This window comes from Agrobacterium bohemicum, from assembly GCF_001562555.1.
Taxonomy (GTDB): Bacteria; Pseudomonadota; Alphaproteobacteria; order Rhizobiales; family Rhizobiaceae; genus Agrobacterium; species Agrobacterium bohemicum.
In genome coordinates, this window is sequence record NZ_KQ961035.1 from 114,870 (window position 1) to 168,255 (window position 53,386).

The window sequence follows — 53,386 nt, forward strand, 5'->3', positions numbered from 1 at the left end:
GCGCTCGTCTTGCCACTGATTTTTGCCGCGACGAGCGAATATCTCGCTTGGCGTGACCCGGTCTATATAGCGGCTGGCTTTGCGGGCGTCGTTGCTCTTACCCTCCTGCTGGCGCAACCCTTCCTTGCATGCGGCTGGCTGCCCGGAGTACATCTGCCGTTGAGCCGTCGTGTCCACCGCGCAGTGGGCGTTTTCCTGGTCGCGGCCGTTGTTGTTCACGTCGCTGGCCTGTGGATCACCAGTCCTCCAGACATAATCGACGCGCTACTGTTGCGCTCGCCGACACCGTTTTCTGTCTGGGGGGTCGTTGCCATGTGGGCCCTTTTTGCAGCCGCGCTCCTCTCTCTGATGCGGCGTCGTTTCTCACCGCGTTCCTGGCGCTTCAGTCACACGAGCATCGTCAGCATTGTCGTGCTTGGCAGCGCGGTCCACGCATTTTTGATCGAGGGCACGATGAACACGACGTCGAAGGCCGTGCTTTGCAGTCTCGCCATGATAGCAACCGTGGCCGCGGTAGCAAGCCCGTGGCTGCGTGCAAGAAGGCGCGTTCCAGGCAAGGAATGACCTTCTGGAGCTGATGCGAGTGACAGGCATTCAGTTCCGACCAGGACTGAGAATAGCGACGACATCGCTTCCCGCCAAAATCATAGTCCGAATAGCCCGGCTGCGTCTTACGCGAGAGTTGGCCGAAACTGCGCAGATAGCCGGGCGAAACGGTGTTTTTTGTCGGTTTTGTCAGTGGTCCTGCTTTTTGGGGGCGTGAGGCGACGGAGACTTAGTCCTGCTTCAGCGTCAGCCCACTTGTTGTATCGAAGAGGTGGATGTGTTGCAGCGGCACCGACATACGGATGACTTCGCCGGCAGAGGTCGCGGTCTGCCCCGAAAGATGCAGTGTCACATGGTTGCCGTCACCAAGGCTTCCGTAGAGATAGGATTCCCCGCCAAGTTGTTCTGCTGTGCGCACGGACATGGTCAATGCGCCGTCTGGCGTGGGTTGCACATGGTTGGGGCGGATGCCGAGCGTGACCTGCTGACCGGGCGCGTATGAAAAACCGCTCTGCGGCAGCGGGATCAATTCGCCGGTCGCGATCTTAAGGGACGGCTGACCGTCCGCTACGACTTCGCCGGCAAAGAAGTTCATCTTCGGAGACCCAATGAAGCCTGCCACGAAGAGATTTGCCGGGCCATTATAAAGATCGAGCGGAACGCCGAATTGCTCGAGCTTGCCCGCACGCAGCACGGCGATCTTGTCGGCCATGGTCATCGCTTCGACCTGATCGTGGGTCACGTAGATCATGGTGTTGCCGAGGCGGCGATGCAGACTGGAAATTTCACCGCGCATATCCACGCGCAGTTCCGCATCGAGGTTCGACAGCGGCTCGTCAAACAGGAAGACCCGTGGTTCGCGCACCACGGCGCGTCCGATCGCCACCCGCTGACGCTGGCCGCCCGACAGATCCTTCGGCCGCCTTTCGAGCAGTTGGTCTATCTGCAGCATCTTGGCGACCTGTGAAACCTTTTCGACGATGTCTTTTTTAGGCGTTCCGATGTTTTCGAGGCCGAAAGAGAGATTTTCCCGAACCGTCATATGCGGATAAAGCGCATAGGACTGGAACACCATCGCAAGCCCGCGATCTGCCGCTGGAACCGCGTTTACCACGTCTCCGCCGATGACGATATCGCCACCAGTCAGTTCCTCAAGGCCGGAGATCATGCGCAACAGCGTCGATTTTCCGCAACCGGAAGGACCGACAAAAACGCAAAACTCACCGTGCTTGATATCGAGATCGATCCCCTTGATCACATCGAGAGCACCAAATGTCTTTTTGACCTGACGAAGCTCAATACTTGCCATTGTCCTATTCCCTCCCTTGAGGATTATTTACCGCCGGTCGATGCGATGCCGGTGGCGATGTATTTTTGCAGGAACATGAAGACCAGCGCGATGGGCAAAAGCGTCAGCACCGTCATGGCCAGTAGATTGCTCCATTCCGTCGTCATTTCTCCCTGGAAAGAATTGAGCGCCAGTTGCAGCGTGAAATTGTCGTTACGCGTCAGCACGATAAGTGGCCACAGGAAGTCATTCCAGCGCCACATCACGGCGAGAATGGCCAGCACCGCCAGTGCCGGCGCAGAAAGCGGCAGGATAATGCGCCAGTAGATTTTCCATTCGCTGGCCTTGTCCATGCGTGCGGCATCGAGGATTTCATCCGGAATGGTCAGCATGTACTGGCGCAGCAGGAATACCCCTGTCGGTGTGGCAGCGCCTGGAATGATGACACCCCACAGGCTGTTGATCATGCCGAGCTGGCTGGTGATGAGGAAAAGCGGAACGAGCACCACGGTCTGCGGTATCATCAACGTTCCAACGACGAGTGCCAGAACCACGCCTCTGCCCTTGAAACTGTATTTCGAAAGCGCGAAGGCCGCCATGGAGTTGACGATCAGCATGATGACGGTCGACGTCACGGTGATGAAGGTCGAGTTCCAGAAATATAGCGGAAAGTTGAAACGCTGGAAAAGCTCGGTGTAGTTCTCCGTCGCCAGTGCCACACTCTCGGCCGGACGCAGCTCATTGAACGGCATCTTCATGACTTCGCTTGGTTTTGCCGGGTCCACCACCTGGGCGACCAGCCCGATGCGCCTGATCATGCCGAGCTTGCGGCCTTCCTTGTCGATGAAGGCCGGCAATGGTGCGGCTTGCCCGTCAATGACCACCGTTTCCTGCGCGTAGGGAAGCAGGCGCGGTGGAAACCGCTGGAGATCGGCTTCCGTCTTGAAGGAAGAGAGAACGAGCCAGACCACGGGTCCGAACATCATCAGGACGGCAACACCGAGATAGGCGTAGGACAGCCAGTCGGTCCAGTGCAGTTTGCCGTTTCTGCCGCGTGTGCGGGTTAGAAATGCGCCAATCCTAGCCATCGACTTTGCTCCTGTTGGCCCGGAATTGCAGGGCGGTCAGCACCACGAGAACCACGGCAAGCAGCAGCGAAGCGGCCGCCGCCAGTCCGAAATTGCGCGGCGTTCCGGCAAAACCAGTCTGATAGATGAATTGAATGATGAAGGTCGTCGCGGAACCCGGACCGCCACCGGTGAATGCAAAGACCTCGTCGAAGGTCTGCACGCCCTTGATGAGCGACAGGACGAGAACCACGAGCATCGTCGGGGCGAGAAGCGGCATCGTGATCCGGCGGAAAATCCGCCACGGGCTTGCCCTGTCCAGTTGCGCCGCCTCATAGACATCGCGCGGAATGGCCTGAAGGCCGGCGAGAAGAATGAGCGTGTAAAAGCCCATATGCGCCCACACGGATAGGAATACCGACCATCCAAAGGCAAGATTGGCCTCCAGCAGCCAGTCCACCGAATCGAGGCCGAGTGAATCGAGCGCAGCATTCAGGACGCCGAAACGTTGTAGTATCCACTTCCATATCAACGCCACGACCACCGGTGAAAGCAGCACAGGAAAGAAGAAGACGGCGCGGAAGAAACCGCGCGCCCTGATGTCACGGTTGAGCACGACCGCCGTAATCAGCGAGAAGCCCACCATGAACCCGACCTGCAACACGACGAAGAAAATCGTATTCCAGACGGCGCGCCAGAAAAGATCGCGCTGACAGGAATTGGGATCGAAATAATTCTGGCAGGACAGAAGGACCGAGAAGTTTTCGCCGCCCACAGAGGGGCGTTCCGACAGCAGGATATGTTCGCTGCCGGTCACCGAATAAGCCATATTGAGGATAATCGGCAAGAAAGCGAAGACCGCAAACAACAGGAGATTGGGTGTCAGGAACACCCAGGCGATGCGCCGATGCCCGAGCATTTTCTGCAAGAGGGCGAAAGGCACTTCGATGATACCCATGATGGGCGCGAAAAGTCTGTACATTGATGGGTCCTCCTTCGATCCGGCGCAGCGCGGTAAGGCCGCGCCGGAAGGCGATGGATCACTTCGCCTGTTTCAACGCTTCCTCAAGATCGGTCTTCGCACGCGCCATGGCGTCGTCTACAGAGCTTTCGCCAACAATCGCCTGCGTGACGCGCTGGACTGAGATGTTGAACATCGCACGGTTGTTCTTGTAGCCCTGATAGGCGTAGGCGATCGGGCTGATACCCGGGACCTGATCCAGCCAGGCGTTCATGGCCTTCTGAGTCGCCGGTGTTGCGCCGGTGTAGTCGATAGGCTTTGCGCCGACAGCCTTGTGAGCCGGGACGTTGCGGGTACGGACGGTGAAGTCGAGGTAATTCTCGTCCTGCGCGAGGAAGTTCAGAATATCCGCGACGATCTTCGGGTTCTTGGTCTGTTTGAAGCCCACGATACCCGTTCCGCCCGGCATGCCTGTGCAAGCGGCTGGTCCGCATGGCTGCGACACGACTTCCCAGTCGAAAGCATCCCCGACCTGGCTGTCGAAGCGCGCTGTCTGCCAGCTGCCCGAATAATAATAGACGAGCTGACCGTTGATAAACTCCTGTGCCGCATCGCGGTACGTGTTGCCACCCTGCCCGGCCCAGACGTCACGCGCCATGGTGCCGTCCTTGTTCCAGTCGACGAATTTCTTCACGAAGGTCGTGAAGCCCTCATCGACGAGTATCGGCTTGCCGTCGGCATCGAAAAGTTTCGCGCCGTAGGAAATTGCTGGACCTGCGATACGGTGGCCGGAGCGATCGATCGCCATGGGATACGGTGAGCCGGTGGCCTTCGCCACTTCGTTTGCAACCTTGGCCCAGTCGTCAAGGGTCGCATCCTTGCCGGGAACGGCGACTTTCGCTTGATCGAACAGGGTACGGTTAATGAAGGCACCGGTGATGGTAAGCTGCGTCTGCATACCATAGATGCCCTTGTCGTCGGGGCCACTACGGTACCATTTCAGCACATCGCCGAAATTGTCTTGCCAGTATTTCGCATCCACATAGGGCGTCAGATCGAGATAATAGCGGTTGAGGCCACCAAGGTCGGTGACGGTTGCGAAATCCGGTCCGCTGCCGCCGGCCAGTTGCACCGGCAGGCCTTCGAGAAGCGCCTTGTAAGGTACCACATCCGTGACGATCTTGACGTCGGGATGCTGTTTTTCGTAACGCGACAGGATGTCCTTTAGAACTTCGCAGCCGTTGCCATCATAGGCGCAGGTGAAACGAACTTCCTGTGCTTGGGCAGCGGCGGCAAAAGATGCCGTCCCCAAGGCCAAAGCAAACGCCAGGCTGTATTTTCTGCTCATCTGGTTTCCTCCCTTTAGATGATTATGCCGTAGCGGACGCGCGCGGAGCCCAACCCTTGAATCGCTCATTTTCAGCGGTCAGCGGCAGGCGAACGACCGTGCCTTCCTGGACCGATGTGTAGATGGCGGTCACGAGTTCGATGGACTGTAAGCCGTCCGTAATCGTCACTTCCTTGCCCTCGCGACCCTCCATCGCATTGGCAATCGCCTCGACGAAACCGGTAAAGCCGTTTTCGCCATCTTCCACCGTTGCGAGAACGGCGTCGATCTGATCCTGCGTGGTCGGTGCCCGCGCTGTGAAGTGCCATTTATCTTCCGCCGGACGATAAGGCAGCGTTCCGCTTTCGGCGGTGAAGCCTTCGAAGCAGAACCGGAGACGGGACGTGTCGTCGGCTGCGCCAAGCGTGACAGAGGAAGTGGCGAGTGCACCACTTTTCATGCGGAAGCTGATGGCCGCGCAGTCTTCGGTTTCGATCTTGTTAACTCGTGTATCGGCCATGGCGAAGACCTGCTCCACAGGACCCAGGACATGGCAGAGAAGGTCGTGCGCATGAATGGCGTGACCGAGGATCGCGCCGCCGCACTCACCCTTCCATGTGCCGCGCCATGGAATATCGTAGTAGCTCGCGCCACGGTTCCAGTGCACTTCCGAACTGGCGACGAAGGCCTGTCCGGCCAGCCCGGCATCAATAAGTGCCCGCAGCTGCCGCAAAGCGTGGCCAAAACGATACTGGAAAACGGGGAAAACCTGTCTTCCAGTTTTCTTGACGGATTCCAGCAGTGCACTTGCCTCCTCAAGCGAGCGCACCAGCGGTTTTTCGCAGACAACGTCCTTGCCAGCCGCGTGCGCCTTCAGCGCCACAGGGAAATGCAGATGCGGCGGCAGGCAGATATCGATCAGTGAAATGCTGTCGTCGGCCAAAACTTCGTCGAGGTCGGCCGTTAGGTGAATGGACGACGCTTCTCCTGCAACCGAACGGGCACGTTCCAGATCCAGATCGCAGATGGCCTTGACGGTGAACCGTTCCGGCAGCGCCAGATAACCGCTCAGATGCTGTGCGCCGATGCCGGCGCCGATAATCGCGACGCCTATCATGCTGCCGATCCTTCGGCCTTGGCCTGCGCCTGAAGAGAGAGGTCGCACACCTTGAAGACGTGTTCCTGCGTCATGGCCGTTTCCGTCCGGTTGCGGATATCATCGCACACAAGGGCGAAGTAAGGCAGGCCAGCGTCGGATGCATCGATATATTCGCAGCGGTCGCCGTTCACGAGAATCAGGCGGTCGGTGCCTTCAGTATTGCCGACATCGACATATTTGCGCAGCTCGATGTACCCTTCTGTTCCGAGGATCGTCAAACGGCCATCGCCCCAGGTTGGAAGCGCATCCGGTGTATACCAGTCAACACGGATGTAGCCATGGCCGCGATCGCCACGCAACAGCACTTCGCCGAAATCCTGAAGACCCGGATCGCCCGGATTGGCATAGTTGGCAACCGTGGCTGATACGATTTCAACCTCGGCCGAACCCGTGAAGAACATGAACTGGTCGATCTGGTGGCTGGCAATATCGGTTAGAATGCCGCCGTAAGCCTCACGTTCGAAAAACCATGTCGGGCGAATCTGCCGGTTCAGGCGGTGCGGCCCGACGCCGACCGTCTGAATGACGCGGCCGATGGCGCCCTGTGCGACCAGCTCTGCGGCTTTCGTGACGCTCGGGACTTCGAAGCGCTCTGAAAAATCGACAGTCCAGATTCTCTGGGTCTTGGCAACAGTCTGGCGCAGGCGCTCAAGCTGGTCGAACGTGGTGCAGCCCGGCTTGTCGGACATGACGTCCTTGCCCGCTTCCATGGCGGCGATGGCAAGATCGGCACGCTTGGACGGAATGTCGGCAATGATCACGAGATCTATGCTCTGGTCAGCCAGCAAATCGTCTTTGGAAGCGGCGCGTGGCACATCTGGGAAGCGCTTTACGAAGCCTTCCACGACGTCCGGCTCGCCTTCCGTCCACCAGCCCGCAAATTGTGCGCCGGCATCGAGCATGTTCTGCGCCATGCCGAAAATGTGCCGATGCTCTATGCCGAGAGCCACAAACTTGATTGGTTTACTCATCCTGCAGTTCCACTTCTTTGCCGGTTTTGGCCGAGTTTATGATCGCATCGATCAGTCTGTGAGACAAAAGGGCTGCCTCACCGGTGACGACCGGCGTGCGACCTGAGGAGATGGCGTCCACGAAATCCTCAAAGACGCCCTGATGCCATTCATGCGTAAACGCCATGGGATCCGCACCGCCGCCGGTACCGGATGCGGCACCCCCGAACGTGTCCTGACTGCCATCGCGCCAGTCGACATGCAACAGGCCGGATGCGAGCCGCAGGCTGGCATTATCGAAATGCAGGATAATAGATTCGGGCGCACCGGGAAAACTCGCCGTACTGGCGACCAGCGAACCGACCGCGCCATTTTTAAAACGCAGCCCGGCGGAAACGTAGTCTTCGGTTTCCATTGTGTGGAACCGCGTGGTCGCTGCCATTGCCTGGACGCGATCAACGCCGCCCGTAAGGCTGAGTGCAAGGTCTATTGTATGGATGGCTTGCGATATCAGGACACCGCCGCCATCACGTGCCAGCGTTCCGCGCCCAGGCTCGTCATAATAGGCCTGGGTGCGCCACCACGGCACGGAAATCTCGCAGACGCTGAGCGCACCGAGCGCGCCACTATCGACAAGTTCACGCGCTTTCAGCGATGCAGCCCGCATACGATGCTGGAAGATGATGCCCAGTACAATGCCGGCATCACGACACATCTCGACCAGGTCAACCGCTTCGCGCGTATTGCGCGCGACGGGCTTTTCCAGAAGAATATGTTTACCCGCTCTTGCAAGCGGACCCACAATCTCCGCACGGACGTTCGGCGGCGTGGCGATGATAGCGAAATCGATATCGCTGTCAGCCGCTGCTTCATCTACGCTTGAATATACGAGCACATCTTGGCCGGTATGCCTGGAAGCTTCGGCGGCCAACGCGTTTACGCGGCTGGAACGACCGCCGACGATACCTTTCAAACGTATTTTTTCCGGGCTTGCCGCGCAGGCGAGCACATGTGTCTTGGCGACCATTCCGGCACCCACAATAACGCAGGTTTTGATTTTTTGCATTGGGGATCCTCCTTCCCAGACATGCTGCATTGCATACCGGTATGCCGGTTGTCAACAATCCAGTGTTCCGGTATACCGGTTTTAACCAAAGGCCTTGGAGAGCATATGCCAAAGATCCCGACTAGAGGCGGCACGGTACCGACGATGGAAAGACTGGACTTCAACCGCCCGGTTGTGGACCAGATTTATTCTGCGCTGAAATCTGCCATCCTTTCGCGAGAGTTTTTCCCGGGCCAGGCGGTTTCGGAAAACGAAATCGGGCAATCCTTCAACTCCAGCCGCACTCCTGTGCGCGAAGCGCTCAGCCGCCTGCGCGACGACGGCCTTATCGTTACCCTGCCGAGCCGCGGCACCTATGTCTCGAAATTGTCGGAAAAACACATCCGCAGCGCCCAGTTCATTCGAGAGGCGCTGGAAATTGCGGCGGTTCGCAAACTTTGCCAGACGGGCATTTCAGTCGATTCCAAACAGGAAATCGAACACGCGTTAAGCGGCCAGCGGGTTGCGATGCAGCGCGGTGACAGGAAGTTGTTTCGCGTGCATGACGACCAGTTCCACAGTGCGCTTGCTGCTGCAACCGGCCTCGAAAGGCTGGAAACACTGCTCATCCGTGAAAAGGCCGGCCTGGACCGGCTTCGCGCGCTTGCCATCACCGACGAAGCACATATGAGCGGCTTGCTGACGGAGCACGAGGCCGTTTACGGCGGCCTCACGGCGGGAGACGAAGAGGGCGCAGTGGAAGAACTGCGCAAGCACCTGAGGCGCGTGCTGGGCGTTCTCTCGCAAGTCTTCGACGCCCATCAGGAATATTTCGAATAAGGCCAACCGGCGTGCAATCCAGTTTTCCAAGTAGAGAACAACGACGGCCAACAAATGCGCACTGCTGGCCTCCAGCCCTGCCATCGCCAGCAGTAGTGCTTTACACACAGTTTAGAGCTTCGGGCCGTGCTGGAAAGTGATCTTATTCTTGCCTGCGGCATAGAATACCCATCCTCAAGCCAGACAGCGACGAAGCCCGCACGCTCATCGTCCGACCGATGACAACGGGGTGGGAGTTAATTTGACAGATCGTGAAGGTCAGTAGTGATCGCCTCGTCAACTGCGAACTCCGAAAACCGAACCGCCAGCCCGCCGCGCTCCGGTGTGCACGCAGTCAAGCCGACCAGATAACGAGAAGCCTCTGGAAACGGAGCAAGACGCAGCAGCGGCCACATCCTGCCATCGGACGATGCCTGAATACGCATCGCGCCTTCCTTCAATGTAACCCGAATATAGAAATCCTCGAGGTCTTTGAAAGGCTGGGACACTGACCAGTCCGATTTCCCATCGGTGATGACCGTACTGAGGAAGCGTTCTCCATCGGTAAACTCTACACCCGTCTTAACCCATCGATTTTCGTCAATGCGCACCATAAGACCGGCTTGATCATAGAGAGACCCGAACTCCCCCTGAACGCGGACACGCGCTGTGAATCCATCGTCAACGGGAGTACCGAGGAAATGCCCACTATCGCGTGTAAATCCGTAATGCGTCTTACGCCAGAAATCGGTGTTCGCATCCGTCGTCAGAGTTAGGCCAGTTTTGGTGGCCTCCCACACTGCCGGTTCGTTTAGCCAACTGGCCTCTTTGAGATTAACGTCCACGAGCTATCCTCCGAAATCGCCATCGCCCCACGAACGAGGTCGCTGTTACTGAGACCGATACCCGGCATTATTATCTGCGTAAAGAAAATCGTCTCCGTGTTCGGTAACGTTTGACCAGACACACCGCTCTCAGGCGGGCAGTTTCATCTACTTGCGCAGGCACCTGTCAAACGCACTTGCGGGCACGAAACGGCGCAAAAAATGCAGTCGGCGGCGAGCGGTTTCGTGTTCATCTCAGTAGCTTCCATTTGCATGACGAGGCGGTTAAAGGTGTGAGTTCAGTGTGAGAGTTTATTGCGAACGAAAGCGGGTGAGATCGTATGGCCATTCTGAACAGACCACGAAGCTCAGAGCCCTATCCTGACAGGGATATCGGTTGCCAGGAGGCTTTGGAGCAAGCATTTCTTCTTATTGCTCAAGGTTTAAAACCAGAAGACATCACGGCTGCGGCTGGTGGTACTTTGGTGCCTCAGTTGATGGCGCTAGCTAGGCAGGCAGAAAGCGTGGGCTGGACCCTGGAGGAGGCGGAAGTCGCAATCAGTGATTTGTCACAGAACCTCTTGGACGATATGGCGCAGATGTAGTGCCAGTGCCTCCAGCAATGTCGAAAGGGTTTGCACCTCTGGCTCGACACAGACTGTCCTTGATTTAAACTTTTTTGCCGAAATTATGTGCTATGGAAATTTCATCATCGTCCAGTTGTCGGTGGCGCTGGAGGCATGAGATGGCATCGACACCGACTAATTTAAAAAAAACGCAGAAAAGTGCCTCCTACGAGCCCACGGCTTTTGCAAAAAGGCATGGCATCCGTCTCGAAGATGCCCAGAGAATCCTGGCACTGCACAAAGGTGATCATGACTCCTCGAACAGAGCAGCTCATAATCTAAACGGTCTAAACTGAGTCAGTGTTCACGGTGTTCAACCGAACCATCGGGCCAAATGACGTGTAAAAATCCTTCAACTTAGGCGGCGGCCGCGGGAACGAACTCAGGTCCGTCGGGCGTGACGCATGTCTGCTTTGCCAGATGCTCTTCCAGTATCGACAGAATATCGCCGTCGACGTCCTGCTCGAATTTCCGCGCAAACAGGTTGTGGCTTGCCTTCAGAGCAGCCGCGTCCTCGCGCAGATACGTCCTTGGCCGCAATTTGATGTCGCCATCCGGCACCCAGTCAATCATGCGTAGATCGTCATTGACGATTTCGCCATGCACAGAAGTGTTCATCATAACGGTCTGGAAGAACCCCTCATCCGCAATGAAGGTGTTGCGGTAGAATGCCTTGTAACGGTCGGCCCTGATATCATGGCAGACGAAATTGCAAAATGCCCGGCTGACGATCATCCATTGGTTGCCGATATAAGGTGTGGCCCCATCGAGAAATGGCCGCATCGTCAGGGTCTGCTCGATCTGGCCACCTCGTTCGATGACGAACTCACCAATGCGACGCATTGTGTCCGGCCGAACTTTTTCCTGATCCAGGACTTTGATGTATTCTCGCTTCGGATACGCGAGCAGATGGTCCATGATCTGCGCTTGCGTTTTCAACGGAAAATCCTGGCCGCTCAGATTGATGAAGTGGCTCCAGTTGCCATCCATCGCCAGCAGGTGTTCCATGCCGCGAAGTTCGGCATCCACGAGACTGTAGCCGCCCCACAATGCCGCGTGACCCTCCATCACTTCCGCATTCGAATAGGAGTTCAGAAAGTCGCGAATATCCGCATCCAGCGTTTCACCAGAATTTTTGTCGACATGCACCACATAGCTGTTGCGCGGATCATAGATTGCCTTGAAAAGGCGTTTGAATTGTTTGGGAAAGCGGTGAACAAGGATCAGATATCCGATCATTGGTTGACACCTGATGTCAACGTGCGCAGCAACTGTGAAAGGCCCTGCGATGCGCTGGACGTCGTATGATGTGAGACGTTAGGAATAGGTATCATAATTGGATCCTTTCAGGATCGGGTGCCCGCGATTCACCGAACGATGCATCGCGCCTACCGTCTGGCGACGAAACTATGCGTAGTAATTGGTTGCATGGACGAGCGTCGCGGATGACGCCGACCGGCAAAAGCCATGTCGCGTTGCATCAGCCAGTGAAGTAGATGGAACACCCGATATAGCACCCAACCAGTTTTCAACCGCATGAATTTATGCCATCTGAGCATCCGTACAGGAATATATCCGAACAGAAGTGGGAGCACTTTCAATACGAGAGGTTTGGTCTTTAGCGGAACTTGTCTACACCGGTCGGTATTTGATATGTGCACCCATCGGTCCCGTGAGGCAAAGTTTCCGCAAAAAGTGCAACAGCAGATCGACGTGCAAGGCCAAGCACTCTATGAAGACGGCTCAGACAAATGGTGGGACGTGTTTTCTCGCAGCGAGCGCCGACCAGCATCGCGATTACGATTAACGAAATAAGGAGTATAAATTGAAGGTAGATGTCCGCGATAACAATGTTGAGCAGGCTCTGCGCGTGCTCAAAAAGAGGATGCAGCGCGAGGGGGTTTTCCGCGAAATGCGGCTGCGCGAGCATTTTGAAAAGCCGTCAGTCAAACGAGCCAGAGAAAAAGCAGAAGGCGTACGGCGCGTAAGGAAAATGGCTCGCAAGAAATTGGAGCGCGAAAGCGGGATTGCCGCCCCTAAGAAAACAATCAGACCTGCGCGTTAAGTCTCCTGTGAGATCGCGGTGCCTTTCCTGCCAGCCGTCGTGAAAAACGGTCTGGCAGCATCCAACGTATTGCGGTCAGTGCTGGCCGATCGAGCAAAAAGGCCGGCAACCAAGGTCGCTGATAGCGCAGCCGCAATTGATCGTAGGGTGGACGCGGACGTCACCGCCGTCAACGGCCAGAAAGAAACCCCGATAGGACGAGATGGAACGCCGCACAAACTTTGTGCGGTGGCCGCCTTCTTGGCACGAAGTTAGCTCAGGCTCCTCGATGAAGGGCTCAGCCGTGCGAAGCTTTGATCCGATTATCCTGATCCAACCCGCAATTACTGTTGATAATTGAATGGAAAGACTACGAAATTGACGCCGACGCTTCATCTGCCCAATCGTCCGTTTTCGCTGGCACGCGACGTGATTTCGATCCCTCGCGCTTATTTCTGGTCTCCTCCCATTATCCTCGCACTCGCTGCCTTTCTCCTTTTCTGGGAAGGACCGGGCGTCTACCGCGACTTCCGCATCAGCCAAAACCCGCTGGTCTTGGAAGACGGTAACATCCAGGATGGTCGATGCACGACGCGAAAGGCGATTCTCACCGACTGCAAGGCCCGGCTTGTCTATAACGTCAACGGCCAGACCTACGATACAAAGGTCGAAGTCATGTTCGTCGATTTTCATGTGGGAGACTATGAGACGGCACTGGTCATCTCGGCAGACCATCCCGAACTGGCGACGATAAGCCTTGGCCTCGACAAGCTCTGGAACCGGATCATAACGCTCACACTCTTCTCTCTTGCATTGGGCGGTCTGGGCATCGGCACGATTTTTCTGGCCTTGCGCATTTTAAGGGTTAAGAGCCAGCTGCGCCGACCCGCTTTGCTCAAGGTCGTGCCGGTGGAAATCAGTGCCTTCGACCGCAAACATAATATCCTTTCCGTTACCTATAACGACAAGGTCTCCACAGATAAAACAGGCCGGTCAGCTTACACGCGTATGAAACAGGGTGCCGAGCCCCTGATAGTCGGTGAAGCCAATGGCAAACTTCTTGCCTTGGCTGTCCGGCACGGCAACACGGGGTTGCCCGTGCTTCTTGACGATCGCCTCCAGCGTGTTGCATTGACCGACGACGAGCGGAACGCAGCACTCGCGCCCTTCGCAAATCACGCCAGCATTGACGATACGCCAGTTATCGGTGTGCCGAAAAAGACGATGTCGGCTTGGAAAGGCCTGCAAATTTTCTTCGGAACATTGCTTTTGCTTATAGTTGGCATGTTCGGCTTTTGGCTTTGGTATGTGACGACCTCACCAACCCAGTTTCAATCTCCTGGAATGGACATCAACGATATGATGCCTGCTCCACTGAACCGCTGGGGCTGCGATCAGTTGAAAAAACGCTTTGGCGAAGACCGTGCGCCATTTGGATGCGCCGCAGCAGACCACATGAGCTGGAAATAGTGCCTCAGATTCCGCTGATCGCAACGCAAGAACCGCTAAACGTTTGAGTTTCGGCGGAATTTACGCCGTCACGCCATTTCGTCCCTTGCCGTTCGGGGAGATGACTTAGAAACGAGAAAGCGGGTCAACATGTGCGGTAATCAACACTATTTCACCCTAAGAGGGATGGAGTTCGTGGCTGGACAGCGAGGCTGCTGTTTCATAGCAAAACGTTAGTGGACAACGGACATTTGCCGGGCCAACGCCATGGAAACTTCTCCCGCTTGAACGGGCATCACTTACCAGGTGCGCTCCGAAGTATTGACACGAGTATCAAACCAAACGTCAAGTGGCGCGACGTTCAGCCAGTACCGGGCATCGTGCAATCTGCAACTGCTTCGAAAATTTGCGGCCTTGATCGGACAAATGTTTTCCGCCCCGCTTTCCAGCCTGCCAGAGTCGGCGCCCCGGATCTTACGGCGCTGCGATGGTCCGGGGCGTCGAGGATGACGATGTCAGCCGCCGCGCCCACAGCCAGTCCGTAATCTGCCCTCATAATTCTCGCGGCATGCCCGCCGACCATATGAAAAACCGAGTCTATATCTTCATCGCGGGAAAGCTGCATGACGTTGGCATACAGATTGGCCATGCGTCCGAGCGACGCATCTCCGAACGGGGTGAAGGGATTCATGACGTTGTTGGTCGCGATTGCAGCCTGCACTCCCTCTTTCAGCAAGAGATGTGCGGGCGTAACTCCGCGCGGAATGTTGAACTGCTGATCCCGTCCCATCAGAAACATGTCCGTCGCGGGCAGAACCGTCAGAGCGATTCCGGCAGCGGCGATTTTACGCGCGATAATCGAACGTGCTGCGGGATCAATCGCCGAGAGGTTGGTTACGTGGCCAACCGTCACTCGTCCGCCATAGCCATTCGCATGGGTTGCGTCGATAACGGCCGGTAAATCGGTTCTTGCAGGATCAAGGCTGAAATCCAGATGAAAATCCACGTCGACATTGTGCCTCCTGGCCAGCACAAATATCCGGCTGATATGCTCTACCGGTCGCGGATCGGTGTAGGGACAGCCACCGATCAAATCGGCACCACTTCGCAGAGCCTCGTCCAGCATCTCTTCCGTTTCGGATTCCTGCGTCAGCCCTTCCTGCGCAAAGGCACAAATCTGAATATCTATTGCAAATTTGAACCGTGCACGAACACGCTTGATCGCTTCGAACGACCGCATGCCTGCCCTTGGATCGATCTCGACAAAGGTGCGCATGCGCGTTGTGCCGTGAACGATGGCTTGCCGAACAACGGCAGACGCACGCTCAAAAACATCATCCTCGGAAAATCCAGCCTTGGCTTTTGCCGTTTCGCGCACGGCTTCTTCCAACGTACCGGCACAGATCGTGCAACGCTCCAGAATGCAGGCTTTGTCGAGATGGACATGGCTATCGACAAAGCCGGAAAAAGCACAGTTGCCGTCAATATCCTCTTCAGTCACGGCATCACAGCGGATGTTTGCGGCAATCGCAATGATGCGCCCATCCCTGACTGCAATATCCACCGGCCTTGGCTGATCTGCCAATTGCGCGTTTCTGAGAATGAGATCAGCGGTCATATCAGGCCTCAAATACCTACGGCGCAGCCATCGCTGCGGGGATCATGCGCGCCATCGATCCAGCCGTCAGTGTTGAGCCGGATCACTCCCGCCTGACCGGCCAGCGCGCTCAGTGCGGGAATAGCAATGGTTTCGTGGCCCATGACATGCAAGGCCTCCATAACCCCGTCGCCAACTGAATTCTCTATCTTGAGATTGTCGCGGGTGTCGGAAAAGGTTCGTCCGAGGAGAAACCGTGGTGCGGAAAGCGCGGACAACGGATCGAAGCCGTGGTCTATGAGGCGGCTCAACAGCAGGGTGAGTGTCTGCGGCTGCCCATCTGCGCCTTGGGTACCGTAGAGAAGATGCGGTTTGCCGTCTCGCAAGCCGATACCAGGGTTGAGCGTGTAAAATGGCCTTTTTCCTGGTGCCAGAACATTCGGGCTTGCTGGATCTGTACTGAAGGCAGCTCCGCGATTTTGCCAGAGAATGCCCGTATCGCCCAGCAAGACACCGCTTCCCCAGTCATAATAGGTACTCTGTAAAACGCTGGCGCACCTGCCTTCGTTATCGACTGCGGCGAGGTACACCGTGTCGCCGGTTCGGTGAGTGTCAGGCCAAGGAAGAGCCATATGTCGGTCGATTGCGGCTGCCTTGCGCGATAGAACGGTCTCGTTCAGCCAATAATAGCAAGCCTGCGCTACAAAATCCGGATCGGCAATTGTGCCTCGATCAAGAAAGGCCTGCTTCACCGCCTCTACGCAGAGATGATAGAACTGTGCGGATGACGGGTCCACGTTCGCCATGTCGAAATTCGACAGGACGCCCATAATCCCAAGCGTCGTCACGCCTTGGGAGGGCGGCGGTGGCGCTAGAAGTTCGACGCCGCGATAGACCATGGAGATAGGATCGACCATTCGCGCAGCGGTCTTTTGCATGTCGCCAATGCGGATCGGACTGCGCGCAGCTTCGAGGCCATTTGCAATGCGCTGGGCAAGCTCACCCTCATAAAATTCGCGGTGACCATATTGAGCGATCCGCTCCAGAACGGCGGCCAGTTGCGGTTGGCGCTGAATACCTTGGGTGACAAAGTGTGCCTCGAAACCCGGCCAGCCTGGAATTTCGCTTGCGCGAAATGCATGCCAGTGCTTTTGCGACTGGCTGACCGGAAAACCCTGTGCGGCCAGCTCAATCGCGTCTGCAAGCAGCGTGGCCAGGCTCTCCTTTCCCTGCCAGTTCTCGGACGAGTATCGCAACGCCTCGCCCCAACTATCGACAAGTGCCGCTGTTGTCAGCGCCGATAGCGGGCCGCGTTGCGGGATGGCATCAAGCGGGGGTAAATGTTCGGCCGCCTGACCGATCCCCATGATCGTCTGGCGACGACCGGAGCCATCTGCCAAGACCCAGATTGCATCTCCACCCAGGCCGCAAAAATGCGGATAGAGGACGGTAAGTGCTGCGCCGGCGGCAATCACGGCCTCGATCGCCGTGCCTCCACGCCGCAAGACCTTCGCACCGGCTTCACTCGCCGTGTGATGCGGCGTCGTGACCATGCCCTTAGTCGAGCGGGCCGCTGCGTTTTCCGACTGACGCATAAGTGCTCCTAATCGGATATCGAAATATAGCGACTGAGAATCTCGGTGATATCAGGCCCATCATCCTTCTCGTCCACCTTGGCCCGATCTTCGACGGCATGCAGGTGATGATCCATGATGCGCATAGCGGTTTCAGCATCGAGGTTTTTCAATGCCTCGATCAGCTGGACATGCTCATCGATACCGCATTCGGCAGAATGCGGACGTCCGAAACGGGCGAGAATGAGCGATGAGCGCGAGACGATCTGGCTGATGAAATCAATGAGCAGTTTGGAGCCGGTCAGTTCGGCAAGAAGAATGTGGAATTCGCCTGCAAGCCGGATCGACCTTGGGGACGATGCCTGTAGAGCGCGCTCTTCCTCGCGCACATGACTGATCAAAGCGTCGATACCGTCTCTCGGCATCCGTTTGCACAGGCGGCCTATGACCTCCCGCTCAAGGCAGCGCCTGAGTGCAAAAACTTCCTCCGCCTCTTCCAGAGTCGGCATGGCAACGGCCGCACCGCGATTGGGCTTGATCTCCACCAAGCCATCGGATGCAAGACGCAACAAGGCGTTCCGCGCGCTCGTTCGACTGACACCAAACGTGTCGCCGATGGAGTCCTCCGGCAACTTCGTTCCAGGCTTCAACGCCTGCTCAAGGATGGCGCGGCGAAGAGAAGCATAAATCGCGTCACTTCTGCTGAGATTTGTCGACATAACCTGCCCGTTATCTGATGCAATTTTGATCATATTTCGCACAATTATTGTACAAAATCTATCCCTTTAAATTGCATGCAATTTATTATTGCGTTTGTATCCATACTGAATTAGCCTGAGCTACAGTTTGCAAAAAAGAGCCGAAAAGCCAGTTGCGACAGCGGGTTTCAACAGCACTCACTCCAATTAGCGACCAGGTGTCGAAAAATTGAATGCAATCCGAGGGGATCTATAAATGCAAATTTCCAAAGTTTTAATGGCAGGTGCAGCACTGCTGACACTCGCTATGCCAGCATCTGCGACAACGTTAAAATGGGGCGCTTCCCGCGACATCAGTTCGCTTGACCCATACTCCTATGGCGACAGTTTTGCGCTCGGTGTGCTCAATCACGCCTATGAAGGCTTGATGCGGTATGACCGAAACTTGAAGCTAGAGCCCGCACTTGCGGTTTCGTATGAAATCATCTCGCCCACCACCTGGCGTTTCAAACTGCGCGAAGGTGTGACATTCCACAATGGAGCCGAGTTCACAGCAGACGATGTACAGGCATCGCTTCTGCGTGCGACCAACCCGAAGTCACCGCTGCGTGGCAACATTCCTGCCTATAAGGGCTCACGCGTCATCGATGCCCACACCATTGAAATTGATGTCTCTGCCAATTATCCGCTGCTGCTGAACGACCTGACGACGATTTATATTTTCGATGCGGGTTGGCTGAAGGACAACAATGCCGAGGCGCCGACCGATGTTGGCTCCGGCACCGAGGGCTACGCCACCTACAATGAAAACGGCACCGGCCCCTTCAAGGTGGAAAGCCGCCAGCCGGATGCGAAAACCGTTTTCGTGAAATATGACGGGTGGTGGGACAAGCCCCAGCACAATATAGACCGCATCGAGCTTACGCCGATCGCCTCCAGTGCAACCCGCGTGGCCGCACTTTTGTCCGGCGATATCGATTTTACCGATCAGGCACCGGTGCAGGATTTGCCGCGACTTGAAGCGGCCGCCGGGCAGGTCAAGCTTCTTGAAGGGACCGATCTTCGCACAGTGATGATTGGCTTTAGCCAGCGTGACCAGTTGCTGTCGGGAGCGCCCAACCCGATGAAGGATTTGCGCGTCCGTCAGGCGATGCAACTCGCCATTGATCTCGATCTGATCCAGAAACGCGTCATGCGTGGCAAGTCCCGCAATGCTGGCGCCCTCGTCGCACCGCAGATACCCGGATATGATGCGGCACTCGACCAGCCGGTCAAAGCCGATCCCGAGAAGGCAAAGGCACTTCTCAAGGAAGCTGGCGCTGAAGGTTTCGAATTCGAGTTCAACTGCGCAGACACTTTGGTGAACGAAGAGCAGATGTGCCAGGCCGTCGCGTCCATGTGGTCCCGCGTTGGCCTCAAGCCGAAGCTGGATCAAGGCCCCCGCGCAGTACAGACACCAAAACGTTCCGCGGGCAAGGTCGATGTCTACACCCTCGGCTGGGCCACTCTGCCCATGCTGGATGCCTATAGCCTGACATCGCAGGTTCTCCACACCAAGGAAGGTTCTTTTGGAATTTTCAACTGGGGCGGCTGGTCGGACAAGGAATTCGACAAGGTAACGGAAGCATCGGCGGTTGAACTGGACACCACCAAGCGCCTCGCCTTGGAAGCACAGTCGCTGAAGATCGCCAAGGAGCATGCGCTCATGATCCCGCTCCACCAGCAACCGCTGGCTTGGGCGACAAGTGCAAAGATTGCCGACTTCCCCCTGTTTTCCGACAACCTTCCCCGTTTGTGGCTGGTGAAGATGTAATCCGGCCCCCCGCCAACATCCTTGGCGGGGGACCGTTCCTTCATGTCGGCCATATCAAGGACACTTCACCATGCTCGCTTTCCTCATCAAGCGGATCGGCAATGCCGTTCTTGTGATGCTGACGGTCGCTTTCTTTGCCTTCCTTATCTTCCGTTTTCTGGGAGATCCCGTCGAGATGATGGTCAACGAAAGCGCGACCCAGGTTGATCGCGACGAATTGCGCGGACGCCTCGGTCTGAACGATGGCTTCCTCGTCCAATATGTTCGCTTTGTCGCCAATGCGGCGCAGGGCGAGTTTGGGTTGTCCTGGCGCAATCAGCAGTCCGTGCTGGGCCTTATTGCCGAGCGATTTCCGGCCACCTTCGAACTGGTCATCATCGCCACCATCCTGTCGCTCGCCATCGGTATACCGCTGGGTGTTTTCACGGCCATCGGTCGGGGGAAGTGGTGGGCGGAAAGCCTTCAGTTCAGCTCGATCATCGGCGTGTCTTTGCCGAGTTTCCTCGTGGGTATCCTGCTGATCCTGATATTTTCCGTTACGCTCGGCTGGTTACCCGGTTATGGGCGAGGCGACGTGGTGCGCATCGGCTGGTGGTCTACCGGGCTGCTGACGCCTTCTGGCCGTGCCGCCGTCATCCTGCCATCGCTCTCGCTGTCGCTTTTCCAGATAACCCTTGTCATGCGGCTGGTGCGAGCAGAAATGCTGGAGACGCTGCGCGCGGATTTCATCAAATTTGCCCGTGCACGCGGCGTAAGAAGGCGCGCCTTGTGGTTTCGCCACGCACTCAAGAACTGTCTGATGCCGGTCGTTACCTTGACAGCCATGCAGGTGGGCAACCTGATTGCCTTTGCACTTGTCACCGAAACGGTTTTCCAGTGGCCGGGCATGGGAATGCTGTTCATGCAGGCTGTTACCTTCGTGGATATCCCCGTCATGGCGGCTTACCTGTGCATCGTATCCTTCATCTTTGTAACGCTGAACACCTTCGTCGATATCGCCTATGCGGTCATCGACCCGCGTCTGCGCGCCGCGTGACAGGAGCATCACCATGACCGCCATCGAACCGACGCACAAAACTCCCAAACCAACCCCATCGCGATTGGCACGGTTGCTGCAATCCGATCTGGGATGGAGCTTTACCCATCATCCATCCGCGATCATTGCTGCAATCATGCTTTTGATGCTGATCGCGTCGGCCTTTCTCGCTCCGCTGTTTACGGTGCAGAACCCCTATGATCTTGCCTCTCTCGATCTGCTGAACGCCGAAATACCACCGATCTGGATGGCCGAGGGACAGTGGCCCTACATCCTCGGCACCGACGTTCAGGGGCGCGACCTGCTGTCGGCCATCCTCTATGGATCGCGCGCCTCCATCATCATCGGTGCTGCCTCCGTGGCCGTATCGCTCGTCATTGGCTCTACGCTTGGATTGATTGCCGGCTACCACGGAAAATGGGCCGATAGCCTGCTGATGCGCGCTGGCGATGTGCTTCTGTCCATGCCGACGATGCTGATCGCCATTCTCGTCTCCGCACTCGCCCGGCAGCTCCTGCCGCCTTACTTACGCGAAGCAGGCGCATCAGGCGTCATCGTTTTTGCGATTTCGCTGTCAGCATGGGTGCAATATGCGCGGACCGTGCGGGCGCAGACCATGGTCGAGCGCAACAAGGAGTATGTGCAGGCGGCCCGGCTGATACGCGTGCCGACATGGCGCATCATGCTGAAACACATCCTTCCCAACACCACCACACCTCTTCTGGTGACAGCCACGCTGAACTTCGGCCTTGGAATCCTGATCGAAGCGACGCTGTCTTTCCTGGGCGTTGGTATGCCGCCGGAGCAGCCATCACTGGGAACGCTGATCCGTATCGGCAATCAATATCTGTTTTCAGGTCTGTGGTGGATCGTCCTTTTCCCCGGCCTCCAGCTCTGTCTGCTCGTTGTCTCCATCAACGTGCTCGGTGACTGGCTGCGCGACGCCCTTAACCCCAAATTACGCTGAGGCATCTGATGACTGATCTTTTGATTACCAATGCAAGACCCATGGGTGGCGCAAAAACCGACATCCTGATCAAGAATGGACGAATTGCCGAGATGGGTGAAAATCTCACCGCAGACGGCATGGCAGTCGAGGATGCGGGTGGCCGTATTGCCATTCCCGGTCTGGTCGATGCCCACACCCATCTCGACAAGTCACTGTTGGGCTATCCATGGTACGTCAACACGGTTGGCCCCCGCCTGATCGACAAGATCGACAATGAGCGGGCAGTGAAGCGTGAATACGGTCTCGACGCCCATGTTCAATCCATGCGGCAGTCGTTGCAGTCTGTAGGTTACGGCACGACGTTGATCCGCACCCATGTCGACATCGACACCGACCAGGGCTTGATCGCACTGGAAGGGGTCATGGAAACGCGGCGTCAGCTTGCGGGCGTCGTCGAAATTGAAATTGTCGCGTTCCCACAATCAGGACTGATGCGTAGGCCCGGCACCGCCGAACTGCTGGACAAGGCCATGCAAATGGGCGCCGATCTGGTTGGCGGGCTCGATCCTTGCGGCATGGATCGCGATCCGAAAGGACATCTCGATACGATCTTCGCCATTGCCGAAAAACACGGAAAGGGCATCGATATCCATCTCCACGAAGGCGGAGAGCTTGGGGCCTTCTCGATGGAGATGATCTTCGAGCGCATCCGTGCCATGGGCATGCAGGGCAAGGTCGCGGTCAGTCACGCATTCTGCCTGGGCCTTCCTGACTGGAATGTCTCGCAAGCACTGATCGACACCTGTGCTGAGCTGGATATTCCCATTTTCACCACAGCGCCGCCATCCCGCGAAGTCCCGTCGCTGAAACGGCTGCATGCTGCGGGTGTTCGCTTCGGGGCCGGTGTCGATGGCTTCCGCGACACATGGGGACCCTATGGCAATGGCGACATGTTGGAACGGGCGATGCTGTTGGGCATGAAAAACAATCTGCGCCGCGATGATGAGCTTGCAATGGCTCTCGACGTCTGCACCACCGGTGGCGCGTTGGCGATGGACCGTTCCGCCCATGCGCTTGAGGTGGGCGGTCGTGGTGACGTCGTGCTTGTCGAAGGTGAAAGCGTCGGCGAAGCCATCGTCACGCATCAACCGCGCAAACTCGTCGTCACGGCGGGCAACATTGTTGCACGCGACGGTGCCAGCCTGAGAGCAAGACCATGACGACTGCTGACTGGCCCATGCTACCTCTCGGCAAACGCCCGCCCGGTCGCTGGGCGCTGGCCGCCCGTTACGTGATTGCCGATCTGCCGGAAGGTAGACGCCTGATCAGCGGCGGCGAAGTGGTCATCGAGAATGACCGCATCATCTGGGTCGGGTCCCGCTTCGAAGGCGAGTTGGCCGCACGTTACGACATGGGTGAAGCCCTCATCGGTCCGGGCTTTGTCGATCTCGATGCCCTGTCCGATCTCGACACGACCGTGCTTGCCATGGACAACCAACCGGGGTGGAAAAAGGGTAGGGTCTGGCCTTCGGATTATGCCGCACGGGCTTATGAGATGTACTCACCAGAGGAGCTGGCTTTCCAGAAGCGTTACGCCTTTGCGCAATTGCTGCTCAACGGCATTACGTCGGCGTTGCCCATCGCGTCGCTTTTCTACCGCGCATGGGGCGAAACGGTCGCCGAATTTGATGCAGCCGCCGCTGCCGCAGAAGAACTCGGCATTCGTGTCTGGCTTGGTCCTGCCTATCGCACAGGCGGTGTCATCCTTGACGAAGCGGGCGTTATGCAGCCGGTCTTTGACGAGGCGCGCGGACTTCAAGAGCTTTCCGACGCAGCGGCTTTTGCTAAAAGGGTTCACGGCACCGGAAATGGTCTGATATCAGGCATGTTCGCCCCGGACCGTGTCGAGACCTGCACGAAGGAACTGCTGCGCCAGACATTTGCCCATGCCAATGATCTGGATATGCCCGTGCGTCTGCATATGGCGCAGGGCGAAATGGAGTTGCAAACTGTCCAACGCCTGCATGGTGCCACAGCGCCGCAATGGCTGGACGGTCTCGGCGTCCTCTCTCCCCGACTGATCGCACCGCATGCGACAGTGGCGACGGACGACGATCTGCAACGTTATGCGGCAAATGGCGTCACCGTCGCCCACTGTCCGCTCGTGTCTGCGCGGCACGGCTCCTCGCTCAAATCCTTTTCCCGACTGAAAGCAAAGGGCATTCGCATCGGCATGGGGACAGATACGGCACCGCCCGACATGGTGTTGAACATGGCCGTTGGCATGATGGCAAACAGGATTGCGGAGGGGCGTGCTGACGCCGGATCGGCCGCCGAGTTCTATGACGCCGCTACCCTTGTCGGTGCCGATGCCGTGAAGCGCTCTGATCTCGGACGCCTTGCTCCCGGCGCAAAGGCCGATATCGCAGTATTCGACATGGCGGACCGGATGATCGCGCCGCGCATCGATCCCATCCAGACACTTGTCTACGGCGCAACCGGTCGCGTCACCCGCGCAACTATCGTCGATGGGCGGGTTTCCATGCGTGACGGACGTGTGGCCGGGATCGATCTCGTCGCCGCACGAAACCAGGCGCAGCAACAATTTGACGGTCTCATCGCGCGCTATCCTGAGCGCACCTACGGCCATCCACCGGTGGAGGAGATTTTCCTGTCAAGTTATCCCTCCCATCAGAGCGAGGTGTCGTCATGAACAGTACTGGTCCCTCCCCGGCTCTCGAGGTCAAAGGTCTTTCTGTCGAATTTCCAACCCGCAGTGGCGTTCTGACTGCGTTGTCCGATGTGTCCCTGACGATTGCCCGGGGCGAGATCCTCGGTGTGGTGGGGGAGTCAGGTGCGGGAAAATCGATGACCGGCATGGCCGTTCTCGGTCTTCTCGAACCGCCCGGTCGCGTCGCGTCCGGCGAAATCCACATTGGTGGAAAACGGACGGATAATCTAAGCGATGACGAGATGGAAAACGTGCGGGGCCGCATGGTGGGCGCCATATTTCAGGACCCGCTGACCTCGCTCAACCCCCTGTTTTCCGTCGGTCAGCAACTCATCGAAACCGTCCGGCTGCATTCGGACAGAAACAGGGCGCAGGCGCGTCTTCACGGCATTCACCTGCTGCAACAGGTGGGCATTCCCGGCGCAGATGAGCGTATTGACCATTATCCGCACCAGTTTTCCGGCGGCATGCGGCAACGCGTGGTGATCGCCCTGGCCCCTGCGGGAAATCCGCAATTGATCATCGCAGATGAACCAACGACGGCGCTCGATGTTTCCATACAGGCGCAGATTACCAGCCTGCTGCGCAAGCTGTGCCGGGAGCAAGGTGCTGGTGTCATGCTGGTCACACACGACATGGGTGTGATTGCCGAGACAGCAGACCGCGTCGCCGTGATGTATGCAGGCCGTATCATCGAGATCGGCACCGTGGAAGATGTCATCGCCCGTCCGAAACATCCTTATACGCAGGGCCTGATGGGTTCGATTCCATCGCTTGGCGCGCGCGTCGAACGCTTGACGCAAATCGATGGTGCCATGCCACGGCTCAATGCCATTCCTACCGGCTGCGCCTTCAATCCGCGCTGTCGCTCGGTCGGACCACGCTGTCTCAAAATCCGCCCGGCACTGATACCCGAAGCACGGGGTGCCGTTGCCTGCCTGCTTCATGACGGAGGTGTTGCATGAGAAGTTCCCAGAACGCCCTTGAGGTCGATCAGTTAACGCGGGTCTTCGATGTTTCGACACCTTGGCTGAACAGGATGATCGAGCGCAAGCCGAAACGTTATCTGCATGCCGTGCAGGATGTCACCTTCATTGTCCAGAAAGGCAAGTGCCTGGCACTGGTCGGCGAGTCCGGATGCGGAAAATCGACGGTAGCGCGGTTGGTAACGGGGCTATACGAGCCAACCGAAGGTGCCATTGTCTTCGCACCGGCAAGCGACGGGAAGCCCATGGAAGCGCAGATGATCTTCCAGGACCCGCATGCAAGCCTCAACCCGCGTTGGCGTGTGGGTGACATCATCGCAGAACCCATCCGTGAGTTCGGCCTTCGCGACAGTCCCGCAGCCGAGAGCGAACGTGTGGCTGACCTTCTAAAGATCGTCGGTCTCTCGCCGGATGACAGCCGACGTTATCCGCATGAGTTTTCCGGTGGTCAGAGGCAGCGCATTTCCATTGCCCGGGCACTGGCCAGCGAGCCGGAATTCCTTGTCTGCGATGAACCCACATCGGCCCTCGATGTCTCCGTTCAAGCACAAATCCTTAATCTAATGCGCAAGCTTCAGGACGAGCTTGGGCTCACCTACTTGTTTATCAGCCATAACCTGGCCGTCGTGCGTCACATGGCAGACCGGATTGCGGTGATGTATCTCGGGCGGATTGTGGAAGAGGCTGATACGGAAGCCCTTTTCGCCAATCCGCAGCATCCCTACACAAAGCTGCTACTTCAGACGATACCGGATGTGGCTTCTCCCAACCGCGACCGCGCACTGATGGGAGGCGAACCGCCCAGCCCGCTCGACCCACCAAAAGGCTGCGCCTTCCACCCGCGCTGTCCTCTTGCGGCGGATATTTGTAGCCGGGATGCCCCGAAATCACGCGAGCGCCAAGGCGGTGGTGTTGTCGCCTGCCACATGGCCCCGCTTTAGGCACCATCATTTCGACGTCGAACACGTTATAAATTGCATGAGGAGTTTTAATAAGTATGACAAAGACTGTCTTCACCAATGCCAAACTGGCGGACGGCCTGCTGAGTGATATCAGTGTCGAGAGCGGACAGATCACATCGATCGAAGCTGCCGGGTCAGATACGGCCTCCGCTTCAGTTATCGACATTGGCGGAGATATGTTTGTGCCGGGATTTGTCGAAGGACATATCCATCTGGATACGAGCTTCTACGGCGATACATGGATGCCGCACCGCCCCTGCACCAACGGCTTTGACGTGCATGAGCGGGTCGCATTTCAGGCGGAAAATATGGCCATCTCTGCACCGATGGACAAACGCGCGCGCGACCAGCTCGATCTCTGCATCGGCAACGGAACGCTGCATATGCGCAGCCACGTCATGGTGGACGGCTCCGTCGGCCTGAAATCGTTGGAGACCATTCTGGCGGTCCGCGAGGATTACAGGGATATCATCGATATCCAGCTCGTCGCTTTTCCCCAGAGCGGCATTTTGAAAAGTCCAGGGACGCCGGAACTCCTCGACGAAGCGATCAAACTTGGCGCAGACCTCGTCGGCGGCCTTGACCCCGCCAGCTTCGACCGTGATGTGAACGGCCATCTCGATGTCGTTTTCGGCGTTGCGGAGAAACATGGCGTGGACATCGATATCCATCTTCATGATGCCGGAAGCATGGGTGCTTTCACCATCGAGGAAATTTGCGCACGAACAGTCGCGCTCGGCATGCAGGGCCATGTCGCGATCAGCCACGCCTATGGGCTTGGCGACCTGCCCCCGGACGCAGCCCGCAAGATTGCCGCGACCATCGCCAAAAGCGGTGTATCGATCATGACAAACGCTCCCGGCAACCACACTTTCCCACCCGTCGCTCTACTGCGCCGAGAAGGCGTCACCGTCTTCAGCGGTAGCGACAACATCCGCGATTCCTGGTGGCCCTATGGCGATGGCGACATGCTTCACCGCGCCGAAATCATCGGCTACCGTTCCGGCTTCTACACCGACGAGGAGCTGCAAGCTGCATTCGACATCGTCACGAGCGAAAGCGCGAAGGCTCTTCGGCTAAACAATTACGGTATTCAGGTTGGCTCAAAAGCTGACTTCGTTACATTTGCCGCCGCCTGTATCCCCGAAGCAGTCGTCGCGTTTCCGAAAAATCGCAAGGTATTCAAAGACGGGAAAATGGTGGCGAATGAGAGTAGAATTATTCGCTGAGTGACAAGATTCCGAAGCGATTGCAACCCAACACTGCTATTGATAGGCCTGATGACGTTTAGTTGCGGGCATGAGATGGTTCGCTGCTGCTAATTACAGCAAAGACGGCAAAATGAATTCTTCTCGAGCGTCTTGACGGAGATGTTTCGATTTCTGATTTTACCGAAGCCTGCAACCTGTCGCGCCGCCACGGGTGGGATTGAAGATGGGGACGGTGATGATCTGGATGCAGCTTAGTTCTGTAATTGCGAGGGTTGTTTTGCAAACAATGCGGAACGTTACAAGGTCCGACCCGTTCACCATTGCATATCTATATCAAAGGGAGAGAACATTGTGAGCATCTTCGGCAAAATTAGAGACGCTATATTTGGAAGTTCAGCCCACGCTGAACAGGCATCGCCATCTGCATCAGCACCAGCGCCTTCCTCTACCCCTGAGACAGCGGTATCGACCGCCCCTCCTGTAGGTGGAACTGGCCAGGCAGTCCCGACAACGTCGGGAGCTTCTGCACCAGTACCATCTTCGTCTGCATCGCAGAAAGTTGACGTCGCGTCCCAGCTTGACGCTGCCGTGAAGAGCAGCGGCCAAAAGCTTGATTGGAAGCATTCCATCGTCGACCTGATGAAAGCTCTCGGAATGGACGCAACGCTTGCAGAACGCAAAGAGCTTGCACACGAGTTGGGATACACAGGTCAAGCCGATGGTTCGGCAGCGATGAACACATGGTTGCACAAGGCGTTGCTCAAGAAGTTGTCTGAGAATGGCGGCAAGGTTCCTGCTGAACTGCTGGACTAATTACTTAGTGGCTCAATCAACAGGAGGCTGGGGCGCAGTTTCGCCCCAGCCTCCTTGCAGCGTGGATTATCGTTATCGCTCATGAGCAGGGCCATCTCCTCGCGGTACCATCTCACAGCCATCGGGCTTCCCGACACGTACGAGCGGTGCTGGTTGAGTGGATTTTGGTTAGGGGGATGACCCGTTGATACGTCTATCTGTTGACTGGCGCATGAACTTCGACACTTTTTCATTTCGGAGTGATCCACTTACACTCCTATAACGTGCTTTCGGCCACCATCTTAAATGTAACTAGGTGGTGTGGCGCGAGATGAAATGGTGGCTCAAATCCAGCCGAAACTGTACATGTTCGGATTTTTCTCGATATACCTCTGGTATTTTCTCCGTTTGTTCGATCGCGATAATGCCACGGGGACTTCTGGATAAAAAAGAAACCACAAGACCAGTGTGTGAGACCTTTTCCGTCCACGCAACACCTCTCAAAGCGATTACAACCAGATATTGACAGAAAATTCTCCGTGCGAAGCATCAGGCAAAAGAATTAGTATGATCATTGCGCATGACTGAAATTCATCATACAGATTTGTAAGGCTACGCTTAGCTGAAATTTCGATTTATGGTGACCGACATGCCAGAAAAGCAAAAACGCAGCAAATCATCCGGGTCGCTTGTTACCAAAGTCAGCGTGAGCCTGAGACAGGCTATCGCGTCCGGCCAATACGGACCCGGAGACCGCTTGCCGAGCGAGATACAAATGACGGAAACTCATGGCGTCAGCCGCACCGTCGTTCGCGAGGCAGTCACGGCTTTGCGTTGTGACGGCTTGGTGGAAGTACGTCAGGGTGCAGGCATATTCGTTCTCAAAACGGCAAAAGACGGCTCGGCGGGAAAAATCGACAAAGCGAGATTATCTTCGGATCTCGAAGTGCTGGAAATTCGAACCCCGCTTGAGATCGAGGCAGCAGGCCTTGCCGCACTTCGCAGGTCCCCGTCACAGGAAGAGGCTATTTTCGAGTGCCACGCGAAAGTGCTGGACTGTCTCGAGAATAATCAGTCGATCCGTGAGGCAGACTTAGCGCTGCATTTTGCAATTGCGGCGGCCACCAACAATCCGCTGTTCACGCAGTTTTTGGAACTGCACGGACCAGCGGCTATTCCGCAGTCCCGTTTCGTTTCAAAGCAGCAGGAGGTCGACCAGACAGCCTATCGACGCCTGATCCACAGGGAGCATGAGACGATTATCGTTGCGATTTCAGACCGCGACGAGCAGGCAGCGAAGCTTGCCATGCAGGAGCATCTGCGCGGCAGCCAGCTTCGCTACCGCGATATGATGCGCGATCTGCGCGGTATCGCTGCAAACTAGCACACATCCACACCCCAAACCTCGAACTGCGTGAGCGCTGGAAACGGCGATGGATCATCAGCCTTTTTAAGATCATGCAAGCGGACCCATTCGACAGTGCGCGCAGGCATGGGAAAAACTTGGGCGGCACCGGATTTGATCAGGGGAATGGTCAGTATATACCCATCTGAAAAGGTCAAGCTGGCCTCGTTCCACCAGGCGTCGTGGGGGAAGTCTGCCCTTAGATACAGCGTGACCTGATCAATCAGCACTGGACGTCCGAATGCCAGATTGAGCGTTGCCGCAGGGTCTTGGTTGATGCCCCAACTGGTATAGGGCCAGAAACCGTGATCCGTATTGGCCTTTTCCCCATCAATGGCGTTGCGGGCAGCAAAGACCGCCTCGCCACGTGTTTCTACATTGGCGCTGGCGTGGGGAAAGAGCATTCTGTTGTCATGATGGTCGAAGGGATTGAAGGCCAGGTTTCGGCGTATAGAAGCCTCCTGCGCGTGAACACGACAGGCTGATATGCGGTGAAGATTTCCAAGGAAGGCCTGCGGCGGGTAGGTCTTGCGCGTCAGCCCGAAGGGGATAGGAAGGGAGAAATCCGTGCCAGCCATGAAGACACGTGCTGGTGGCATGCCGGCGTCGAGGCTGAGGTCGATATGGCCGGATTCTGCCGCTTCGACCATGATCCTGTCCCCTTGCGCATACTCACTGCGATAGACCAGAAAGACCTCGTCGTCAGCACTGGCGTGCGACAGGACCGTGCCTGATGCGTCGACGACTTTGAGTGTGAGCCTCATCGGCATTCTCCCTTAGCGGATAACGAGGTGAAGGCGTTTGCCTTTGAGCGGAATGAGAATGCGGTAAATGGCTTCAGGCCACGACTGGCGTAGGCGCGGATCATCGATCTTGATCGTATCGATGGTGAGGACTTCCGCATTTTCGATATCGATGGAACCGAGGTCACCCAAAACCAACATATCGCCAGTAATACGAGGCTTTTCGACCGTCATGAGTGACAGAACGGCATCGCGCTCGCCCTCGTGATCATCGATGATCTCGACATGTTTGCCACGGATGAGGCGAACGGTTCTGGTGTAGCTTTGGACACCGGCCTCCGGCGGATAAGCACCGGCAAGGTCGAGCGATATTTCGGCGTGCTCTTGCGCAAAATTGACGCAGAAATCGCGGGCCGCAAAGGCCTCGCCATCCTCCTGCATCACACCGCCAAAGCTGGGCAAGTTGTGGAAGGCCGATTGCATGGTCCAGATGTCGTACCGCTGCGGCGAGAAGGTCTTGGCCGTATAGGTTTCCACACCGACATCGATGAGGAAAGGACGTCCGTGCTTGTAAAGCGTGATGCTGCCGACATCATTGTGGTTATGGCTTTCGCCATTGTTGCCGCCCTTGACGGCGAGATCGAAGATATCATCGCGGGCGATGGCGAGCGCTATGCCGGGGTAAAACATATCGACTTTTGCGGGTGGCCTGAAACTAGCCTCGGCCAGTTCACCTTCTCCCAGAGCCGATTGTACGCGATACCAGAGGTTCCATTCATCCTGCATTAGATGCTTGGACGAGCGCTTCCAGCGATCTACGGCGAAGGCCTGGAGCTGAGGTGATGCGACGGCTTTGCCGACGAGATATTCACGAAGGCCGCTGGTTTCGAACCGCGCCGGGGCGTCTGCGAAATTGAAAAACTGGTCGTCTGCCACATGCATATGCCGGATGAATTCGGCCATACTGCGGAGCTTGTTTTCGCGCAGAACTGCGCCCGTCACGCCTGGAGCGGCCTCCTCCAGAACTGCGAGGCCTGTGAATAGGCACAGCGTCGCATGGCCGTAGTAGAGAGCGCCCTCTTCGCATGCTCCATCATCCGCGTAGTCTTTTTGGAAGGCATCGAGACTTTTTAACCCCTGCTCGACAACGGCGCGGCGTGTGACCTGATCGGTGGGCCGCAAAAATGTCGAGAGAAGGACGTTCTGCGTGATCCACGCCGTCCAGTTGTTCATCCGCTCATCGCCATTGCCCATCCACCAGAAGTGGCGCGAGAGATATGGCTTTGTGATGCGCTGATCGATTTCGCTGGATATCCGCGTGGCAAGGATAGTGTCCAGCTGGGGGGCGAGCAGGTGCGAGACCAGCGCCAGATTGGCCGACGTTTCCGCCGCGAAGAGATCGATGACCGGGTTCTGAGGATCGGGAAGCGGGGTGCGTGGACCGCCACGGACATGGGAATTATGCGCGGGCAGCTGCCAGCCGCTTTCCTCGCAGATGAGCCACAAGCCGTCGATAATTTCAGGTAGGAACCGTCCTACGGCTTCGATGCATTCGCCCAGAACCAGCGCGTTCAGCTTGACGCGGCGGGCGAAATAGAGGGCCTCGAAGCGCGAGCGGTTGCCGTTCTGGGTATATTCCATGTAGTCGCTGGCGAGGATGGTGGACCACGGCTCATCAAGGGCCTTCACGGCGGCATTGATGAGCTCTGCGCGGCTGGCCTGCGACGCTGAGTAGCGGATGCGTTCAGCCGTGACATCGGCTGCGAAATCACCCAGCCGATCCGGCAGGAGCTGTATCAACTCTGCAAACACGCCCTCGACCTCCCGCGCGTTCGATGTTCGTTAGGAAAGGCTCCTATCATACGTCTTTTCAAATCTCCAGAGAATTTGTCTGATGTTATGCAAACTTGTTTGACCAATGTAGATTTTGTGCTATCAAAACGGCAGGAGGCATCAGGTGAAAATCTGATCGCAGGAGATGTTGCAGCGGTCTGCGCCGATCATGACGACGGCTGGCCGACAATGGGAGGAATGCCGTGGCCATTGCGACCGCGTCTGACACGCAGGCGGCCCCATACCGCAAAAAGAAGGTACAGATCGTTTCCAAGAGACGACGCCGGATCGAAAATGCGTTGATCGCCTACTCCTTCATTGCCCCGAATTTTCTTGGCTTCGCCATCTTCACGCTCGGCCCCATTCTCTTCGCCTTCGCGCTGGCGTTCATGCATTGGGACGGCTCCAACGCCATGAGTTTTGCGGGGCTGGATAATTTCTGGCGACTGTTTGAAGACAAGGCGTTCATCTCGGCTTTTTGGAACACGATCGTCTATACCGTTGTTTCGGTGCCTGCCACGCTGGCCTGTGCGCTTGGTTTGGCGGTTCTGCTGAACCAGAAAATCTTCGGGCGCGACTTCTTCCGCACCGCCATGTTCTTTCCCTATGTCGCTTCGCTGGTGGCCGTGGCTGTGGTCTGGAACATGATTTTCAACCCCGAAATGGGGCCGGTTAACATGCTGCTCTATACGCTGGGCATGGACCCAGCCGATATGCCTGGCTGGGCGGCGGACCGACATTGGGCGATGGTGACCGTCATACTCTTCGGCATATGGAAGAGCATGGGTTACTATATGGTGATCTATCTTGCCGGGCTTCAGGGCATCAATTCCGAGCTTTACGAGGCGGCCGGTCTGGACGGCGCCAATGCCTGGCAGAAGTTCATCCACGTCACCCTACCGCAGCTGGCACCGACGACGTTTTTCGTGACCGTCATGCTGACCATCCAGTCGTTCAAGGTTTTTGATCAGGTCTATATGATCACCCAAGGCGGTCCCGGCACATCCACGCTTGTTCTGGTCTACCACATCTATAACGAAGCCTTCATTTCCTGGGACCTCGGTTATTCCAGCATGATTGCGCTCGTTCTCTTCTTCCTCGTGCTGGCCGTCACCGTCGTCCAGTTCAAACGGCAGCGGGAGGACTGAAGCGATGCGCATCATGGGCCGAAAAGTCACCGTTGGAACGATCGCCGTCTATGCCACGGTCATTGCGATCACCATCGTCATGCTGCTGCCGTTTGTTTGGATGCTCTCGGCATCACTCAAGCTCAGCCGCGATGTTTTCGCATTTCCCATTGAATGGATACCGGCGCAGCCGCGCTGGGAAAACTACACCGAGATATGGACGAAAATTCCGCTGGCGCTGTTCATCTACAACACGTCCAAGCTTACGATCATCGTCACGATCATGCAGTTGCTGACCTCGAGTTTCGCAGCCTATGCCTTTGCCAAGTTGCACTTTCCCTACAAGAACACGCTGTTCCTCGGCTATATCGCCACCATCGCCATGCCGTGGCAGGTTTATATGGTGCCGCAGTTCCTGTTGATGCGGGAATTCGGCCTTAACAACACCCATCTAGCATTGATCCTGCTGCAGGCCTTCACTGCATTCGGCGTGTTTCTAATGCGGCAGTTCTATATGTCGATACCCAACGAGTTGTGCGAGGCGGCGCGCATTGATGGCATGAACGAGTACCAGATCTGGGCGAAAATCATGTTGCCGCTGTCCAAGCCTGCGCTCTCGACGCTGACGATCTTCACCTTTGTCACGACCTGGAATGATTTTCTCGGGCCAATGATCTACCTGACGAAAACCGAGCTGAAGACCATCCAGATCGGGCTTCGCATGTTCATTTCGCAATATTCGGCGGAATACGGGCTGATCATGGCCGCGTCCGTGGTGGCGTTGATCCCGGTTCTCATCGTTTTCCTGGCGTTGCAACGTTTCTTCGTCGAAGGCGTCGCTTCCTCGGGGATCAAGGGTTGAAACCATGCTGAATTTTACCAACACCCAACCGAACCCGATCACCTCTGCCGAAGTCGATGCGGCGATGGCAACGGCTGTTGAACAGGTGCGGCGCAACCTGCCGGAGTTCACCTACAAAGCGCAAAACCATTCCAGCGTCGGCAATTTTTATCCCGCCGTTGCCAACGACCAGTGGACCGCCGGTTTCTGGCCCGGGCAGATATGGCTTGCCTTCGAGCATACGGGCGACAAGGTGTTTCAGCATGCGGCGCAGATACAGGTACAGAGCTTTCTTCACCGGATCGAAAACCGCATCGAGACAGACCATCACGACATGGGCTTTCTCTATTCACCCTCCTGCATTGCCGCATGGAAATTGGTGGGGGATGAGGATGGACGGCGCGCAGCCTTGATGGCGGCCGATCAGTTGATGGAGCGTTTCCAGCCCGTAGGCCAGTTCATTCAGGCTTGGGGCCGCAAGGGCAATCCGAATGAATATCGCTATATCATCGACTGCCTGCTGAATCTGCCGCTGCTCTATTGGGCCGCCGAGCAGACGGGTCGTGAGGACTATCGCGATGTTGCGCTAGCGCATGCGCGCACCACGCTTGCCCATTCCGTCCGAGCTGACGATTCCACCTATCATACCTTCTACATGAACCCGGACACCGGCGCGCCTGTGCGGGGCGTCACGAAACAGGGCTACAGCGACGAGAGCTATTGGGCGCGTGGGCAAGCCTGGGGCATCGCCGGAATGGCATTTTCCTATCGCTACGAGCGCCTGCCTGCCTATCGCGATGCGTTCGAGCGGTTGCTAGCCTTCTATCTGAAACGCCTGCCCTCCAATCTCGTGCCATACTGGGACCTCGTCTTTACAGAGAAAGACGGCGAGCCGCGCGACAGTTCGGCGGCGGCCATCGTCGCCTGCGGCCTGTTGGAAATGGCCGATCTGGAAGAGCCGGAGAAGGCGGAGCAATATCGCGATCTGGCCCGTCGCATGGTGAAAAGCCTTGTCGATAGCTATTCGGTGAAGGACCCCACGATTTCCAACGGACAGCTTCTGCACGGCACCTATTCGAAGAAAACGCCGCACAACACCTGCCGCGGCGAAGGCGTCGATGAGTGTGTATCCTGGGGCGATTATTATTATCTGGAAGCACTGACGCGACTGCCGCGCAACTGGGCTTCCTACTGGTGAGCGCGTGAGGGACATATGGCAAGCATTTCGCTGAAAAAACTCAACAAGACCTTCGGTGCGCTCAAGGTCGTCCACGATATCGATCTGGAAATTGCCGACAAGGAATTCATCATTCTGGTCGGCCCGTCCGGCTGCGGCAAATCCACGACGTTGCGCATGATTGCCGGGCTGGAGGAGATTTCCGGCGGCGAGCTGCGGATTGGCGACGATGTGATGAATGACGTGCCGTCGAAAGACCGCGACATCGCCATGGTGTTCCAGAACTACGCGCTGTATCCGCATATGACCGTTTACAAGAACATGGCCTTTGGGTTGCAACTGAGAAAAGCACCGCGCGATTTCATCGATGACAAAGTGAAGGAAGCGGCCAATATTCTCGACATCACCCACCTTTTGAACCGCAAGCCGAAAGCGCTTTCCGGCGGGCAGCGGCAGCGTGTGGCGCTGGGACGCGCCATGGTGCGCAACCCGGAGGTCTTTCTTCTCGATGAGCCGCTATCCAATCTGGATGCCAAGCTGCGCGGCACAATGCGGGCAGAAATCAGCAAGCTGCACAAGCGGCTGAATGCGACCTTCATCTATGTGACGCATGACCAGATAGAAGCGATGACGATGGCCGACCGCATTGTGGTAATGAAGGACGGCCACATTCAGCAGGTAGACACGCCACAGCAACTGTACGACCGGCCTATCAATATGTTCGTTGCTGGCTTCATCGGCGCGCCGCAGATGAATATGCTACCGGTGACGTTAAAGCGCGACGGTGAACGTTTCACGGCCGTCTTCGATGGGAAGCCGATGCCTTTGCCTGCCAGCATAGATTCCGAGCGGCTGCGCCCTTATGAAAACAAGGACGTCATTCTCGGCATCCGTCCCGAGAATTTTCACGAGTTTGCACCTGCTGATATCGACGCGGCCAACACAGTGCCCTTCAATGCCACGCTGGAGCTGGCCGAGCCGATGGGGTCGGAGGTTCACCTCAACCTCGTCGCAAGCGGCAAGGCGCTGATCGCGCGCGTGTCGCCGCGTTTCAAGGGCAGACTGGGCGACGATATCACCCTCATTGCCGACCTGACCGGCGCGCAGGTTTTCGACCCGGAAACCGAACGTTCCATTCTCTACTGAACCGCTGGGAGGCGCATGATGCAATGGCTTGAAGGATTATGGACAAGGGAGGGAGCCGGGATCGATAAGGATGCCCCGCGTCCCACCGGCCTTGCCCTGTTCTTCGATATTCTGAAGCGTGAGTGGTGGGAGCTGGTGAAGCTCAACCTGCTGTTCCTGATAGCCAGTTTGCCAGTCGTGACCATTCCTGCGGCAACGCTCGCCATGGCGCGGGTGTCTCGCTCCATCGTATCAGATGAAAACACCTATCTGTTACGCGATTTTATCGAGGCGTTACGGCGCTATGCGTGGCGTGGCACGTTGCTGATGGTGGTGTGCGCAGCAATGACAGCCGCCAGCTTCTATGCCGTCATCACCTATGCAAAAGCGTTGCCGGATATGCTGATCTACAGCCTGCCCTTGGCGATCAGTATCGTCATGACGCTGTTTATCAGCCTGGTATCCGCTTATGCAATTGTACTGACTGTGACGCGCGATCTACCGCCTTTCGGCCTGTTTCGGCAGGCGGCATTGCTGGCGCTGGTGAAGCCGCTTCCGATGCTGGCAGCACTGGCTTTCGTCGCAGCGCTTTGGCTTGCGCACATCCTGTTTTATCCGGTGTCGGTGTTCATGCCTGCCACCATCAACTTTTCGCTTGGCATCTTCACTATGTGCTTTGCAGCACGGCATATCGAGACCTTTGACATCAAAGGGACGCGCTACCGATAAGATCAATAAACAACACAGTCCGGGAGGAAACCGACTATGGAATTCAACACGACACGACGTGCATTCGCTTTGGCCACCGCAGGCATCGGCCTTGCCATGAGTATGGGTGGGGCAGCGTTTGCGCAGAGCGATGCGCCGGTGACCCTGAAATGGGCGCTGTGGGATTTGGATAAAGGTGCCTATTTCAAGCCCCTGATGGATGCCTATAAAGCCAAGCATCCCAATGTAAGTTTCGAGCCTGTCGATCTGGGTTCGCAGGACTACACACAGATGATTTCGACCCAGCTGACAGGCGGTTCGAAAGACATCGACATCGTCACCATCAAGGATGTGCCGGGTTACGCCAACCTCGTACGCGCGGGTAACATAACCGATCTCAGCAGCTACATGAAAGACCAGAAGATCGATCCGGCAGGTTATGGCGGGCTGATCGAGGAACTGACGGTGGATGGCAAGATTTACGCATTGCCGTTCCGCTCCGATTTCTGGATCGTCTATTACAACAAGGATATTTTCGACAAGGCGGGCGTTCCCTACCCCACCAATGACATGACATGGGCGCAGTTCGATGAGATCGCCACGAAACTAAAGGGCGGCATGGGCCAGAACCGAGTCTATGGTGCGCTTCTGCACACATGGCGCTCGACCGTGCAACTGCCCGGCATTCAGGACGGCAAGCAGACTCTGGTCGATGGCAAGTACGAGTTTCTGAAACCCTGGTATGAGCGGGCACTGGCCCTGCAAAAGAGTGGCGCTATCCCGTCATATGCATCGCTGAAAACCTCCAACACCCATTATTCGGCGCTGTTCTTCAACGGTACCATCGGCATGTTGCCAATGGGCACATGGTTCATGGGAACACAGATCGCTAAGGTGAAATCCGGCGAATCCAAAAGCGCCAATTGGGGCATCGTTAAGTTCCCGCATCCCGATGGCGTGGAGGCAGGCACGACGGCGGCGCAAATCTCCGGTCTGTCGGTCAACTCCAATTCGGCACACAAGGAAGCCGCACTTGATTTCATCAAGTTCGTGACCGGCCCCGAAGGTGCGGCAATCGTCGCATCGACCGGCACTTTCCCAGCGCTGAGATCGGACACTGTTGCGCAGACAATCGCAGCGCTTCCAGGCTTTCCGCAGGACCAGAACAGCAAGGATGCGCTGAAAGCTGGCAAGGCCTATCTGGAAATGGCCGTCAATCCCAATGCCGCAAAAATCGAAGTCGTGCTGAACCGCGTCCACGACGCGCTCATGACCGACAACATCTCCATCGATGACGGCATCAAGGATATGGACGACGGCGTAAAAGCCATCAAGTAATTATCAGACGGTCGCGGGTCTCCCGCGACCGTCATTTTTATGACCTGTTTTCGGAAGACATGCCGTGAATCACGATAGCGCCAAGGCCAACCCCCTTTTTCACAATCCGCTGCTGACCAGAGACGATCTTGCAAACGCGGTAATGGATCTGTTCAACCCGCTTCTGCCGTATTTTTCCGAAGGCGGGGCGCGTGTGCGGCTAAGCGCCACGGGTGCGATCTTCGATTACCCGGCAGCGGAATTGGAAGGATTTGCGCGCCCGCTTTGGGGCATCGCTCCGCTGGCGGCAGGAGGCTACGACTTCCCGCACTGGGACCTGTACCGGCGTGGTCTGGCGAATGGTACCAACCCTGATCACGCCGAATATTGGGGCGATATTTCAGATCGCAACCAGCGGCTTGTGGAATTGGCGGCTATTGGTTTTGCGCTGGCCATGGTGCCGCAGCACATCTGGGAGCCCATGAGCGAAGCCGACAAAAAGGTTGTCGCTGCCTATCTGTTGGCAGCGCGCGAACGGGAATTCGTGGATAATAACTGGAAGTTCTTTCGTGTGCTCGTCGATCTTGGTCTGGAGCGGGTGGGCGTTGCTTTCGACACATCGAAGACGCACGCCTATCTCGATGAGTTGGAAGCTTTCGATATCGGCGATGGCTGGTACCGCGATGGACCGGTGCGGCGGGTCGACCACTATGTTCCCTTCGCCATGCATTTCTACGGGCTGATTTATGCGGTCCTTGCCAAGGGCGATGACGCGCGCAAAACCCGGCTGCTTCAGCGCTCCAAGCGCTTCGCCAGCGATATCCGCCACTGGTTCGGGCCGGATGGTGCCTCTCTCGCCTTTGGCCGCAGCCAAACCTATCGCTTTGCCGCGGGCGGCTTCTGGGGTGGGCTTGCGTTTGCCGACCTCGAAGCGCTGCCGTGGTCTCAGGTCAAAGGGTATTATATGCGCCACATCAGATGGTGGGCAAAGCTGCCGATCTGTGATCGCGACGGCGTGTTATCCATCGGTTACGGTTATCCCAACCTGTTGATGAGCGAGAGCTATAACTCCCCTTGCTCGCCCTATTGGGCACTCAAGTTCTTCTTGCCACTGGCACTGCCCAGCGACCATCCATTCTGGGCAGCACAGGAAGCAGAGCCTGAAACTTTTTCCCAGCCGGTGCCGTTGCCGCAACCCGGCATGGTCGCGTTCCACACACCCGGCAATGTTGTCGTTCTCTCCTCGGGCCAACAGCATGACAAGATGCGGGGCGCCCAGGAAAAATACTCGAAATTCGTCTATTCGACACGCTACGCGTTCAACATCGAGGCAGACGACAGGCACTTTCTTGCTGCAAGTTTCGACGGGATGCTGGGCCTATCCGAAGACGGCGTACACTTCCGTGCGCGTGAGACGATGGAAGAGGCTTTGATTGCCAAAGACTGCCTCTACTCGCGCTGGAGACCATGGGCGGACGTCACCATTGAGACGTGGCTTGTGCCACAGAGCCCTTGGCACATCAGGCTGCATCGCATCCGCACCCCGCGTCCCGTGCAGACATCCGAAGGCGGATTTGCCATAGAACGAGCCGATTTCAACCGTGACAAAACAGAAGAGGGGGAAGGCCGCGCCGTCTGTTATGGACAGACCGACACAAGCGCCATCGTCGATCTTTCGACTGACATCCGGCGGGTCGGCCTCTGCCATCAGGCAATCGCCAACACCAATCTCATACATGCCAGAACCCTTGTTCCGCAATTGCGAGGCACAATTGCGTCAGGCGAGACGCTTCTTGTAACGGCCTGCGTGGCGCAACCCGCTAGCAAGGGAGCCGAAGCGTCATTGCACCCATTGCCTGTTACTCCTGATTTATCCGAGTTGGAAGAACTGTTCAGGCGTGAGGCACAGCGGGTTCCGGCCTTTGCCCTCAACGAAAGTCGCGAGGGCTAACGCAGATGACGGACGAACCGCCGATGATGTCCCAAAGGTCGGATCGGCTGAATATCGTGACCTGGGAACGGAAACAGGAGGATATCGACAGTCCCGACCATCAAGCGCGTTTGCAAGGTTTGAAGCACTCTTCCAACGCTCATTTCGGGCCAGGCGTCTACATCGCCGCCAAAGCCGAGGTGCATACGGACAGATTGATAATGGGTGCGCAGTCGTGGATTGCCGGTTACGCAATTGTCCGCGGCGATATTGAACTCGGCGAAAACGTGTCGATTAACCCCTATGCTTGCATTTCTGGAAAGGCCAGGATCGGCAACGGCGTGCGTATCGCCTCCCACGTCAGCATTGTCGGTTTCAACCATGGTTTCGATGATACCGAGACCCCCATCTACCGCCAACCTTTGACCTCGCTGGGCATAGAGATCAGCGACGACGTCTGGATCGGCGCCAATGCAGTCGTTCTCGACGGCGTAAAAATAGGACGTGGAGCGATTATTGCCGCAGGTGCGGTGGTGGCGAAGGACATTCCCGCCATGGCCATAGCGGGCGGCGTTCCCGCCCGGGTTTTGAGATATCGGGGCGAGAAGGCGCACGCTACAAAACAGCAGGAAACCGAGCCCCTGCTACGTGAAGTCGGCGAGGAGATCGCAGGAGACTGGCGGGCCGTCATTCGCTTCCATGAAAAGGGCGGGATCTATCGTTCCGCCGACGCATCGGGAAATGAAGTCGAAAGCGCCAGGAATCTGTGCGATGCCATTGAGATCGCCGCCGCCTTCGGAGAGCAAGGAACCGTCTTCGACGCCGAAAAAACCGTGGCTGACCTTCAGGCGATGCAAGACAACAAAACGGGGCTATTTTTTGCCGCCAAGCACAGCCTTTCTTCGCCGCCGGAACAAGACCCCAATGTCCTCTATAATATTCTGTCAGCTGGATATGCGCTGGAATGTTTCGGTGCAGCCCCCAAGCGCCCAATCGCTTTCGTGGAGAATATGTCTGCCGACGAACTCATTCACCTTCTGGAAAGCCTGCCTTGGCAAAGCCGGGCATGGCACTGTGGTGCTACCGTAGACGCTATCGCTACGGCGCAATATTTCAACAGGCGATATTTCACATCCGGCAAAAACCTCGCCGTTCTTTTCGGCTGGCTGGCAATGAATGCCAATAAAACCACCGGGCTTTGGGGAGAACCAACGACCGCACAGGGTCTGTTGCAACCGGTGAATGGCTTTTACCGGCTCACTCGAGGCTCTTACGCCCAGTTCGGACTGCCCGTCCCCTATCCGCAAGCGGTAATCGATTCCGTTATTGCTAATTACCGCGCCTATGGGACGTTTAATGGTGAGAATTATAACGCCTGCAACCTGCTCGACACGATCCATCCACTTCTTCTGTGTCTGAAACAGACCGATCACCGGCGAGAGGAGGCAAAAGAGATTGCCCGCGACACTGTACGACGGATTGGAAGACATTGGCAAAAGGACCGTGGTTTTCCATTCTCAGAAGGACACTCTCCTGGGCTACAGGGTACAGAAATGTGGATGTCTGTACTTTGGCTCGCGGCGAAGCTCCTCGGCGAAGAGCAACTCCTGCCGTTCAAGCCGATGGGCGTTCATCGGTTTGAACCAGTCGAAACCTTAGCGTGACACCATTTATGATTGAGAGGAAATCGCCTCTGGGCCATGGTGAGGCTTGAAGAGAATTTTCGGTTGGGTGCTACCTGCCGCTAAGTGCATCGATCAGCAACTGACGTAGCTCGTTCATAGGCCACTCACGCGTCGCATTCGTGGGTGTCATACTCGCCGTAAAACCATCAACCTGAAACCGGGTGAGAAGCCGTGCATCATCCGTAACGATATGGATCGGTACGGCTCTCGATGCGCCCGGGCCTGTTATGATGGATGCAGGTTGGTGATCACCGAGGATGATATAGACGGTGCCAGGGCCCTGTCGCGCCATAAAGTCGCCCAGAGTTGCAAGCGAATAATCGATGGTCTGGATATACTGGCTGCGCACCCGGTCGGGATTGGCCCAGACGACGGAAGGAGGATCGCCGCTGGTTGCTTGATCATTGAAAGCCGATCCATCGCCAACCTCGTTCCAATCGATGAGCCTCGGCACAGGCGTCCATGGGGCGTGGCTGGAGATGAGAGCGATTTCCGCCATCACGTTCTCTCCCCGTGCATGGGCAGGCTTTACCGTAAGACGATCAAAGGCGGACAATGTGTATTGGTCCGGCATGGTGACCCAGTTGAAGGGTTTGCCGCGATATTCGAGACCCGACGCCGAAAGGATTTGATCATAGCCGAAATATTCGGCCTCGGGCCAGTCCATGGTAATGGCGGGCATGACGGCGACAGTATGCCAACCAGCCTGAGAGAACAGTCGATTGAAGCTCGGTTGTTGGCTGATCATCAGGCGGTCGTAGCGAGCCTGACTATCCACCCAAAGGCCAGACAGCAATGTGCCGTGCGCCAGCCAACTGAGCCCGCCGACGGTTGGAGAGGTGACCCATCCGCTTGCCGCATGCAGGCCCGCCGCTTCGATCTGCGTTTCGACTGCGGACAAGCGCGATGAGGTCACGCCTGCATATTTCGGGTCTTCGACCGCAGATCGGCCGTAGGATTCCACAAAGATCAAGATGACATCCTTGCCCTTCATGGCCTGAAAGAGGTCGTTTCCATCCCGAGGGCCACGTCCTTTTGCAAGTTCCTGCTCAAAAACCTGCATGTCCGCTACAGAACGGACGACAAGACCAAGTCTCGCCGACAGATATGTGGGCGTTCCAAACTCGACCTGCGGCTTGCCGAGCAAAAGAACAGGCCCGCCGATGGCAAAGATCGCTGCAAAAGCGCCAAGCAGGAAGTGTCGCAGATGTCCGCGGGCCTCAGCCATCCACCGCAGCGATTTGAGAAAGACGGTTGCCACCAGCAGGACGAGGATTATGCCGCCCCCCAGAGCGGCCACGGCTGTGGGCGTCCCTATCGTGCCAGATATGAGATTCCAGCCATCAGCCAGCATTTTTAGATCGAGGTAGGGATTGAACTGCCGCTGAAATGCGCTCTGCACTCCGATATCTGCGATCTTCAGAAAGAGAACCAGAAAGATGAGAAAGGCCGAGAGCAGAATGATGACACGCCTCAACCAGCCGCTAGTCACCAGCACCAGAAGAGCTATAACCGGCCACTCCAATGGCAGGCGCAGGAACGCGCCTACGCCGATTGCATCGGGATGATCTGGCAAGATGAAGGCCAGAAAAGCGGTGGCAGAGAAAAGCACTGCACCGATCACGGCTTTCAAGTTATCGTGTTCTCGAACTGCCCTAATTTTTCCAATCACTCTAATCCGCTCCCCTTTTCCGGACGTATAAATCTGTCAGAAAAACACTCATATTATAAAGGCCCCCGCGCTTGAACAAAATGCGAATAGTCGTGTCCGTCATTACTGTGGCAGTTCTCGTCACGATTATCCTTCGCACGGATTTGACAGCGCTCAACCAATCGCTATCGCGCATTTCATGGGTCGCGGTCGTAAGTTGTCTCGCGCTTGTGCAGGTGCAGATCGTATTTTCTGCCTTGCGTTGGCGCTTCACCTCCCGTCGTCTGGGCCAGAACATTCCGCCACTCAAGGCAATCCGTGAATATTATGTCGCGAGCCTTCTTAACCAGACATTGCCGGGAGGTATGAGCGGTGATGCCGTAAGAGCATGGAGAATGCGGAGCGATGAACCGGGCGGATGGAAACAACCGGCAAAGGCGGTTCTTTTCGAGAGACTGTCGGGGCAGATCGCCCTCTTCATTCTGGCATTGATCGGGCTCGCTGTCTGGCCGATCGTCACAAATGCCAATTTCGGTCAACATAAGCGGCATTACCTTGTTTTTGCCGGAGCACTGATTTCGGTTGCTATAATTATTCTGCTTTGGAAAAAGTGGCGTGGTGCCGCCGGGAGCGCCCTGCGCACGAGCGTTCTGGATGTTTTTGTAAGGCGGAAGGCCTGGCTGTTTCACGCAGTTACGAGCGTCGTCATCCTCTCTGCATATATCGGCGTATTTTTCATTGCGGCCAAAGCTACCGGATCCGACCTGTCCTGGGTCGCCTGTGTAACGATCATCCCTTTTTGCCTCGTGGCAATGCTGATACCGACCGGCTTCGGTGGCTGGGGCACCCGTGAGGCTGCGGCTATGGCTCTCTGGCCGATGCTCGGCGCGGCGTCCGTGGACGGTCTTGCTGCGAGCATTACTTATGGTTGGCTTTCGCTTGCCGGTGCAGCCCCCGGCGTCGTTTTCCTCACTATCGCAGCATTCGAAAAACGGCCATGCCACGCCTGAGGCAGGCCTCACGGAAACGCTACCCGTGCAAGAACATCGCAGTTCGAAACCCGTGAAGACCGGAGGTTGGTGGCGACCGTCACACTGCCATCCACCGGCGTAGCAAATAGAAAATATCTATGGCAAAGGACATGACCAGCATCGCCAGAGCGGCAGCGGCTAAATAGGCAGAAACCGACACTGTGACGGCAGGAACCAAAATCAGGCACAGGGTCGAAACTTGCAACACGCAAACGAACTTGCGGCGCAGCGAGGGTGGAAGATCGCCATTGAGAAACGGCGCAGCCCAGCCTGCGGCGACAAAAAGGTATCGCATCAAACCAATCAGAAGCACCCACGCGCCTGCCTTGTCCAGCATGGCGGCGGCCACTGATAGGATCAGGATGAGGAAGGCATCCACCTCCATGTCGAAACGCGCACCAAGCTCAGATTCCTGCCGATATCGGCGTGCGAGATAACCGTCGATGCCATCCAGCGACAGCGCGAAGACGACGACACCCACCAATATCCACAGAACCGTATCTGCCGTGTGCAGACTTTCGAAACACAGGACCGTGGCGCCCGTCAGGCTGACGAGAGAGGCGCGAAAGGCCGTTACAATATTGGCGTAACCGAACCGGCGGTGGGGATACTTCGGGAGAAGATACACCACGAAACCGAAGATGATGGACAGGGAGACAACGGCAGAGGCCACGAAGTCCCAGCCTAATGCCATTTCCGTACGAACCAGCAATGCAACGACAATCGTGCCCAGCATCAGACAGGCAAGATGCCCCAATGTATTTTGGACAAGAGGTTCTCTACCCTTGAGACTATTGGGCATCACGCCATCGATCAGTGCCATTCATTCACCCCGTCCACGCATTTCACTCGGCCGCAATCAGTGCCTTCAAATCCATGAGATGCCCGGCACGAAGGGTCTTTGTGCGAAGATAGTTCTCGTTTTCTGCAGTCACGGTTCCTGTCACCGGCGTGCGCGCATCCACTTCAATGCCCCCTGCCCTGATCGCACTGATTTTTGTGGGATTGTTGGTATAAACAGCAACCTTTGAAATATTCAGATGCCGAAGCATGGCGATAGCCGCCTCGTATCTCCGGTGATCCGCTGCAAGACCGAGTTCAGCGTCTGCATCGATCGTATCAAGGCCAAGGTGCTGATACCCATATGCACGCATTTTCGCGCCGATACCCGTGCCGCGCCCCTCCTGATCGAGATAAAGCAGAACCCCGCCGCCAGCTTGTTTCAGCAACGCCAATCCATTACGAAGCTGATCCCCGCAATCGCATTTCAGCGACCCGCAAAGATCGCCGGTGACGCATGAGGAGTGGATGCGTATCGGCACGGTACGCGAGACATCCGGCTTGCCAACGACGATGGCGATTTGATCTTTTTGTGCAAGCCCACCCCGGAAAACGATAAATTCGGAATCCCCCAAATCCTTGAGAGGAACGCGTGTACAAACGACTTTTTCAAAGCGTTGGCGAGCAACGTCTGCGCCCTTAAGGCGATCCGCCGATAACGCGCAGCATCCTGCAAAGCTGCCGGGCGAGGTCGAGACATCGGCAAGCACCATAGCCGGGAGAAGAAGCGCGATCCGCGCCAGTTCTGCTGTTTGCGACGCAAGTTCGTCCGCTTCCACCCACTTGGCAGGCCTGTCAGCGCCAAGCACATAGGATAGTGTGGAGGCTTGTTCGAAATTCACGCCAGACAAGGACGTCAATACATCTCCGTTGCCGACTATGCCGAGCCGTGTGGCGCGTGGAGCCGTGAGCAAGAGTGAATGCCGGTTCTCGGTGGCCATGGCGAATTGATCGTAAATCGAGGGCGCGACGGCATCCAGCGCCAGAACGGCCATCTGTCTCTCGCCCGAAGACAAGAGAATGGGGCGACCATAACGAAGCTCCGCGACGGCGCGCTCGACTTCGATCTCAGGTGTGGTGAACTGAAAAGGTGGCTGACTTAAAGACGACATATGACATGCTCTCCCTGGACGTTATTATTCTTTACGGAGAAGATCGTGCGTGGATTTCTCGGGGGCAAAAATTTATTTCGGCATTGCGCACGGAACAAAACGCGCCTCTCGGCAATACGCTCCATTGAAGAACGACTTATGGGATCACGCTTTTGGCATCTTCTACCGGCACCGAAGAACGGCGCAAACAAAAAACAAGTCGGGCACTGTGGATCGAGCATGCAAATCATTGCGCGATAAGGGAAGAGAGCTTGGGGCCGCTCGGTCCCGACGGGGTATTCGTCCGAAGTCTCTACAGCGGCGTCAGTCGGGGCACAGAATCCCTCGTCTTCAACGGAGCCGTGCCGCCTGGCGAATTCGTGCGGATGCGCGGACCTCACATGGGCGGCGACTTTTCGTTTCCGGTGAAATATGGCTATTCCTCCGTCGGGATCGTGGAGTGGGGGCCAGAGGAACTGATAGGCAAAATCGTCTTCTGTCTTCATCCCCATCAGGATTTTTTCATCACGACGAAAAACATGGTTTCCGTACTGCCGGAAAATCTCCCACCCGCCCGCGCCGTGCTGGCGGCAAACATGGAGACTGCGCTCAACATCGTTTGGGATGCTCTCGTCCAGCCAGGCGACCGCGTTGCAGTCTTTGGTGGTGGCGTCGTCGGAACGCTTATTGCAAACCTCGTCAGCCGAATCGCGGGAACGGAGACCGTTCTCGTTGATAGCAACCCCATGCGCCGCACTCACGTGCAAGCCATGGGCATCACCTTCGCGGAGGCGGGTACTCTGGATGGAGAATTCGACGTGCTCATCAATGCTTCGGCATCTGGGGCGGCTCTTGCTGCTGCCATTCAGCATGCGGGAACCGAAGCGCGGATCGTGGAGGCGAGTTGGTACGGTGATAAGCCGATCACCATATCGCTGGGTGGTGCGTTTCATTCCAAGCGACTTTCACTCATCAGCTCACAGGTCGGGTCAATTCCTGCGATGCGCAAGGGACGCTGGAGCTTTTCGCGCCGGATGACAAAAGCGCTTGAACTGCTACGCGACGACCGCCTCGACCATCTGATTTCTGGCGAGACAGCCTTTGCTGATCTAGCAACCGATTATTCACGTATCCTGTCCGGGCAGGACACACTTTGCCATCGCATCCGCTACTAACGAAAGAGACACTATGTTCGCAGTCGAAGTCAGAGACCACATCATGATCGCCCACAGCCTTCCACGACCGGTTTTCGGCCCGGCACAGGGGATGCACGGCGCAACCTTCGTCGTAGATGCGGCCTTCTTCACCAAAGACGTCGATGAGGACAGCCTGGCCGTCGACATCGGGGCAGCGACGACTGTCCTTTCGGAAGTGCTGAAGCCCCTTAATTACCAGAACCTGGACGAACTTAGTATCTTCAAAGGCAAGATCAGCACGACGGAAGTGATCGCGAAGCATATTTTCGATGAGCTTGCCGCTGCGGTTGCCGCGAAGCGTCTTGGTCCCGGCAGCCACCGTATCTCGCGCCTGAAAATAACGCTGCACGAATCGCATGCAGCGCGTGGATGGTATGAGGCCGATCTTTGAAAAAACGCTTCACTTTCGCATATTCCGGAAATCTTGAACTCAAGACCGGGGGATATGGCTATGACCGCGAAGTCATAAAGGGCCTGCGTGACCTCGGCTGGCATATCGACCTTCTGGCGCTCGGAGACGGATTTCCATCACCTTCCGCGGAAACGCTGGAGGAAGCGGAGAAGCGCCTCTCTGCCCTCGAGGACGACGCGCTCGTGATGATCGATGGCCTTGCCTTCGGCGTTATGAATGAGTGGGCAAAACGGGATGCACAGCGCCTGAGGATTATTGCTCTTGTTCACCATCCGCTGGCACTTGAAACCGGATTGAATGAAGAGCAGCAGGACCTCCTGCGCAACAGCGAAAGAGCAGCGCTTGCGGCCACGCGCCATGTCGTAGTGACGTCGCCAATGACCGCGGGCGAGTTGGCGAAGAACTTCGACGTGCCCCCTCATAAAATCACGGTGGCAGTTCCGGGGACCATGAAGCCGCCCGTCCAACGTCAGCAGCAGAACGATATCCCGCAGATCCTTTCGGTCGGCTCTCTCACAAAACGCAAAGGATATGACATCCTGATTGCCGCACTTGAAAAAGTCTCCGATCTTCCCTGGCGGGCAATGATCATCGGAAATCCAACTCTCGACCCGCCTGTCACAGATGCTCTGGCAGAGCAGATCAGGATGGGGAAGCTATCGGATCGCGTTATTCTGGCTGGGGAGTCCGACAATCTCGCTCCCGCTTACGCACAAGCCGACATCTTCGCGCTTGCCAGTCGATATGAGGGTTACGGCATGGTCTTTGCCGAAGCCCTGTCGCATGGTCTGCCGATCGTCGCGTGCAAAGCGGGCGCAGTGCCTGATGTCGTTCCTGAAGATTCTGGCTTTCTGGTTCCGGTAGACGACGTGGACGCGATAGCGGGCGCACTGAGGACGCTGTTAAGCGATCCCCGGGAACGCAAACGACGTGCAACAGCCGCAGCACGCGCTGGTGCACTGTTACCGGCTTGGGCGGACACATCGGAAATCATTTCGAACGCACTGAAAGAATTTGCATGAGTGGCTTTGAGACGAACTGGCTGACACTTCGGGAACCGGCGGACCGCGACGCGCGCGCAGAATCGCTTCTCGAGATGGTCCACGCGCATCTGAGTGCACTTCCACCGCCTCACGTCATCATGGACATCGGGTGCGGCACCGGATCAACCTACCGAACGCTCTCCCCTGCATTACCGGAAGCCGCATGGAAACTTCTTGATTACGAGACTGTCCTGTTGGACGAGGCCAAGCGCGAAATTGGAGCCCGGGACAACATAGAGTTTCACTGTCAGGATCTGAACAAGCTGGACGAAACGCTGTTTGACGATGTTGCTATCGTGACAGCATCAGCCCTTTTTGATCTGTGCTCAGGTCAGTTCTGCAGCCGCTTCGTTGACCTGCTCACTCGGCGCAAGATCGGCCTATACGCTGCTCTTAACTACGATGGCGTCATAGATTGGTCTGTCGATCATCCGCTGGATAAGCAGGTGGTGGCGGATTTCAATCGTCACCAGCAATCCGATAAAGGCTTTGGACCAGCGCTTGGGCCAGACGCTTCCGATCATCTCTCTGCTTTGTGCGAGGCTAGCGGCTTCACTGTGAAAACGGCGTCGAGCCCATGGCGACTTGACCCCGAGACAGCTGAATTACAGAATGAATTTCTGCTCGGCTTCAGCCGTCCGATTCACGAAATCGGAAACATTAGCGATGCTGATTTCAAAGGATGGCTTGACTTCCGTCTGTCACACATTGGCGTAAAGAACAGCGTCTGCACCGTCGGACATACGGATATCCTGGCTCTCCCGCGCACTTGAAGTCGCCCTTGTTTTCAGGCGGCAATCGAAAAGCACATCGCTGCCCAGTGCGTACACCTCCGCCATCGGACGATGTGCATTACAAAGCTCGGCGATCGGGGGCAAGGAAATGCCACATGGTCCAGACCCGATAATCAGGGGTGCGATGGCAACGTGTAGACGGTCGACAAGGTTGGCGTCGATAAAGCGAGCAATCGTTCTTGCTCCACCTTCCACGAGGACTCGCTTCAAACCGCGTTGCGTAAGAGCGTCGAGAATATGGGAGGGGTCTAGCCCGGCTGGCCCGCGCCTGAGCTTTACCACATCAAAATCTCGTGACGTTTGCGCCGCATCATGTCCCTGGATAATGATGACAGGAGCCCCACCATCGTGAAACAGCCCCTCATTCCCTGTCAGTTCGCCGCGACAATCGATGATGACACGGGTCGGGCTTGGACCACTTACCTCGCGGACAGAAAGGCGCGGATTATCGTTCTGGATAGTACCGATCCCAACGATGACCGCATCGACAAGGGCGCGGCAACGGTGGAGATGCGCAAGCCCATCCGGGCCGGATATGTCGCGCGCGTCTCCGCTCGGCGTCGCAACACGACCGTCCAGAGACTGGCCCACCTGCGCCAGCACAAAACCGTCTTTTGCAGACGCGATCGGGCCGTAGAGCGCCAAGGCAGCATCGGCATCTTTTCTGCTAAGGACATCGTTGCCATCACGGATGGAAAGAAGCCGTCTCCAGAGCCCATCAGTGATGTTGAGGTTGCGCATCGACGCTCCTTGTCTAAAGAATACGATATAGCGTGGCGTCCCGGCGTATCAGTCGGTGGAATATTACCGCCACGACGTGTAACGCAAAAAGCCCGAAAACGATCCACGCGCTCCATTCGTGGATGGCGGACAATAAGGGAGCGATCTGCGCAGATTTGCCAAGAGGACTCCAGATCGGCACCAGCCCGAACCATTGCAGTGGAAAGCCGTGGGCATTGGTTGCCAGAAATCCCGACACCGGCATGATGATGAGAAAGATATAGATCAAGCCATGGACCATGTGCGCGGCGATGCGTTCTATGGCTGGCCCCTGGATTGGAGGGGCCGGTGTGTACAGCCGGGCGCCGACCCTCATCAACATGACCCAGAGTATCAGAAATCCGAGACTTTCATGGATGAGATAAAAATCGAGCTTCACCTCGTCCTTTACGAACCCGATCATCAGACCCATCGGCCATGTCAGAAAAACGAGCAGCGCGACGATCCAGTGCAGAACCCGCGAAATTCGACTGTACCTCGCAACATCATATGCCGAATCGTGGGCCATTCTCTTTCTCCTCCGAGAACCTAGCGACGTTCCACCATACCGGTAAATGATACTGTTTACGAAGCAGGAAACTTGAGCCCTCTAGTTGCAGATCGGAACGACGGGGAACGCACCCACTTGCCATTCCATTTGCGCCCGGGAATAAAGGTGAAACATGTTGTATACCGCTGTTGGAGGAACGGATGAAGAAAACTTCGACACTCATGATCGCAGCCGCCGCAGCATTTCTGGGACAAGCTGTGCCTGTCCTCGCGCAAAGCAATGACTTCAATCTCACCTATTACGTCGAGCGAACCTCCGAAGCTGCACTCGACATCGAAACCTGCGGCGCAATTGTTGAAGACGCTGCCGCCAAGGCAGGTTACGAGGCAAATGTACAGCGTTTCCCGGGACAGCTAGTCCTTGTCAGCGGAGGGAAGGAGGGCCAAGGTGTCTTCACCGTTCAATGCATTTCAGTAGAGAAGACGACCGTAAGCGTGGTTCAGGGTATCGACTACCGCAACAAGAAAGCCTCTCTCGGCGAATATGCTGATAAAGTTCAAGCGGCGATCATGGCCGCAAAGAAGTAAACTGGAACATGACCGTGACCCAAGCGACCCCGACCATCGACAGCGTGATTGCTGAAGAAGCATTGCTTCATATTCCGACGTTCCATTATGACTTCGCCTGGACGCTCGGGAGTATCATCCGACAGAAAGCGGCAGAGAAACATTATCCTGTCGCAATCGAGGTTCGTCATGGAAACGACGTCGTGTTCGCCACGCTGCTGCCAGGGGCAACGATCGACAACTTCGGCTGGACCAAACGCAAATGCGCGGTCGTCCATCGCTTTCATCGCAGCTCCCTCAGGGTCAGGCTTGAATCGGCAGCAAAGGGATACGATTTCAACGCGAAGTTCGGGTTGCCAATCACTGAGTACGTCGCCAGTGGTGGTGGGTTTCCGCTGATCCTGCAAGGAAGTACACTTGTCGGCTCAGTTGCCGTCAGCGGACTTCCGGATGTTGAGGACCATGCGCTAATTACGGATGGTCTCAAGATAATGCTGGGCGTTTGAGGACGTGAGCGACATTTGCTCTTTCTGCTTGCATCTAGCCTTACGCCGAAACCTGCCACCTCACTCCAGGCCGCAAGCTCAGAGCTGGCTCGGGAAATATGGAAAGCTAGGAAAAGTAGAATGTCTGCCTGACTTCGCCTGAGATGCCACCTCACTGATCAGAACCCATTCGCCCATTCTCTGCGTCCGAAGGACATGATGCGCCAGAGGTTTTCGACGGGGTTCAGCTTTGGGGATTTCGGCGGGAGTGGTAGGATGGTGATGTTTTCAGGCACGATGAGATTGTTGGACATATGCCAGCCTGCCTGATCCATAGTTAGAATGGCGTGCGCGTTTTCGTCGATACGGCAACCGATTGGTGTTGCGCGTGATGTTTGGGCCGGGCGGCAAGCTTATGATAGCCCATGGGCCGGACTTCACGGTTCAGCGTTTGCTCGCTCACAATACGAAACTCTTCCCAAAGCCATTGAGCCAGATCGCACAGACGCCAGCGAACAACACCGTAGAGATAAGGCATCGGGCCACGCTCGTTTGCCTGCGCCAGAGCCGCACGTTCCTGATCGTTCGGTAATCCCCCCGTTTTTAACGGGGCTCAGCAGTAGAATTCATGCTGCCATTTTCAGTTTTTGCCTCGGCGTGAT

General features: G+C 56.6%; 51 protein-coding genes (1 of these 51 running past the window's edge). 30 read left to right on the forward strand and 21 right to left on the reverse strand.

Going from position 1 to position 53,386, the window contains the following annotated elements:
- On the forward strand, positions 1 to 564 hold the 3' portion of the coding sequence (locus tag ATO67_RS19430) for a ferric reductase-like transmembrane domain-containing protein (RefSeq protein WP_342585729.1). It extends 39 nt beyond the left edge of the window; only the last 564 of its 603 coding nucleotides appear in the window; its start codon lies off the left edge, out of view; its stop codon occupies positions 562 to 564.
- 211 nt (positions 565 to 775) lie between these two features.
- Here ATO67_RS19430 and ATO67_RS19435 read toward each other — a convergent pair whose 3' ends face one another.
- Genes ATO67_RS19435 through ATO67_RS19465 form a run of 7 tightly spaced genes read right to left on the reverse strand, consistent with a single transcriptional unit; the run spans position 776 to position 8,364 of the window.
- Entirely contained in the window at positions 776 to 1,855 is a 1,080-nt protein-coding gene (locus tag ATO67_RS19435) for an ABC transporter ATP-binding protein (protein WP_067653035.1), read from the reverse strand.
- Between the two features lie 23 nt (positions 1,856 to 1,878).
- On the reverse strand, positions 1,879 to 2,922 hold the full coding sequence (locus tag ATO67_RS19440) for a carbohydrate ABC transporter permease (RefSeq protein ID WP_067653037.1): 1,044 nt from the start codon (positions 2,920 to 2,922) through the stop codon (positions 1,879 to 1,881).
- Positions 2,915 to 3,883: a carbohydrate ABC transporter permease gene (locus ATO67_RS19445; RefSeq protein ID WP_067653039.1), complete on the reverse strand. Its 969-nt coding sequence runs from the start codon at positions 3,881 to 3,883 to the stop codon at positions 2,915 to 2,917. The genes ATO67_RS19440 and ATO67_RS19445 overlap by 8 nt, the downstream gene beginning before the upstream one ends.
- A gap of 58 nt (positions 3,884 to 3,941) precedes the next feature.
- Positions 3,942 to 5,210 carry an ABC transporter substrate-binding protein gene (locus ATO67_RS19450; protein WP_067653041.1) on the reverse strand — a complete coding sequence of 423 codons (1,269 nt, stop codon included), beginning with the start codon at positions 5,208 to 5,210 and terminating at the stop codon, positions 3,942 to 3,944.
- Positions 5,211 to 5,232: 22 nt separating this feature from the next.
- The gene (locus ATO67_RS19455) at positions 5,233 to 6,306 is read right to left on the reverse strand and encodes a Gfo/Idh/MocA family protein (RefSeq protein ID WP_067653043.1); all 1,074 of its coding nucleotides are present in this window, start codon (positions 6,304 to 6,306) and stop codon (positions 5,233 to 5,235) included.
- A complete protein-coding gene (locus ATO67_RS19460; RefSeq protein WP_067653045.1) occupies positions 6,303 to 7,319 on the reverse strand; it encodes a Gfo/Idh/MocA family protein in 1,017 nt (338 codons plus the stop codon). Before ATO67_RS19460 ends, ATO67_RS19455 begins: the two co-directional genes overlap by 4 nt.
- Positions 7,312 to 8,364, reverse strand: coding sequence for a Gfo/Idh/MocA family protein (locus ATO67_RS19465; RefSeq protein ID WP_067653047.1), 1,053 nt, complete (start codon positions 8,362 to 8,364; stop codon positions 7,312 to 7,314). Before ATO67_RS19465 ends, ATO67_RS19460 begins: the two co-directional genes overlap by 8 nt.
- 105 nt (positions 8,365 to 8,469) lie before the next feature.
- Here ATO67_RS19465 and ATO67_RS19470 point away from each other — a divergent pair, with 105 nt between their 5' ends.
- Positions 8,470 to 9,183 carry a GntR family transcriptional regulator gene (locus tag ATO67_RS19470; protein WP_067653049.1) on the forward strand — a complete coding sequence of 238 codons (714 nt, stop codon included), beginning with the start codon at positions 8,470 to 8,472 and terminating at the stop codon, positions 9,181 to 9,183.
- A gap of 236 nt (positions 9,184 to 9,419) precedes the next feature.
- Here ATO67_RS19470 and ATO67_RS19475 read toward each other — a convergent pair whose 3' ends face one another.
- The gene (locus ATO67_RS19475) at positions 9,420 to 10,007 is read right to left on the reverse strand and encodes a DUF1349 domain-containing protein (RefSeq protein ID WP_067653051.1); all 588 of its coding nucleotides are present in this window, start codon (positions 10,005 to 10,007) and stop codon (positions 9,420 to 9,422) included.
- Between the two features lie 320 nt (positions 10,008 to 10,327).
- On the opposite strand from ATO67_RS19475, the gene ATO67_RS19480 reads away from it, so the two are divergent.
- Positions 10,328 to 10,591, forward strand: coding sequence for a hypothetical protein (locus ATO67_RS19480; protein WP_067653053.1), 264 nt, complete (start codon positions 10,328 to 10,330; stop codon positions 10,589 to 10,591).
- A 378-nt stretch (positions 10,592 to 10,969) separates the two neighbouring features.
- Here ATO67_RS19480 and ATO67_RS19485 read toward each other — a convergent pair whose 3' ends face one another.
- Positions 10,970 to 11,851: a beta-1,6-N-acetylglucosaminyltransferase gene (locus tag ATO67_RS19485; RefSeq protein WP_067653056.1), complete on the reverse strand. Its 882-nt coding sequence runs from the start codon at positions 11,849 to 11,851 to the stop codon at positions 10,970 to 10,972.
- Between the two features lie 586 nt (positions 11,852 to 12,437).
- Here ATO67_RS19485 and rpsU point away from each other — a divergent pair.
- Together rpsU and ATO67_RS19500 are read left to right on the forward strand one after the other, a co-directional pair.
- Positions 12,438 to 12,677 (forward strand): 30S ribosomal protein S21, encoded by a 240-nt coding sequence (rpsU, locus tag ATO67_RS19490; RefSeq protein WP_067653058.1) that lies wholly within the window; start codon positions 12,438 to 12,440, stop codon positions 12,675 to 12,677.
- Positions 12,678 to 13,034: 357 nt separating this feature from the next.
- Positions 13,035 to 14,126 carry a hypothetical protein gene (locus tag ATO67_RS19500; RefSeq protein ID WP_067653061.1) on the forward strand — a complete coding sequence of 364 codons (1,092 nt, stop codon included), beginning with the start codon at positions 13,035 to 13,037 and terminating at the stop codon, positions 14,124 to 14,126.
- Positions 14,127 to 14,466: 340 nt separating this feature from the next.
- On the opposite strand, the gene ATO67_RS19505 is transcribed toward ATO67_RS19500, so the two are convergent.
- Genes ATO67_RS19505 through ATO67_RS19515 form a run of 3 tightly spaced genes read right to left on the reverse strand, consistent with a single transcriptional unit; the run spans position 14,467 to position 17,995 of the window.
- Positions 14,467 to 15,723, reverse strand: a complete 1,257-nt coding sequence (locus ATO67_RS19505; RefSeq protein ID WP_067653063.1) for an amidohydrolase family protein — start codon at positions 15,721 to 15,723, stop codon at positions 14,467 to 14,469.
- Positions 15,724 to 15,731: 8 nt separating this feature from the next.
- Positions 15,732 to 17,297: a gamma-glutamyltransferase family protein gene (locus tag ATO67_RS19510; protein ID WP_245304034.1), complete on the reverse strand. Its 1,566-nt coding sequence runs from the start codon at positions 17,295 to 17,297 to the stop codon at positions 15,732 to 15,734.
- 8 nt (positions 17,298 to 17,305) lie between these two features.
- The gene (locus ATO67_RS19515) at positions 17,306 to 17,995 is read right to left on the reverse strand and encodes a GntR family transcriptional regulator (protein ID WP_067653139.1); all 690 of its coding nucleotides are present in this window, start codon (positions 17,993 to 17,995) and stop codon (positions 17,306 to 17,308) included.
- Between the two features lie 235 nt (positions 17,996 to 18,230).
- On the opposite strand from ATO67_RS19515, the gene ATO67_RS19520 reads away from it, so the two are divergent.
- The 10 genes from ATO67_RS19520 (at position 18,231) to ATO67_RS19565 (ending at position 29,838) form a co-directional block, all read left to right on the forward strand.
- Complete coding sequence (locus ATO67_RS19520; protein WP_067653065.1) at positions 18,231 to 19,787, forward strand: ABC transporter substrate-binding protein; 1,557 nt, start codon at positions 18,231 to 18,233, stop codon at positions 19,785 to 19,787.
- 70 nt (positions 19,788 to 19,857) lie between these two features.
- On the forward strand, positions 19,858 to 20,823 hold the full coding sequence (locus ATO67_RS19525) for an ABC transporter permease (protein WP_067653066.1): 966 nt from the start codon (positions 19,858 to 19,860) through the stop codon (positions 20,821 to 20,823).
- A gap of 13 nt (positions 20,824 to 20,836) precedes the next feature.
- The gene (locus ATO67_RS19530) at positions 20,837 to 21,790 is read left to right on the forward strand and encodes an ABC transporter permease (protein ID WP_067653069.1); all 954 of its coding nucleotides are present in this window, start codon (positions 20,837 to 20,839) and stop codon (positions 21,788 to 21,790) included.
- An 8-nt stretch (positions 21,791 to 21,798) separates the two neighbouring features.
- On the forward strand, positions 21,799 to 22,992 hold the full coding sequence (locus ATO67_RS19535) for an amidohydrolase family protein (RefSeq protein WP_067653072.1): 1,194 nt from the start codon (positions 21,799 to 21,801) through the stop codon (positions 22,990 to 22,992).
- Entirely contained in the window at positions 22,989 to 24,485 is a 1,497-nt protein-coding gene (locus ATO67_RS19540; protein WP_067653074.1) for an amidohydrolase family protein, read from the forward strand. The genes ATO67_RS19535 and ATO67_RS19540 overlap by 4 nt, the downstream gene beginning before the upstream one ends.
- Positions 24,482 to 25,468 carry an ABC transporter ATP-binding protein gene (locus tag ATO67_RS19545; protein WP_067653076.1) on the forward strand — a complete coding sequence of 329 codons (987 nt, stop codon included), beginning with the start codon at positions 24,482 to 24,484 and terminating at the stop codon, positions 25,466 to 25,468. Before ATO67_RS19540 ends, ATO67_RS19545 begins: the two co-directional genes overlap by 4 nt.
- A complete protein-coding gene (locus ATO67_RS19550) occupies positions 25,465 to 26,430 on the forward strand; it encodes an ABC transporter ATP-binding protein (protein ID WP_067653078.1) in 966 nt (321 codons plus the stop codon). The genes ATO67_RS19545 and ATO67_RS19550 overlap by 4 nt, the downstream gene beginning before the upstream one ends.
- 56 nt (positions 26,431 to 26,486) lie before the next feature.
- Positions 26,487 to 27,680: an amidohydrolase family protein gene (locus tag ATO67_RS19555; RefSeq protein WP_067653080.1), complete on the forward strand. Its 1,194-nt coding sequence runs from the start codon at positions 26,487 to 26,489 to the stop codon at positions 27,678 to 27,680.
- A 333-nt stretch (positions 27,681 to 28,013) separates the two neighbouring features.
- On the forward strand, positions 28,014 to 28,475 hold the full coding sequence (locus ATO67_RS19560; RefSeq protein ID WP_067653082.1) for a DUF3597 domain-containing protein: 462 nt from the start codon (positions 28,014 to 28,016) through the stop codon (positions 28,473 to 28,475).
- Between the two features lie 616 nt (positions 28,476 to 29,091).
- Positions 29,092 to 29,838 carry a FadR/GntR family transcriptional regulator gene (locus ATO67_RS19565; RefSeq protein ID WP_067653084.1) on the forward strand — a complete coding sequence of 249 codons (747 nt, stop codon included), beginning with the start codon at positions 29,092 to 29,094 and terminating at the stop codon, positions 29,836 to 29,838.
- Here the strand turns inward: ATO67_RS19565 and ATO67_RS19570 are convergent.
- Positions 29,835 to 30,623: a DUF7402 domain-containing protein gene (locus tag ATO67_RS19570; protein WP_067653086.1), complete on the reverse strand. Its 789-nt coding sequence runs from the start codon at positions 30,621 to 30,623 to the stop codon at positions 29,835 to 29,837. The two genes, ATO67_RS19565 and ATO67_RS19570, sit on opposite strands and share 4 nt — an antisense overlap.
- A 12-nt stretch (positions 30,624 to 30,635) precedes the next feature.
- Entirely contained in the window at positions 30,636 to 32,414 is a 1,779-nt protein-coding gene (locus ATO67_RS19575; RefSeq protein WP_067653088.1) for a heparinase II/III domain-containing protein, read from the reverse strand.
- 224 nt (positions 32,415 to 32,638) lie between these two features.
- Between ATO67_RS19575 and ATO67_RS19580 the strand changes: the two genes are divergently transcribed.
- The 8 genes from ATO67_RS19580 to ATO67_RS19615 all read left to right on the forward strand — a co-directional run bounded on the left by ATO67_RS19580 (position 32,639) and on the right by ATO67_RS19615 (position 42,324).
- Positions 32,639 to 33,583 (forward strand): carbohydrate ABC transporter permease, encoded by a 945-nt coding sequence (locus tag ATO67_RS19580; protein ID WP_103087166.1) that lies wholly within the window; start codon positions 32,639 to 32,641, stop codon positions 33,581 to 33,583.
- Positions 33,584 to 33,587: 4 nt separating this feature from the next.
- Complete coding sequence (locus ATO67_RS19585; RefSeq protein ID WP_067653091.1) at positions 33,588 to 34,424, forward strand: carbohydrate ABC transporter permease; 837 nt, start codon at positions 33,588 to 33,590, stop codon at positions 34,422 to 34,424.
- A 4-nt stretch (positions 34,425 to 34,428) separates the two neighbouring features.
- Positions 34,429 to 35,601: a glycoside hydrolase family 88 protein gene (locus ATO67_RS19590; protein ID WP_067653093.1), complete on the forward strand. Its 1,173-nt coding sequence runs from the start codon at positions 34,429 to 34,431 to the stop codon at positions 35,599 to 35,601.
- A gap of 15 nt (positions 35,602 to 35,616) precedes the next feature.
- Positions 35,617 to 36,726, forward strand: coding sequence for an ABC transporter ATP-binding protein (locus tag ATO67_RS19595; protein ID WP_067653095.1), 1,110 nt, complete (start codon positions 35,617 to 35,619; stop codon positions 36,724 to 36,726).
- A 15-nt stretch (positions 36,727 to 36,741) separates the two neighbouring features.
- Positions 36,742 to 37,434, forward strand: a complete 693-nt coding sequence (locus tag ATO67_RS19600; RefSeq protein WP_245304035.1) for a DUF624 domain-containing protein — start codon at positions 36,742 to 36,744, stop codon at positions 37,432 to 37,434.
- A gap of 36 nt (positions 37,435 to 37,470) precedes the next feature.
- The gene (locus ATO67_RS19605; protein ID WP_067653099.1) at positions 37,471 to 38,751 is read left to right on the forward strand and encodes an ABC transporter substrate-binding protein; all 1,281 of its coding nucleotides are present in this window, start codon (positions 37,471 to 37,473) and stop codon (positions 38,749 to 38,751) included.
- A gap of 64 nt (positions 38,752 to 38,815) precedes the next feature.
- Positions 38,816 to 40,681, forward strand: coding sequence for a DUF2264 domain-containing protein (locus ATO67_RS19610; protein WP_067653101.1), 1,866 nt, complete (start codon positions 38,816 to 38,818; stop codon positions 40,679 to 40,681).
- 5 nt (positions 40,682 to 40,686) lie between these two features.
- Complete coding sequence (locus ATO67_RS19615) at positions 40,687 to 42,324, forward strand: acyltransferase (protein ID WP_067653103.1); 1,638 nt, start codon at positions 40,687 to 40,689, stop codon at positions 42,322 to 42,324.
- Between the two features lie 70 nt (positions 42,325 to 42,394).
- Here ATO67_RS19615 and ATO67_RS19620 read toward each other — a convergent pair whose 3' ends face one another.
- Complete coding sequence (locus tag ATO67_RS19620) at positions 42,395 to 43,969, reverse strand: LTA synthase family protein (RefSeq protein ID WP_245304040.1); 1,575 nt, start codon at positions 43,967 to 43,969, stop codon at positions 42,395 to 42,397.
- Positions 43,970 to 44,109: 140 nt separating this feature from the next.
- On the opposite strand from ATO67_RS19620, the gene ATO67_RS19625 reads away from it, so the two are divergent.
- The gene (locus ATO67_RS19625; protein WP_245304036.1) at positions 44,110 to 45,006 is read left to right on the forward strand and encodes a lysylphosphatidylglycerol synthase transmembrane domain-containing protein; all 897 of its coding nucleotides are present in this window, start codon (positions 44,110 to 44,112) and stop codon (positions 45,004 to 45,006) included.
- Between the two features lie 79 nt (positions 45,007 to 45,085).
- Here ATO67_RS19625 and ATO67_RS19630 read toward each other — a convergent pair whose 3' ends face one another.
- Entirely contained in the window at positions 45,086 to 45,850 is a 765-nt protein-coding gene (locus ATO67_RS19630; RefSeq protein ID WP_082760343.1) for a CDP-alcohol phosphatidyltransferase family protein, read from the reverse strand.
- A 22-nt stretch (positions 45,851 to 45,872) separates the two neighbouring features.
- Positions 45,873 to 46,979: a GTP cyclohydrolase II RibA gene (gene ribA, locus ATO67_RS19635; RefSeq protein ID WP_067653105.1), complete on the reverse strand. Its 1,107-nt coding sequence runs from the start codon at positions 46,977 to 46,979 to the stop codon at positions 45,873 to 45,875.
- Positions 46,980 to 47,230: 251 nt separating this feature from the next.
- On the opposite strand from ribA, the gene ATO67_RS19640 reads away from it, so the two are divergent.
- Genes ATO67_RS19640 through ATO67_RS19655 form a run of 4 tightly spaced genes read left to right on the forward strand, consistent with a single transcriptional unit; the run spans position 47,231 to position 50,382 of the window.
- Complete coding sequence (locus ATO67_RS19640; protein ID WP_245304037.1) at positions 47,231 to 48,133, forward strand: zinc-dependent alcohol dehydrogenase; 903 nt, start codon at positions 47,231 to 47,233, stop codon at positions 48,131 to 48,133.
- A gap of 13 nt (positions 48,134 to 48,146) precedes the next feature.
- Entirely contained in the window at positions 48,147 to 48,545 is a 399-nt protein-coding gene (locus ATO67_RS19645) for a 6-pyruvoyl trahydropterin synthase family protein (RefSeq protein WP_067653107.1), read from the forward strand.
- Entirely contained in the window at positions 48,542 to 49,588 is a 1,047-nt protein-coding gene (locus tag ATO67_RS19650; protein ID WP_067653109.1) for a glycosyltransferase family 4 protein, read from the forward strand. Before ATO67_RS19645 ends, ATO67_RS19650 begins: the two co-directional genes overlap by 4 nt.
- A complete protein-coding gene (locus ATO67_RS19655) occupies positions 49,585 to 50,382 on the forward strand; it encodes a class I SAM-dependent methyltransferase (RefSeq protein ID WP_067653111.1) in 798 nt (265 codons plus the stop codon). Before ATO67_RS19650 ends, ATO67_RS19655 begins: the two co-directional genes overlap by 4 nt.
- Here the strand turns inward: ATO67_RS19655 and ATO67_RS19660 are convergent.
- On the reverse strand, positions 50,311 to 51,144 hold the full coding sequence (locus tag ATO67_RS19660) for a RibD family protein (protein ID WP_067653113.1): 834 nt from the start codon (positions 51,142 to 51,144) through the stop codon (positions 50,311 to 50,313). The genes ATO67_RS19655 and ATO67_RS19660 overlap by 72 nt on opposite strands.
- Before the next feature lie 13 nt (positions 51,145 to 51,157).
- Positions 51,158 to 51,691 (reverse strand): cytochrome b, encoded by a 534-nt coding sequence (locus ATO67_RS19665; protein WP_067653115.1) that lies wholly within the window; start codon positions 51,689 to 51,691, stop codon positions 51,158 to 51,160.
- 182 nt (positions 51,692 to 51,873) lie between these two features.
- Between ATO67_RS19665 and ATO67_RS19670 the strand changes: the two genes are divergently transcribed.
- A complete protein-coding gene (locus tag ATO67_RS19670; protein ID WP_067653117.1) occupies positions 51,874 to 52,260 on the forward strand; it encodes a DUF6180 family protein in 387 nt (128 codons plus the stop codon).
- A gap of 8 nt (positions 52,261 to 52,268) precedes the next feature.
- Complete coding sequence (locus ATO67_RS19675) at positions 52,269 to 52,745, forward strand: heme-degrading domain-containing protein (RefSeq protein WP_245417698.1); 477 nt, start codon at positions 52,269 to 52,271, stop codon at positions 52,743 to 52,745.
- Positions 52,746 to 52,903: 158 nt separating this feature from the next.
- Here ATO67_RS19675 and ATO67_RS19680 read toward each other — a convergent pair whose 3' ends face one another.
- Positions 52,904 to 53,038, reverse strand: coding sequence for a hypothetical protein (locus tag ATO67_RS19680; RefSeq protein ID WP_245304038.1), 135 nt, complete (start codon positions 53,036 to 53,038; stop codon positions 52,904 to 52,906).
- A gap of 23 nt (positions 53,039 to 53,061) precedes the next feature.
- On the reverse strand, positions 53,062 to 53,262 hold the full coding sequence (locus ATO67_RS19685; RefSeq protein ID WP_082760346.1) for a winged helix-turn-helix domain-containing protein: 201 nt from the start codon (positions 53,260 to 53,262) through the stop codon (positions 53,062 to 53,064).
- Between the last annotated feature and the right edge of the window lie 124 nt (positions 53,263 to 53,386).

Bases quoted from the DNA above. Each gene is read 5' to 3' on its own strand.
- ATO67_RS19435 (WP_067653035.1), bottom strand. From the start codon at position 1,855: ATGGCAAGTATTGAGCTTCGTCAGGTCAAAAAGACATTTGGTGCTCTC.
- ATO67_RS19440 (WP_067653037.1), bottom strand. From the start codon at position 2,922: ATGGCTAGGATTGGCGCATTTCTAACCCGCACACGCGGCAGAAACGGC.
- ATO67_RS19445 (WP_067653039.1), bottom strand. From the start codon at position 3,883: ATGTACAGACTTTTCGCGCCCATCATGGGTATCATCGAAGTGCCTTTC.
- ATO67_RS19450 (WP_067653041.1), bottom strand. From the start codon at position 5,210: ATGAGCAGAAAATACAGCCTGGCGTTTGCTTTGGCCTTGGGGACGGCA.
- ATO67_RS19455 (WP_067653043.1), bottom strand. From the start codon at position 6,306: ATGATAGGCGTCGCGATTATCGGCGCCGGCATCGGCGCACAGCATCTG.
- ATO67_RS19460 (WP_067653045.1), bottom strand. From the start codon at position 7,319: ATGAGTAAACCAATCAAGTTTGTGGCTCTCGGCATAGAGCATCGGCAC.
- ATO67_RS19465 (WP_067653047.1), bottom strand. From the start codon at position 8,364: ATGCAAAAAATCAAAACCTGCGTTATTGTGGGTGCCGGAATGGTCGCC.
- ATO67_RS19470 (WP_067653049.1), top strand. From the start codon at position 8,470: ATGCCAAAGATCCCGACTAGAGGCGGCACGGTACCGACGATGGAAAGA.
- ATO67_RS19480 (WP_067653053.1), top strand. From the start codon at position 10,328: ATGGCCATTCTGAACAGACCACGAAGCTCAGAGCCCTATCCTGACAGG.
- ATO67_RS19485 (WP_067653056.1), bottom strand. From the start codon at position 11,851: ATGATCGGATATCTGATCCTTGTTCACCGCTTTCCCAAACAATTCAAA.
- ATO67_RS19505 (WP_067653063.1), bottom strand. From the start codon at position 15,723: ATGACCGCTGATCTCATTCTCAGAAACGCGCAATTGGCAGATCAGCCA.
- ATO67_RS19510 (WP_245304034.1), bottom strand. From the start codon at position 17,297: ATGCGTCAGTCGGAAAACGCAGCGGCCCGCTCGACTAAGGGCATGGTC.
- ATO67_RS19515 (WP_067653139.1), bottom strand. From the start codon at position 17,995: ATGTCGACAAATCTCAGCAGAAGTGACGCGATTTATGCTTCTCTTCGC.
- ATO67_RS19520 (WP_067653065.1), top strand. From the start codon at position 18,231: ATGCAAATTTCCAAAGTTTTAATGGCAGGTGCAGCACTGCTGACACTC.
- ATO67_RS19525 (WP_067653066.1), top strand. From the start codon at position 19,858: ATGCTCGCTTTCCTCATCAAGCGGATCGGCAATGCCGTTCTTGTGATG.
- ATO67_RS19530 (WP_067653069.1), top strand. From the start codon at position 20,837: ATGACCGCCATCGAACCGACGCACAAAACTCCCAAACCAACCCCATCG.
- ATO67_RS19535 (WP_067653072.1), top strand. From the start codon at position 21,799: ATGACTGATCTTTTGATTACCAATGCAAGACCCATGGGTGGCGCAAAA.
- ATO67_RS19540 (WP_067653074.1), top strand. From the start codon at position 22,989: ATGACGACTGCTGACTGGCCCATGCTACCTCTCGGCAAACGCCCGCCC.
- ATO67_RS19545 (WP_067653076.1), top strand. From the start codon at position 24,482: ATGAACAGTACTGGTCCCTCCCCGGCTCTCGAGGTCAAAGGTCTTTCT.
- ATO67_RS19550 (WP_067653078.1), top strand. From the start codon at position 25,465: ATGAGAAGTTCCCAGAACGCCCTTGAGGTCGATCAGTTAACGCGGGTC.
- ATO67_RS19555 (WP_067653080.1), top strand. From the start codon at position 26,487: ATGACAAAGACTGTCTTCACCAATGCCAAACTGGCGGACGGCCTGCTG.
- ATO67_RS19565 (WP_067653084.1), top strand. From the start codon at position 29,092: ATGGTGACCGACATGCCAGAAAAGCAAAAACGCAGCAAATCATCCGGG.
- ATO67_RS19570 (WP_067653086.1), bottom strand. From the start codon at position 30,623: ATGAGGCTCACACTCAAAGTCGTCGACGCATCAGGCACGGTCCTGTCG.
- ATO67_RS19585 (WP_067653091.1), top strand. From the start codon at position 33,588: ATGCGCATCATGGGCCGAAAAGTCACCGTTGGAACGATCGCCGTCTAT.
- ATO67_RS19590 (WP_067653093.1), top strand. From the start codon at position 34,429: ATGCTGAATTTTACCAACACCCAACCGAACCCGATCACCTCTGCCGAA.
- ATO67_RS19595 (WP_067653095.1), top strand. From the start codon at position 35,617: ATGGCAAGCATTTCGCTGAAAAAACTCAACAAGACCTTCGGTGCGCTC.
- ATO67_RS19600 (WP_245304035.1), top strand. From the start codon at position 36,742: ATGATGCAATGGCTTGAAGGATTATGGACAAGGGAGGGAGCCGGGATC.
- ATO67_RS19605 (WP_067653099.1), top strand. From the start codon at position 37,471: ATGGAATTCAACACGACACGACGTGCATTCGCTTTGGCCACCGCAGGC.
- ATO67_RS19615 (WP_067653103.1), top strand. From the start codon at position 40,687: ATGACGGACGAACCGCCGATGATGTCCCAAAGGTCGGATCGGCTGAAT.
- ATO67_RS19630 (WP_082760343.1), bottom strand. From the start codon at position 45,850: ATGGCACTGATCGATGGCGTGATGCCCAATAGTCTCAAGGGTAGAGAA.
- ribA (WP_067653105.1), bottom strand. From the start codon at position 46,979: ATGTCGTCTTTAAGTCAGCCACCTTTTCAGTTCACCACACCTGAGATC.
- ATO67_RS19645 (WP_067653107.1), top strand. From the start codon at position 48,147: ATGTTCGCAGTCGAAGTCAGAGACCACATCATGATCGCCCACAGCCTT.
- ATO67_RS19655 (WP_067653111.1), top strand. From the start codon at position 49,585: ATGAGTGGCTTTGAGACGAACTGGCTGACACTTCGGGAACCGGCGGAC.
- ATO67_RS19660 (WP_067653113.1), bottom strand. From the start codon at position 51,144: ATGCGCAACCTCAACATCACTGATGGGCTCTGGAGACGGCTTCTTTCC.
- ATO67_RS19665 (WP_067653115.1), bottom strand. From the start codon at position 51,691: ATGGCCCACGATTCGGCATATGATGTTGCGAGGTACAGTCGAATTTCG.
- ATO67_RS19670 (WP_067653117.1), top strand. From the start codon at position 51,874: ATGAAGAAAACTTCGACACTCATGATCGCAGCCGCCGCAGCATTTCTG.
- ATO67_RS19675 (WP_245417698.1), top strand. From the start codon at position 52,269: ATGACCGTGACCCAAGCGACCCCGACCATCGACAGCGTGATTGCTGAA.
- ATO67_RS19680 (WP_245304038.1), bottom strand. From the start codon at position 53,038: ATGTCCAACAATCTCATCGTGCCTGAAAACATCACCATCCTACCACTC.
- ATO67_RS19685 (WP_082760346.1), bottom strand. From the start codon at position 53,262: ATGCCTTATCTCTACGGTGTTGTTCGCTGGCGTCTGTGCGATCTGGCT.